This window comes from Ktedonobacter racemifer DSM 44963 (assembly GCF_000178855.1).
GTDB lineage: Bacteria > Chloroflexota > Ktedonobacteria > Ktedonobacterales > Ktedonobacteraceae > Ktedonobacter > Ktedonobacter racemifer.
Genome location: NZ_ADVG01000005.1, coordinates 171,929 through 229,055 on the forward strand (window position 1 = coordinate 171,929; position 57,127 = coordinate 229,055).

Sequence of the window (57,127 nt, forward strand, 5' to 3'; positions counted from 1 at the left end):
TTTTCCAAGTGGTGCTGTACATTTACATGAATATTCCCTCTCTTCTTTTACTGTCTATTTTACCAGTTACGTTACACGAAGAACAAATGGGTTCATCACTCTCTCTTTGATCCTTCAGTAACAGAAGGAACCTACAAACTTTCATTTTTATCGCAAGCATTACTAACGGTATGTGCAAACCATGTCTTGATCAAGTTTCATAGGAACGTTTTTCCTATCTCGTTTTTGGTGTACCCCTTCTTTGGCCTTGCGATAGCGCTCTTCAATCGTGTCTCCGGATACATGTCTTCAATATGCATACGCGTATTTATATAAATATAGCATATTATAAGATTTGGTATCATATACATGGTATAAAGCCATTCACGATTTTTAGGTGCAACGGATTGGTAGATCTGGTGAGGGCTCCTCTGAAAAATCGCCAGCAAAGTACGATACTATGTATATTGCTCGTTTTATATTTTCTCTCTGCCATGTAGTATCATGGCGCTGGAAATAAACACAAACAAGCGTGCGATTTTTGCGAAAATTGGTTCGTTGCACCCAGCAGTTTGGCAGAAGAAGGATTAAAATTGATGGGAAAGAAGCATACAAACGACTCTTTTCAGTCTGGCACCAATGATGGGAGCGACGGGCGCGGGGAGCAGGATCAACATCAGCGCGAGCAGGACACCAGCGCACCGACCCCCTCGGAACGACTGCCGACCCTCGATGAACGCAATATCAGTGTCTTGCGTCGCGTTGGCAATGAGTGGAGACGGTTCAGTGGTAACCCTGAGGTGTGGAGAGACGCGCTGCCTGTAGACCCCAGTCTTGGCACCTATCCCGATCACGCGGAAATCCGGCCAACGCGCTTTGGGCGCTTCGTGCGCGTTTTTCTGCAAAGTGAGCCCCCCACAGTAGAGGCGACGAGCGCAGCCGAGGTACCACCATCGCTGCTCGGTCGCATCGGCTATTATCTAAAGCGTATCGTGCTCGGCGCCCCGCTCAAGAGCAGCGCAATTGTCCACGAGCGCATGCGCAAGCTTGTGGCACTGGCGGTGCTCTCCGCCGACGCGCTCTCATCGGTCGCTTACGGACCAGAGGCCATACTAGCGATCCTCGTTCTCGGCGGCAGCGCCGCCCTCACCTATACGCCGCCGATCGCTGCCGTGATTGCGTTCTTGATGCTCACTGTTGGTCTCTCCTATCGCCAGACGATCCGCGCCTACCCCCACGGCGGTGGGTCGTACATCGTCGCCAGCGACAACCTTGGCCACGTGCCAGGGCTGGTAGCCGCCGCCGGCCTGTTGACCGACTACATCCTGACCGTCGCCGTATCGGTCTCCTCGGGAATCGCGGCAATCACCTCGGCGATCCCATCACTCGCTCAAGCCATCGTCCCGCTCGGAGTTGGTGTGATCGTCGTGTTGCTCGCCGGAAATCTGCGCGGCGTGCGCCAGGCGGGTGTGATATTTGCCGCACCGACCTACGCCTTCATCTTCGCTATCTTCACGCTCGTCATTGTCGGTCTCTCCCAGGCCGCTGGCCGCGGCTTCCACCCGATTCCGCCACCACCACTCCCCGCGATGGAGGCGGTCAGCGTCCTCTTACTCCTGCGCGCCTTTGCCTCGGGATCAACGGCCATGACGGGCATCGAGGCGATCTCCAACGCAGTTCCGGCGTTCCAGCCCGTCGAGTGGCGCAATGCCCGCACGACATTGACGTGGATGGTCGGCTTGTTGATCGCGCTGTTTGTTGGCACGATCACGCTGATTCATCTTTACGGTGTCGTGCCAAACGCGCATGAGACGATCCTCTCGCAACTTGCCCATCGCAGTTTCGACTCGGGATTCATGTACGCCTTCACGCAAGCGGCAACGGCGGCAATCCTGCTAATGGCGGCCAACACCGCCTACAATGACTTCCCGCGCGTGCTGTTCCTGCTGGCACGCGACCGGTACGCGCCACGGACCTTTCTGCGCATGGGCGATCGGCTGGCTTTCAGCAATGGGATTATCCTGCTCTCGGTCATAGCGACAGTCATATACGTCGTTTTCGGCGGCAAGACCGACCTTCTCATCCCGTTGTACGCCGTCGGCGTCTTCCTGGCCTTCACGCTGTCGCAGGCCGGCATGGTGGTCCACTGGTGGCGCCTGCGCGACGCCCACTGGCGCCGGAGCCTGTTCTTCAACGCCATCGGGTGCCTGCTCTCGGCGATTGTTTTCCTCACCGCTGGACTCACGAAGTTCACCGAAGGCGCTTGGGTAGCCCTGCTCACTATCGGGCTGTTCATCCTGGTCGCGATGCGCATTCGACGCCACTACGACCTGGCCGCTCAGGCGCTCGCGCTGCAGGCAGGGGTGATTGAAGTGCCACAGCCACAGCGCCTACCTGCGCTCGTCTCAGGCGTGGAGGCAGGCCTGGCCGAAGCGGAGGAAACGCCCGAGGAGATCCACCACCTGGTGATCGTACTAGTTGCCTCGCTGGACCGCGCCAGTATGCGCGCCCTGGCGTATGCGGCCTCGCTCCAACAGCCCGTGCTCGTACTGCACCTCAGTTCCACGGAGGAGGATGCTAAACGCTTTCGCGATTACTGGCACCTCTGGGGGGACCATCTGCCGCTCGCGGTTATCGTCTCTCCCTACCGCGCGATTGTTGCGCCGATAGTCAAATACATCGAGGTGTTACATTGGCAACGCCCCGACCTCACGGTGACGGTGATCCTTCCGGAGATCGTCGTCCGGCACTGGTGGCACCGCATCCTGCACGGTCAGACTGCGTCACAACTGAGGCATGCACTCCGACCTCTGCCGAAGATTGTCGTCACAACCATCCCGTTCCATCTGCCCGACTAATGTCCATTGTGATATGAAATTGGTGAAATTTGGAGCATGTTCTGTGGATGAGTTGTTTTCTCTCTCTCCATTTGATCAGCCTTCTCACTACTGCAAAAGTAGGTTTATCAACAGAAGAAATGGAAAAATTTTCACTATTTTCGGTCGTATTCTGAGGGAGGCTTTATCCAAATGTTTCAAACACTATGTTTGCACTAAGCAGCAAAAGCGAGTGTATCCACGAGGCGATCAAAGAGCACCCGTGGGATTTGAACGATGGCTCCTTCGAGCGCTTATGTACAACCACCTGCCTTGAGCAGCATATCACCTCTAGACCAACACCAGACAAAAAGCAGATCAGCATCGTATAAAGAACGTACCAAAACCATCTCGAAAAATTGCAGCTATAGCCTTCTCTCACACCCAGCTCAACACTGGGCAGAGGAGGTGCAACGTCTCTTGCCACATGGCCCACATGGCCAACTTGCCCTTATTGAAGGCGTATCTCACGATGTACAAGATAACCATTTGCAGAAATTGGTCAGTGCACGTTGTGCATCTCTGCCTGTGCCGGGGTGAATGTGAGCAGCAATCATTGGGGGTGGTTCTAACTCTCGACGAACACGTCTTTACTTCCTGCAAAAGATGGCTGGCTGATTCTATCAGGTAGTAGAAGAAAAAAGACAAACATCCATGAGCAGTTTCAAGAGAACAACAATGAGCCTGCTCAAAGCTCGTCATTGAGTTTGAACAGGCTCACCAATAAAACTAACCTGGATTCAGGTGCATCACGAGGATGATTGTTGATGTACAATACTCTACAATAGAGTAGAAGAAGACTGGAAGAAAAAGCAAGTCTATCCTTGCTCTGTGGACAAAAATGAGGAGAAAACGCCATGATCAAGAACAAAATACCCATCTACTACTACTGAACGGCGTCTTTTCCCTTGCGGTTGGACATCAATTTTCAGTCGGAATAGGGCAAGATCATCAGGTCTTGAACCATTATAGCCAATGCGGCGCGCGATTCCACACATCTGACCAGGAGTATCAGAACGAGAGCATGGAATGCGAGCCAAAGAATGTTTGACCGTCGCCTAGAGGCACGGCAAAAGAGACAGGTAGGTGAGATGTTGCGTTTTCTCCTGCGCTGTCATTTCCGGCGACCTTTCAAAATACTCCAAGAAAAAGCGCTCTCTGTTTGCGGCAAGCATCAGGGAAATGTCTTTTTCTCAGGGGCGATGTTAAAGTAGCAAAGTAAGCACGATGTGCCCTTCTAGACAGGTGTAGCCCTTTTTTGTTTCACTCCCCAGCTCCACATAAAGTGTAGCATATTTGGGAAACAGGCCAGCCACTGGAATGTTGCCTATGGCGTTATCCCAAGCCAACCCACAACCTCATCGGTGAGCTCATGATTCACAAGAGCCCTGCCAGTTCAGTCGTTTGTCTCCGACTCCTCAAGAAGCTCACCGAGGCTTCTTTCCACCTGGGGAGAAGAAATAGCCTCCCTCTTCCTGAAGTTGAGGCGCGTGGATCGTTTGCAATGTATGCAGTGACATAACATGTGACGCTGCAAGGTAGGTGTGAGTTAATGCTACATTGAACGCCGTTCAATTTCCTAGAATATCCCACTGATGTGGTTCTGCTGGTTGTCCTGTGGGGGCTTCGCTACAAGTTGAGCCTGCGGGATCTCGCTGAAATGTTTCTGGAGCGGGGCATCGTGCTCACCCATGGAACCGTTCGGGACTGGGAAGCACGGTTTGCACCTCTGGTGGCAGACTAACTGCGGAGAAAACGATGGGAACAGGCAGGAAGATCCTGGTATGTGGATGAGACGTCTATCAAAGTTCATGGAAAGTGGTGCTACTTCTATCGCGCCATTGATGCTGAGGGCAACCTGCTTGATTCTCGCTTGAGCGAGAAACGCGATATGGAAGCCGCCCAGCAGTTTTTCAAACAGGCTCTCGCTGTGGTTGGCCACACCCCAGAACAAGTGACAACTGACGGTCATGCTTCTTATCCACGAGCCGTACGTGAGGTACTTGGGAGTGGTGTACAGCATCGAACCAATAAATACCTCAACAATCGTTTGGAGCAAGACCATCGAGGAATAAAACAACGCTACTATCCAATGCGTGGATTTGGGAATTTCGCCTCAGCGGCACGTTTTTGTCATGCTTTTGATGAATTACGCAACTCTTTTCGCCCACGTTCTCTCATGAGAGAAACCCTGTCTCTTCCGGAGCAACGATGGTTGTTTTGCGAAAAACTTGCAGTCCTGCGACTCCTGCTCCTGATGGCTTCCTAGCTCAATGGATGATGAGTTGAAAGACTGCCACCTCTTTCTGTGGACTTTTATGCACTCAGTTCTGACAGAACCTAATGACGGAGTGAAATTTGCGAGTTTGCATCAACAAATTGAAACCATCAAACTAAGTATAGACCTGGCTGCAATACAAACAAGCCCGCAAGATTACCACCTCTTTATGGACATCGTGAAAGCTCATCTGAGAGCCTTACACCGGACGGTTGAGTATTTTGAAGTGTTGGCGGAACAGGACCCCAAAGCACTGACTGCTCAATCTGACTGACGTCGTTCAACCTCGCAAACCCAGGGTTGCAAAATACACCCTCGAGGCTACCCCTCGAACCGTGTGTACCCTCATTTGATGAAGAGCGGTGCTTGGTTCCAGGGGTAGCCAACAGGCATAGATTATGCCGCGGGCTTAAGCACGACTTTGGTCCAACCATTATCGCGCGCATCAAAGTGTTGATACGCGTCGGGGGCTTGCTCTAAGGGCAACCTGTGCGAGACGATAAACGATGGCTTCGCCTTCCCCAGGTGAATGAGGTCGCGCAGGTGACGATTGTAGTCCTTCACATTGCACTGTCCTGTGCCGATACTCTGACCCTTAAACCACAGGAGACCCCAATCGAAGGCAATCTCGCCTTGCTTGTAGAGGGGATCTTGTGGAGCTGGATCGTTAGGAACATAGACGCCAACGACCCCAATCCCTCCGGTGAACTTTACTGAACGCACCAGGTTATTCATGGTCATGTTGGGATGCTCACGACCCTGAGGATCATGTGCCTGATAGCCCACGCACTCACAGCCTCGATCTGCACCCCTCCCATTCGTAAGTTGCAGGACACGCTCGATGGGATCTTCCTTTGAAAAATCAATTGGGATGGCCCCAATGGACTCGGCAAGCTTGAGTCGGTCCGGGTGGAAATCGACAACCATGACCTTGCTCGCCTCCTTGAGCGTCGCAGAGTAGGCTGCCATTAATCCCACCGGGCCTGAGCCATAGATGACGACGGTATCGCCCGGTTGCACACAGGCTAGCTGCGTTGCATGCCAACCAGTCGGAAAGATGTCAGCAACCATGACGTAATCGTCCTGCTTCTCACGAGCGTCCTCTGGCAACCGTAGGCAGTTAAAATCGGCATAAGGGACTCGGAGGTATTGTGCCTGCCCGCCCTGGTATGGTCCCATATCAGCAAAGCCATATGCTGCACCAGCCATCTTTGGATCTGGATTGGTCGTGAGGCAGAAAGCAGTCAAGCCCTTCTCACAATTGCGACAGAAGCCACAACTAACGTTAAAGGGAAGGCAGACCATGTCGCCAACCTTGATCCTGTCAACAGCATTTCCAATCTCAACAACTTCGCCAAGATTCTCATGGCCGAAGACTCGGCCCTTTTCGAAGTCAGTGCGACCTTCGTACATGTGCAAATCGGAACCACAAATGTTGGTAGTGGTAACCTTTACCAACGCATCGGTCGGGCGCTCGATTTTTGGATCTGGCACATCTTGAATACTAACGCTACGCGGTCCGTTGTAGACAACTGCTTTCATCATATTCCCCCAAGCACACGGGTGTGCGTTTGTACATGTCAGTGACTACGATGTAACTCATTTCCTCGATGAGAAGAAGGGCGCTTACACGATAAAGAGACACGAAATCAGGAAATACATACGCGGGCATCAAAAAACCGCCCGTGTATTTTTCAGCGTATTCCACACAGGTCAACAAAATATACGACTGTACAGAATATAACTAATTGTGCAATTAAGCGTATCTTTTATGGATAACACAATGTGGAAAGACCAAAGGTAACATAACAATAGGAAATTTTTATTTTTGGCAGAACCCGATTTAAGCGTTCAATAATCTCGTGATCAGCTTTGTGGTGGCAGAGGGGGACGGGACATTACTACCGGGCACCTCATCGCCTCACAGACCTCTTATGTGTCAACTCCTGGTGCCAGAAACGCCAGCACCCTTCCAGCGGCTGAGAACCTCTTCCCTGCCTATCCACTGATGACCACAGCCTGGTGGGCACTGACCAGCGTAGAGGTCCTGCCAGAGCAGCCAACCAACGTAGTTGTCGCGCTGGGCGATTCGGCGACAGATAGTGCTTTCTCCACCGTTGATACGAACAGGCGGTATCCAGATTACCTGGCTCATCGGCTTGCAGCCCGCGGGAAAGCAGGCTTTCTGTCAGTCCTCAATGCTGGCATCAGTTGGAATGAGTTGCTAGCCACACGGTTTTCCGCCACAGGTAAGGCGACAGTGCAGCGCTTTGCCTGGGATGTGCTGGGTCAGGCAGCCGTAACAGATGTGATTGTCCAGATTGGGATCAACGATCTGCACAATAATGCGCAAGCAAGCACAATTATCGATGGCATACAACAGCTTGCCACACTGGCGCGAACACATCATCTGCGCATCTTTGGTTCAACGATCTTACCCGGTTCGTACACACCTGAGCAGGCGGTACAGTGGCGTAGCGTAAATAGCTGGCTTCGTGAGCAGGGAGATCAGTGGTTTGATGGTGTCTTTGACTTTGCAGCAGCGTTAAGTCATCCAGAGGATGAAACCAGGCTCGATCCTCGCTGGAATTCGGGAGATGACATTCATCCCAATGATGCCGGCTACCAACGGATGGCAGAGGCGGTGGATCTCGCCAAGTTGACGGGCAATCTGGTTCTCTAGTCTGGCTAGCTAGAAGGTTGTGGGTTTAAACTGAGCATATGGCAACGGGCGATGCTCAGTTCACACCGACTTGCCGCATCCCCATAACAACTATGATTGGATATATTCCCGATTATGGCAAATTGCGATAGCGCTCTAGCACAAGATGGACAATCTCCTCCATTTTGGTTGAGGACCAGGCCGCGAAATGGTCCCAGCCGCTTGTCTGCCAATCATCAACCGGATGAGTTTCTGGCAACCAGGGGGAAAGGTCGAAATGCAGATAGTCTGCCAGGTTCCAGATAAAAGGCTCATACAGCTTGCGTATCTCGGCCAGTTGCTGTTCCGCATCCGCCCGGCGAAAATTCAGGCCCAGCTTTTCCAGATCTTCACGTAGGTGTAGAAAATCCTCGGAAGAGAGGCGCTCAGAGGTTAGCTTTCTTGGCGATGTCAGATAGACCTGTGCTAGGTCCACTGCCGTGTGGCGCGCAATGGCGAAAAGGAAGCGGGACGTGGGCAAATCAAGCCCATCGAGACCGATCAGAAGCAGTGAACAGAGATCAAGCATCGTGGTTAATGCCGCTAGCCAGGACTGCCGCTCGTGCTGAGAGCGATAGTGAAGCAGAGCTGGATACGAGAAATGGCTCTCCAGAATATCAGCACACCATAGTTCCCAGTTTCGTAGGATATGCCTCATCTCTTCCTCACTAGCGTGTGTCTCATGCTGACGGCGTAGCCACTCAAGGGCATTACAGCGGTGTCCAGAAGGGTTGATCTATGATACACTGTCTGCGTGAAAGCCTATTCTCAAGACCTACGTCAACGCGTGCTGCGAGCCATCGGCCAAGGAAAAAAGCAGGCCGAAGTTGCAGAGATGTTTGCCATTTCCACCGCCACCATCAAACGCTATCTCAAAGCGCGACGAGAGAGGGGGCATGTCTTGCCCCAACCAATCCCTGGTCGTCCCAGCATCAAAGGAGCGGCCTCGCAGGCTGGCTTGCTCGACCAGTTAGAGGCCAACCCCGATGCGACCCGAGAGCAGCACTGCCAGATGTGGGAAGCCAGGACCGGCACCAAGGTCAGCCCCGCTTCCATCAGCCGTGCCAGAATGGCTTTAGGCTGGACGCGAAAAAAAAAGATTCTGAGAGCCAGCGAACAGGATGAAGCGGAACGCGCCGTCTGGCAGGAGCAAGCCAAGCAGTTGCCCACCCAAGATCTGGTCATCGTGGATGAGACGGGTTCGCGGATCAACATGACGCCGCTGTATGCCTATGCTCCGCAAGGAAAGCGGGCCATCGGTACGGTTCCCCGCAACTACGGGGCGAATTTGACATTAATTGCCTCGTTGTCGGTGCAAGGCATGGGCGAATCGATGCTGCTGGATGGCGCAGCTGATGCCGCCGCCTTTGAGACCTACATCGAGCAAATCCTGGCTCCCAGCTTGCGCGAAGGCCAGATCGTGATCCTGGACAATCTCTCGATACACCTGGGGCCTCGGGTCAAAGAGGCCATCGAAGCCCGAGGATGCCAACTCCTGTTTCTGCCTGCCTACTCGCCTGATTTCTCCCCGATAGAGGGAGCGTTTTCCAAATTGAAAACGATCTTGCGACGGGTCGGCGCTCGTACGCGCGAGGCGCTCCAAGACGCGATCATTGAGGTATTGCCTCGCATTACTCCTGCCGATGCGCTCGGCTGGTTTCTGCATTGTGGCTATCCTACGCCTTCGACGCTCCTGGATGGCGCAACAAGAAGGGAACCAGAAGCCGCGAAGTACGAAAGGCGGAGTGAGTTACCGCAATGAGCACACGGAGAGAGAATAGAGAGCCAAAACGACCAGGAAGGTGAATATCCTTCAAGGAGCAATGCCTATGAACGCACCTTTTCCGATGGAGGAACAGCCCTTTTGGGCAGTGATTGAGCAAACCAGACAAGCTACAACTCAACAGGAGCAAACGCAGCGGCTCGCTTATGGGCTGCATGCCCTTTCGCCTGAGCAGATTCGAGCCTTTGACCAACGCTTCCGTTCCTTATCCAACGATCTGTTCCCATCCCAATCCCTGCGACAACTGCTGCTCAATCGGCATTACACCTGGGGAGACGATAGCTGGCACTACTTTCTGTCCTGGATCATCATGCAGGGAAACGATGCCTACACCCTGGCATCCCACGCTTCAGCAAACCTTCTCCCTTTGATTCACGCGCATTCAAAGCCAGCAAAGGGATTAGCAGATATCCCCACCTGGTTTCGCCCCAGATGGCTTCCAGATTTTGAAGGAAGTGCATATGTTGCCGGGAAAGTCTACCTGAAAAAAACGGGACACGAGATCGAGGAGGACGAGGCCCAAGAAGATGAGCACCAGCAGGAACCAGAACCCAACGAATGGGAGGCCCTCCGGATCGCACGAGCCCGTGGCCATAGTCTCCTTCTTCAAGGGTTACGACGCCTTGCAGCACGGCGCAAGCAAGAAGAGGAAACAGATCTGAACGAGGCCGCCTGGGCGTCCAAGCAGTTTTATGCGCTCAATCGGCATGTTCTCAATCCGTACGGCACCCATCGTCCCTGGAGCTTGGATCGCCATCGGTACGAAGAGGCCCTGGAAGCTTTTAAACAGGTGCTACGCTTGCAACCTGATAATCTCTTTGCTCACCGCAAAAAAGGTCAAGCGTTGCAAGCGTTGGGACGGTATGAAGAAGCTTTGATTATCTTCGGTCAGCTTATCCATCTTACACCCGAAGATCTCTCGCTATTCTATGAGAAAGGGGCTCTCTTCTTCGAAGCCGAGCGCTACTGCGAGGCGCTTGCCGTCTTTGATCAGATCTTCCGTCGCAATCCTGACGATGCCATGCTTCATTACTACCAAGGTCTTGCCCTGCTTCGTCTTGGACGCATCCAGGAAGCACTCGGGGCGTTTGAACAGACGCTCCAGCTCGATCCGGACTACTTGCCTGCATACATCGCTCAAGGCAAGCTACTGGTGCAAAGCGGGCGTTCTCAGGAAGCGCTTCATGCCTGCGAACAGGTATTGCGCCTCAATCCACAAACGGCATGGGCGGTCCAAACGCACCAGGTGCTTCTCAGGCACGTTGAACGCAACGATCAGTGACCGAGATCGTTGCCCTCCCTCGACCAGAACCGCGATCTGTCCATGCTGATGAGGAGACGATGGCGGAACATCATTCAGCAACGCTCACTGGAGCGCAATCCTTCTGGACACCGCTGTAGGAGGTGAGCCAGCATGCACGTCTAGCAGGGCAATCTGGTCTTCGCGCCGCGAAAAGGCCTGGTACACAACGGGCACATACCCGATGATCAGTGCCAGAAAGCCAAACCCTATTCCTGCTTCCGCTACTGTTAAAATACGTGCTAAAGTCCCAAAGGGAGTGACATCACCCAGGCCTAATGTAAAAAAGGTGGTACCACTCAAGTAAATATAAGTGCCAAAAGTGGTAGCCGTCTCTGGCGCCCGAAGCGGATCAGTGAAACCCCATTGAATAAGAGCAAACGCCAGGATCAACCCAATGGCCCAGAGAGCCAATGTCAATAACAGCAACAGCGGTCCAAAATAACTAAGATACACCTCGCGCCAAGCACGTGATCGTACTGCGCGCGCCCCCAGCGACCAGCATTTCCAGAGCACATTATGCCACAAGTGAGACAGCTTGATTCTACGTTTGACTCTACGCGGGAGAACCATCGTTTCAAAGCTGTCGAGCAAGATGATCGACAATAACAATAGCCCTAACACAATAGCGAGAATATGCATAGCCCGGCGCTTTCTTGTTCGCTGTCACTCCCTGCACACCTTTCTGTAACCATTCCTCAGTGCCATTCATTTCTGCACCACCTATAATAGGAAGACCTACCACACTTATGGTACTTCACGACGAAAGATGTTCACCGAAACCGCCGCAGGATGCCCCTGCCCTTTCAGGCATGGGGAGGAATGCGGCGTTCCTTTATAGGTGGCTTGGGTGAGATATACCGTAGACATTCTTTCATCTGCTCCTTCTCTATTGACAAGTAGATGAAAACTATGGTATACTTCAAGGCATGAAAACGGTATTAACAGCGAAGCTCAAATTGAATACAACGCCCGAGCAATTCAAGGCATTACGTGAGACGCAACTGGCATATCGTGATGCTCTCAACTATGTCAGTACATATGCCTTTGAGAACGGCAAGATGAGTAATGCTGTTCGTCTGCAAGATGGCACGTATGATGAGATTCGCCTCCGTTTTCACCTTCCCTCGCAAATGGCCTGTTCTGTTCCTCGCCAGGTTGGAGCCACCTATAAAGCTCTCTGGACAAAGGCGAAGAACAATGCTGCTCATCTTCAGGCAAAAAAGACCAAAAAGCGGTACAAAGGGCTTGATAAAGCCCCTACGTTTCTCTCTCCCACGCTGACCTACCAATATAAGAAGGATTACACGTTCAAGAAAGAGCAGCAGGTGAGTATCCTCACGCTTGAGGGACGTGTCAAGGTTGCCTATACTGGCTATGATAAGCACGTGGCCTTGATCCAGCGTGGAGCGGAGATTGGTGTATCGAAACTTTGGTATGACAAGCCCAAGAAGCAGTTTTACCTCCTCGTCTCCCTCGAAGTGGAGACGGCTGATCCTACCCCAGAAACGCACAAGCAGGTCGTTGGCGTGGATGTAGGGATGCGATACCTTGCTGTCACGGCGACGATGCAAGGCAAGTGCACCTTCCATGCTGATATCTCTCCTCTTGCCAAATCACACCACGACGCACGACTGAGAAAGCGTCTGCAAAAGAAAGGCACTCGTTCTGCGACCAGGAAACTGGTTGCCATGAGTGGACGAGAGAGACGGTTGAAGCAGAATACCAATCATGTCGTGAGTAAGCGGATCGTCCTAGAGCACCCTCGAAGCTTGATTGGACTGGAGAATCTGACAGACATTCGAGAGCGGAACAAACGACGGAAAGGCAAAAAAGCCAGTGCAAAACAACGAAAAGCCAATCGTACCTCCTCCAAATGGGCTTTTTCTGAGTTGCATAGCATGATTGCCTATAAAGCCCTCATGCATCGAAGTATGGCGATCAAGGTGGATGCCAACTCTACCTCGCAGGCCTGCCCCAAATGTGGGCACACCTGCAAAGAGAATCACCCGAACCATGGGTTAATGTTTGTCTGTAAGAATTGTCAGTACATGCTCCATGCCGATCTAGTTGGCGCTAGGAATATTGCAATGAGAACGCTTCTTATCCGGCAAGACTGGATAGGAACGGGGCAATTGTCAGTTGTACCTGATGTGTCGGACGATGAAGCCAAAGCAGCACGCCTGAAAAGGTATGCTGAGTTGCGGTGGAGTTCAGACACAAGCCCTCGGCTTTAGCCGTAGGGTATCTGACTCCTTGATACTTGAAAACGATAACCTGCAAAATATTAGAGTACTACGGCCTATTGCTCTCATCAACGAAAATATACCAAACACCTACCACTGGTTGAGCCGGAGTCCTGAACAGATACTAGCAGAGCCAATAGTAGTTAGAAGGACACACTATTCAGACAGGAGGACATTTCGTGAGCATACACTCCAACCTTTTCACTGTGAGTGACCAGGCATTCCAGAAGTTCATTAGCCAACCCGATCAGCCCGTCATTATCGATTTCTGGGCCCCCTGGTGTGGTCCCTGCCGTGCGATCGCTCCTGTCTTTGAGCGCTTGAGCGATCAGTATCAGGGAAAATTACGCTTTGCCAGAATGAATATTGACGAGCATCCCAACGCAGCCAGGACACTGGGCATTCAAGCCATCCCCACACTGGTCATCTTCCATAAAGGGAACGTCGTCGAGCGCATCGTTGGTCCAAATCCAGCGCAATTGCAGTCCGTGATTGATCGCATTCTAACGAAGATAACAGGCCCAGTTTACTGAAATGCCTTTACATGAGGCTAGCTCGTCTTTAAAGGAGCCAAGAAAGATAGAGAACGTACAAAAGTCCCCAGAAACACACAAAGAAAGATCTTTTCTAAAGAGTACGTTGAAAATGCTGGAATGTGAGGCCTCCAGCGTTTTCAACGGACATACATTTATTTGGATACAGAGTCGTCTCATCTCAAGCACCGGAAACTCAGCAAGAGGTCAGTCAGCCAGCGCGGTAGAATCAGTTGAAGCATCACCTCACACCTTTGGATCTTCAGATGCATTGTAGCCGAACATAGTCCAGGCGTGAAGGTCGCTTGCAGACGCAGCCCTGGCTCGCTGAGGATTCAAGAAAACCAACAGAGCAATAAGTAGCGGCAAAATCACTATCCGCAAGCAGTAGACAGGCTCCATATGCCGTCGCAATGAGGCTTCCATGCGCATAAAGCAGCCTCCCCTTGACAGGTACCTAGCCTGTCAGGTAGCTAAAAGACAATCGCTACTGAGTAAACGTGGTCCTCTCGGCCTTTTTTGTGGACAAAATTATGCAAACACGAGATCCCGGGCAAGAGCCAAGGCAAACTTTCATTTTAGATAGGACACAGCAAAAATCTTTTTATGAAAAGCAAATTATGTCAGGTAATGTGCCGATGCGTACAGAAGATTTTTTGATAGTTAAGCATTGTTGCAATTCCTAGAACCTTCGGCTGTAGGCAAGAGCTTGCTCACTTCTACTAATGCCTCCTCACCCAACTGCTCCAAACGCTCTAGTACTCTGTCAAAGTTGATTGGAAAGGTGGGGAGTGCAGAGGGGAGTCAGCCTCTCTGCATCCAACTTCCCTGCCGCCGCAGGCGGCAGACATCTCTTTCAGATGAAAGGTAACAGAACACTAGCCTTTGCTGGATATACTAAAAAAGGAGGGAAGAACTATGAGTAAATCACTGCAATTTGCCAGAGCATTGTTTGGGGACGATTCCATTGTTGCCTTAGCTGAATGGGCTGGTCCTCACGGCGACATGGGAGTGTATCACTCGAAAGGAACCAGATATATCTACCTCCTGGTATTTATCCAGGCACAAAATCTCCACTATACCCACCAGTATCCAGATGTGGCGATGACATTGGCCCTTCGCGATGCAGAGATCATTGCCGCCTTTGCAGGAGCACAAGAAATTGTCGCATAAGATGTGCCCAACCTCACCAAAATACCTCTGTTTTACAGCATCGTGATACCCACAAAAGGGGACAGCGGCGTGTTCCTTTCCTTGAGCGGCGAGATATGAGACATTCGTTTGCACACTGCACTCTACAGACGGCACCCAGAGGAATAGCCCATAGCGTGCCAAGTACTCTCTTTTGTTTGCGATAAACCCGAGTTTGTTTTTCGGATTCATACCAGCCTTATAGCATTCTTTGCACGCAAAAGTAAACTCATGACCTACAGACAGCCGAACTTACTATATGCAAGAGATGGAGGGTGTCTTCGCGCCGCACGAAAATTGCGGCATCATAAAAACAGTCCCTTGTCGCGACGACCCCCTGTAGCCTCACGGGCATGGAAGAACCTTTCACATCGAGCCTTGACTTGCACACCGACGCCATACGTTTCTGTAGCGAATGAATTTATATAGTTGCTCATTGTATGGACAGGTATTCCCTGCCTACACAACTCGCCTTAACCTACGTCCGTTGACATCTCTGAGCACGCCCAAAGATCCAACTGGACGGGCGGTTCCACTACGAGGAACCGGAATTCTTGCTTCCACTGCTCATGCCGCAAGAGGAGCAGTGCTTTGATTTGGTGCCGGTCCTGGCAGGCACGCAACTCCCGGTCGCCAAGCCGCGACGCAATATTGTGAAGTAGGCGGCTGACGCGTTGCCTTGCGGTACGTTTTCATCCGCCCCTTCCCGAACCAGGACGTGCGCGATTTCCGCGCATCCGGCTCTCCGGTTTCTTGTCGTTTCATGGAGGTAGGCATAACGCATCTCGCGCACCGCTCCATCTGCGACAATACTCCCTGCTTCCCTTCCCCTTGTATCAAGCATTACCTTGATCGTTTGAGTACTATGGAAGCTCCGTCGTCATAGGCTCGCACCCGTAGACGATCCCGCATTTGCGCACATCAAACGTTAAGTACGTTTAGGTGCCTCGTTCGTTTCCTTGAACCAGTTCATTACTGGTCGTTCATTGGAGAGAGTATTCCACGCCCGCGCTAAAAAGGCGTGTATTCCAATGACATCGCCACAGGTATGCTGCGATGAGCCAACGCTTAGACCACTGGAAACTGAGGTTCATCCAGTCTAGGTTTCACCATACGTACAGGACTCGCGGTGCATCACACTACATACCTTCGCGTTTAACCGCTTTTCCGACATGCTATTTTCCTCTTTGAGTTTCCTCGCCAAGTAGGCCGAATGTCCTTGAGGTTATCACTCTCAACCCCATCTTCCTACGGAAGAAATTTAATGTACGCCGAAACGGCGCACCTGCGCGGCGTTGGTGTCTGCGTGGGCCGTGTGACCGCAAACCCGGCAACAGAACGTCTGCTGATTGGGGCGATTTTTGCGGTCTACGTAGTGGCACACGTGGCACTCTTGCGACGAATAGCCGCTCTTAACCTTTGTGGCGGTGACACCGCGTTTGGTGGCATTCCACTCAAGTTGCGCTGGAATATGCGCGAGGTTGGAGGCACGCAGGTACGCGTTCATGGCGCGGGCTTTGAAGCGCATCGAGGGCACTGATAATTGTTCGTAGGCAAACTGACATCCTTCGTGTTCTTCAAAACAGAGGTTGACGGTTCGATTGATCGATTGCTTGATATGCCGGATGAGCCTCTGTCCTGTGCGACTGGTGGTGGAGGGGAGTTTCTCCTTGGGGACGCCATTCTTTTTCAAGCAGGCTCGCAGTTTCGCCTTGCGCCGTCGTTTTTCGCGATCCTGCCGATTCCGTTCTTTCATCCGCCCATTGAACGAGCCGTACTGTTTGCCATCGGAGGTGGTGATGAAATTGGCGATACCGACGTCAATGCCAATGACCGGCGCTTCGTTCGTGGTCTCTGGCAGGATTTCTTCGTCATAGGTCAGGGTCAACCACCACGCCCCCGCTCGTTTATTAAGGGCCACACTACTATTGATCTTCCGACGCTTGCCCGTGTGAGGATCAGTGAGCTGTATGTTGTGGTAGTTAGCAAGCACAACCGGAATGAGGAGCTGCTTTCTGAACGTCAGGGTCGAAACCTTAAGCCAGTAATCCACGGTCGAATCGGTGGCTGCTTCCAATTGGACCACATTGACATTGGCTTGAATGCAGGGTTGGCGCAACGTCGGAATGTTCCACTCCCGCCATTGCGGTTCCTTTGCTTCTGCTTTGAGCATGCCTTCTTCCCGTTGTTTCTGATACTCAGCCAACGCGTCCAGATACGCTTGATAGGCGTTGGCGCGATTGGTCCGCCAGGACTTGGCGATGCCTGCCGCCTGTTGGATCGCGACGCGCTGCCATCGCTCAGAGAGAGTGGTCGGAAAGCAAGGAGCGCGAAAGCCGTTGGGGAGTTCCTCATCGCAAAACAGAGTCACATACTGCTGCATCAACGCAAGATAGACCTCGGCCAGTTCGTCCAGGGCAGCGAGTTTGCCTGGATTCGCCCGTTCTAATCCAATATGGGTGATTGCACGCGTGATGGTACGCGGCTCACCCTTCTTAGGGGGCTTCTTGCGCTTCTTCATCGCTTCCCTGCTCCAATTCTTGCACAATTTTTTCCGTTTTGCGCTTTGCCCGGCGTTGCCCATACAATCGAGCGCAGAACGAATAAATGATGCTGGTGAGGTCAGCCAGCAAATCTTCGGTGCCACTCTCTGCTTGATTGACCACTTCAATCTCGCGCCCAGAGGTTTTGAGCAACGTTTCGATGTAGCGAAAGCCAAAGCGCGTGCCACGATCCTTGTGTTCAATCACGATGCGCCCGATGCTTGGATCAGCCAGCAACGCCAGAAACTTGGGCCGATCGTCATTGACCCCAGAACCGATTTCTTTGACCACCTTGCTCACCTGATAGCCTCGCGCCGTACAGTAGGCTACCAACCGTTCCGCTTGGCTGTCCAGGTTTGACTTGTTTTCGGCTGAGGACACCCGTGTGTACACCGCCACTTTGGGAAGGGCAGGCCGTTCTTTCACGGGCACTGGTTCTGTCACCAGAATAGTGCCCGTATCCATTTGGTGCCCGGCGATCTTGCCTGCCTTGTACCACCTCCAGGCGGTTCGGTAGCTAATGCCTTGTTGTTTCGCATAATCGATCAACTTCATCTCATGATTATAGCATACATGACCACATTTGTCTATAGCTGTCTATTCATCGAGTGAACGTTTCCCAATACATTCTCCAGCCGTACAGACACAACCGAGAAGCGCTACTAATAGTCCGACCAGCCAGAATTGAAAGGAGAGGTGGGGAGTGCAGAGGAGCGTCAGCCCCTCTGCACTCCCTCTCCCCTTCCGCCGCAGGCGGCATAAAACCTTTTCACATGAAGGTGGTCAAAATACTAGAGCGCCTCTCAAGAGTACGGAATTCATAACGGTGGATCAGGCTATGAAATACGACGAGTTCATTGACCAGGTACAAAAACGTGCTCACCTGACCTCAAAAGGTGAAGCTGAGATCGCAACACTGGCTGCACTCAAAACGCTCGCGGAGTGTCTACCCAGGAAGGAACGCAACGATATTGCTTCTCAAATACCCCGAAGCCTCGCGGTCTATTTGAAGCAACCATCTCTTGGCCCCGTAAAGCAGCCACCCCCAAGCACAAAGCCTATCACGACTCTTGAAGAGTTCTTTCAGCGCATGAGTATACGTGAAGAGGTGCCACCAGAAATAGCCCGTGAGCATGCACACGCCGTACTAAGCGTGCTAGCTGACGCCTTGTCAAAGGGAGAACTGGAAGATATTATTACGCAGTTACCGCTCGAATTCTACTACGAGTTCTTTGAAGGAAGGATAAAGATTCTTTGGAAGGAACGCAAAACCTAAAGATTTTGCCCGCAACAGAAAACCGAGCAGTCTCCCGGCTATTGAGCCGGCCCTTACACGAAATGCCAAAGCTTGCATAAGATTCGCATGGACATGTGAGGAAAAGGTGCCAGACAAAACGCACGCTGTTGTGCATCATATCTGGCGGATATCGGTTTGATGACATGGGCCAATCCCAGGAACCAATCAATACTCACAGTGGTTATTTCTCAAACACCTGGCGACTATTGATGCATTCCTCGTGTGTCTCTGCTTCTATGTGGGCAGCGCTGCTCACCTCTGTGGCAGGCTGGCCTGTGCGAACTCCTGAATGATCGCACGGCAAAAAGCTGGCAGATCAGCAGGTTGACGGCTCGTCACGAGTCCTTGTTCCACATGAACCTCTTCATCCACCCTCGTGCCACCAGCATTGCGAATGTCCGTCGCGAGACTTGGCCAGGAGGTGAGTGTACGCCCGGCCACGATGCCCGTTTCCACGAGAGACCACGGCCCATGACAGATTGCCCCCACTGGCTTATTGGCCGCAAAGAAATCGCGCACAAACTGCATGGCCTCCTTGCTGAGGCGTAGTCGGTCAGGGTTGCACGTCCCACCAGGTAGTACCAGCGCGTCGTACTGCGAGGCCTTTGCCTCAGGGACAATCTTATCTACCTGGAAGCTTCCCGCCGGATGAAGATCGTTGTTCATTGCCTGGATCTGCCCAGTTTTGATTGATACTAACTCCGGCTGCCCTCCTGCCTCTTTGATGGCATTCCATGGGGTCACCAGTTCCACTTGCTCGACCCCATCAGTAGCCAGAAACGCAATCTTTTTCCCTTGAAGTTCCTTAGCCATTGTTTCTTCCTTTTTATGTCTCGACAAATGAGTCCACATAGCTCAAAGTTCCTCTCTCCTTTTTTAGTATATCGGGCGAGGAAGAAAATGCCTCCTTGACTGGCCAGGGAGGTCTTCTCAAGGCCCTTGTGTGATCGCGTAATATGCAGACACCACACCTGCGCCAATTCTTCGCATTTCTCCAGCAAGCAGCATCAAGTCCTCTCCAGTTGGAGAAATATGAGGCTGAGGAACTCAGAGGATAGGTATGAGGAGCAAATGCATCATCTTCTGCAGAAGATGATGCATTTGCTCCTTCTCTATGAGAATATTCTCACTGATGCTCAACGGTCAGCACCACCTTGCCCTTCGTTTTGCGCTCGACGAGCACTCGGTGAGCGTTTGCGGCTTCCTCCAATGGGTAGGTAAGACCCACTATGATCTTTATATCCCCGCTTACAAGAAATTGCATAAGTGCCTTAGAGGCAGCGGCAAGACTATCGGGACGACACTTCACCCATTCCATAAGCCAATAGCCCGTCACCGTCTGATTTTTATACATCAATTCCACACCTGTGAATTGCGTCCACTTCCCGCTGGCAGCTCCATATATGGGCATCCGCCCGAAAGGAGTCAGGCATCGCAGATTTTTTTGGCCAATGTCTCCACCGACCATCTCTAAGATGATATCGGCTCCCTTTCCCCCTGTTGCCGCCAGGACCTGGTCAACCCAGGTGTCTTGCGTGTAATTGATGGTGACGTTTGCCCCCAGGCTGCGGACAAACGCAAGTTTATCTTCGCTGCTGGCAGTCCCAATGACGTTTCCTGCTCCCATCAAGTGTGCCAGTTGCACAGCGAGCGTGCCTACGCCACCAGCGGCCGCGTGGACCAGAACGCTCTCACCTGGCTGCAAGTGCGCGCACTCGTGGAGCAGTTGGTAAGCGGTCACGCCCTGTAACGGGAACGCCGCAGCGTGGACGAAATCCAGCGTTTCAGGTATGGGAATAATCAGGTGGGGATCAGCCAGGACATATTCGGCATACCCGCCTTCTACCAGGGCGGCCACGCGCGTTCCCACTGGAGGCCAGGACACCCCCTCTCCAAGTTCTTCTACGGTTCCCGCGACCTCTAATCCCAACGTCGCGGGAGGCTTTGTCGGTTCCAGGTAGGTCCCTTCCCGCTGCATAATATCAGCATAGTTCACGCCTGCTGCCGCTACTTTGATCAATACCTGTCCCGCTGAAGGTCCGGGCTTCTCTACCTCATCTAGCCGCAGGACATCCGGCCCGCCGGTTTCATGAATACGAATTGCCTTCATGTATATCACCTCATTTTGTTGTGGACTCTTCCCTTTGCGCACTAATTTGGGTTCTTGTTTCCAAGTAGTCAGGTATCCAGCTCCAGCGTGAAGAAAGCAACGTATAAAAGGCTAGGTCCGCTCCTTCAGACCTAGCCCGGCGTTGTGCTGTTGGAGAATGCAGCTATGTTATGACCTTCACATGGCCTTTTCTCTCAAGAGATCAGCGAGATTCTCTGCTAATTTCTCCAATAGCTTTGTTGACATCAGTTGGCCTTTGAAAGGTTTCGTCGGGTAACTGCTGGAGGGCGTCCAGCACCTCTTTTGACTCCTGCTTCACATGGTTGATAAGATCCTTCTTGCTTGCAGGATAATCCACTCCTTTGAGTAACCTCTCGACCTCTGCAGGACTTACCTTAGCTATAGTAGTCTTCTACTCCTTCTACCGTTTTACTCAAATGTTCTTCTATACTGTTTATCCATGAATCCTTTCCCTCGACTCTCCCAGGGATACGTTTCCAGTAACTAGAAGGTAACAGATTATGGTAAACATTAGAAATTGTCGCGGTGCGTTCATCTCGATCAATTTTGTCCATGCTGGTATGATGGCGTTGGAACGATAGGTAGCTATAAAGAATAGGCTGACATACAAGACATAAAAACAGGCCTCATCAGTAACTCAGTCTACTTGGTTTTGGGGCGAGGGAATGCCCCTAGCAGTCTAAGAGAGGGTGCTTTTCATGACCGCCAATCCCACTGGTAACGCCGTGGCTCAGCAGAGTTTGAGTACAGGAGCTGCGCGTCAAATTGCTACTACCACGAAAACTATCCCCCAAATGCTTGGTATCACACCCCGCTGGTTTCTCAAGCTCTTGCCCTGGGTCCAGGTAGGAGGGGGAACGTATCGAGTGAATCGATGCAAGGTTGTCCTGCGTAAGGAAGGGCAGATGAGCGTGAGGATGATGGGCAAGCAAGCGCAGATTGAGGCAAAGGACCTGCGGACACTAGCGCTTTTCCACGATTTAGATGACGGGATGCTCAGCGCGCTCAGCAATAAATTCACCAATGAGAAATACGACGCTCATGACATGATTATAAGCGCTGGCCAACCGGCTGATAAGTTCTATATCATCGCTCGCGGCAAAGTGGAGGTATGGGAGACCGGGTGTTACGGTCAAAAGGTTGGGCAGGCTATTTTGGCTGAGGGGGATCATTTTGGAGAGAGGGCTCTGCTGGAAGATCTCCCTCCAACAACCAATGCCCAGGCGCTGACGTCCTGTTCACTTCTGGTGCTTGAACGCGCATCATTTACAGAGGTTATCAAACAAGTCATCGGGCTACGTCCCGACCTGGATCATATTATACAACAGCGACGCGCGAACAACTCCCTGCTCCTGGATGGATATGGCGAAAAGTCAATTGCACTTTCAGCTGGCCATGTTGGGGAAGCTGATCTGCCCGAGACGTTTGTCGACTATGAGGAGGATCCTCGTGAGTATAATCTGAGTGTCGTGCAGACCGTCCTGCGCATGCATACTCGCGTTTCCGATATTTACAATGACCCCTATAACCAGCTCGGCCAGCAGCTCCGCCTGACCATCGAAGCCATCAAAGAGAGGCAAGAATGGGAGATGATCAATAACCCAGATTTTGGTCTACTCAAAAATGTGGATCCATCCTGCTGTGTTCAGACGCGCACCGGTCCACCAACTCCCGATGATATGGATGAGCTGCTTGCCCGTGTCTGGAAACAGCCCGCCTTCTTCCTCGCACATCCGCGTGCCATCGCAGCCTTCGGGCGCGAATGTACTCGTCGCGGCGTCCCCCCTCCCACCGTTGAAATTTTTGGAAATCCTTTTCTTGCCTGGCGCGGCGTCCCCCTGATTCCGACAGACAAACTGATGGTGAATGGAAGCGATACAACAAACATCCTACTCATGCGCGTCGGTGAGAAAGAGCAAGGCGTTGTCGGCCTTCACCAAACAGACATTCCAGATGAGTACAAGCCTAGTTTATCTGTGCGCTTCATGGGCATTGACAACAAGGCAATCGCCTCCTATCTGGTCTCGTCGTACTTCTCGGTGGCTGTTCTGGTAGACGATGCACTGGGTTCACTTGAGAATGTTGAGGTATCAAGCTCCTATGACTACCAGTGATCGGGATCCCTTCCCACAAGGCTTCCAGGCACAACCAGGGATATCTCAATTCCATACTCACAGCGCGAACGATGACTTTGCAAGCGATGAAGATATTGAAAGCATTGAGCGGCTTACTCGCCAGCTATATGCTGAGATACCTCGCGCGATGCGCCATGCGAATCATCAGGAAGCAATGGAAAACATCACAGGCCAACTTCCGATGAATAGCCAAGACCTTCGCCGCTTATTAGATGATCTAGACGTAGCACAAGAGACGGACATGCCAGCGGTACCACATCCTGTCAGTCGGCCCCAGTTTTATTTCTTGCCACAGCCAGAGACGCAACGTCCTTTTCCCAGCGTGCATGGATCGTTTGACGTTCACGCCATTCGGCGAGATTTTCCTGTTTTGCATCAGAAGGTGAATGGCAAACCTCTTATATGGCTGGATAATGCGGCCACCAGTCAAAAGCCGCGCCAGGTCATTGATGCGCTCGCGCAATTTTATACACATAACAATTCAAATATCCATCGCGGAGCACACACTCTGGCTGCTCACGCGACAGATGCCTATGAGGGGGCGCGGGAAAAAGTACAGCAGTTCCTGGGCGCACAATCAGCGAGTGAGATTATCTTTGTGCGTGGTACAACCGAAGGGATCAATCTCATCGCACAAACCTACGGTCGGAAATATATTGGCGCAGGAGATGAGATTGTCCTTACCACGCTGGAGCATCACTCCAATATCGTCCCCTGGCAGTTGTTAGCCCAGGAGAAGAAGGCCATCTTGCGTGTGGCGCCAATTGATGATAGTGGAGAGGTGATCCTTGAAGAATATGAACGATTGCTGGGGCCACGCACCCGGTTGGTGGCAATTAGCCAGGTCTCGAACGCGCTGGGGACAGTCCTACCAATCACGCAAATGGCTGAAATGGCGCACCAACATGGGGCGCTCGTCCTCGTAGATGGTGCGCAGGCTGTTCCTCACTTTCGTGTCAATGTCCAGGCAATGGACGCAGACTTCTATGCCTTCTCAGGTCATAAGTTCTTCGGCCCGACCGGGATTGGCGTGCTTTACGGAAAGTTACACCTGCTCAAGGATATGCCTCCCTGGCAGGGTGGTGGTAGCATGATTGATACCGTCACCTTCGAAAAGACCACATTCAATGAAGTGCCCTATAAGTTTGAGGCTGGTACTGGTCACATCGCTGGCGCTATCGGCCTTGGAGCCGCTATTGACTATGTGAATCACATCGGATTTGAAGCCGCCAACCAGTACGAGGAAGCGTTGCTGGCCTATGCCACCGAGGCGCTGGCTTCGCTCCCGCAACTGCGTCTCATTGGTACCGCTCAACGAAAAGCCGGAGTGCTTTCGTTTGTTCTTGATGGCGCTCGCCCCGAGGACATTGGCGAGTTTCTGGACCAGGAAGGGATCGCCGTGCGGGCTGGTCACCATTGCGCCCAGCCCACGATGAGTCGTTACGGCGTGACTGGCACAGTGCGCCCCTCCCTGGCTTTTTACAACACCTATGAAGAGATCGACGCCTTAATCACAGCAATCCTCAAATATAAAAAGGTGGTAGCCCCTCACTCTGATGCGTGAAGGGAACGAGACCACTGTTATTTCTCCAGGCTTTGCCTGCAAGGTGTCTATCTCTTACCGGTTGCCGCAAAGACCCTAGCTGCCGAGGCCGCTCCTCTGGGCTTTTTCCTCATCTTGAATACAACGCGCCGCCCATGGAATGGCCTCCAGGCGCTTTTCGGGGATAGGCTGCCCACAATCTATGCAGCGGCCATACGTGCCATCCTCTAAACGTTTGAGTGCGTTCCGGACTTCCTGCAGCAGAGCCTGTTGGTGAGCTATAATCGCCTGTACTTGCTCGTCCTGCTGGACATCGACAGCAAGATCCTCAAATTCTTGCGGTCCCTCACTCGCTTGCGCCTGAATAGGATCAACTGGCTCAGGAGGAGGAGGCTCGACCAGGCTCTTGATGCGTTCCAGGATTTCCTTCTCTTTCGCCTGAAGCCGTTCTTTTATCTGTTGTAGATCAAGTGCCATCTCCAATCAACCTTTCAACCATGCTCAGGATATACAAACCTTTACCGGTCCCAACCCAATGAGGGCCATTTCTCCCAAATCATACCCCACATTGCAAGCCAAGGGGGCAAAAGAGAATGCAACTGTTCCCAAAAAAGTGGGAAAAAGGGACCAACCGTGGGCAAGACGCCACACTTTCGAGCTTCTTGACAGATGAGAACGTTTGTCCTATACTGAAGAAAATAAGAGGCAAGAGAAAGAGCAGAACCGCATGATTCGCGCTCATAAGATCAGACTGCATCCCACACCTGAGCAGGTCAACTCCCTTGCTCGTGCCGCAGGCGTTGCTCGCTTTGTGTGGAATTGGGGGCTGGCCGAATGGAACCGCCAATATGAAGCCGGGGAGAAACCCACTGCCTTGAAACTCAAGAAGCAATTCAACGAGATCCGGCGGGTGCAATTCCCCTGGACATGGGAGGTGACGAAGAACGCCTCAGATCAGCCCTTCCTCGATCTAGGAAAAGCCTTCACCGCGTTTTTTGAAGGCAAAGCCAAACGCCCCAAGTTCAAGAGCAAGAAACAAAACAAACCCTCCTTTTACCTTGCCAACGATCAATTCGAGTTGGGGGATCACCGTCTGTGGGTTCCTAAGCTCGGATGGGTCAACATGGCGGAAAATCTGCGCTTCAAAGGTCGCGTGAGAGGAGCACGCATCACGCGCGTCAGCAGACTGGTGGTTTGTGTCTCTCCAGGTCGAACTCCCAGATGTGATCCCGGCAAAGAAACCAGCCGCTGTTGGTATCGATGTCGGACTGAACCGATTGGCCACCTTGAGTACAGGAGAGGGAGTCGAGAACCAAGCCTTCCTCAAAACGGCGCTCAAAAAATTGCGTCAGGCCAATAAGCGACTGCATCGCCGCAAACCGGGATCAAAAAAACCGCGAGAATGCGCGTAGACAGGTGGCACGACTCCATTATCGTATTACCTCTCTGAGAGACGATGTGCTCCACAAGCTCACAACCAGGCTTGCCAATTGCTATGGAAGCATTGGCATCGAAGACCTCAACCTCAAGGGACTGCTCAAGAATCGGCGGCTGTCTCGTTCGTTCTCTGACGCAGCATTGGGCAAGCTGCTCTCCCTGCTCGGGGCGAAGGTAGAGCAGCAGGGTGGACAGGTGATCAAGGTGGGACGCTTCTTTCCTTCGAGTAAGACCTGCCACTGCTGCGGCTGGAAGTGGGAAGCGATGACGCTCAAAGATCGCACCTTCCTCTGCCAGAATCCATCATGCCCCTATTCTCAGTTCCCGCAAGATCGCGATCATAATGCGAGCCAGAATATCCTGCGGGAAGCCCTTCACTTGATCGGGCTCATTGACCAAGTCGTCACCGGTATTGGCTCAGACGAGGACGTAAACTTGCCTGCGGACGCGGGGTAAGACCAAAAAGGCCTCGGCCTTGAGGCTCCTACGGATGAAACAGGAACAACAAAGGTGTAGCAGAGCTATGCTTGCATACGTTTTACTACATTAATTGGAGCAGAGAAACCACAACAGAGCATCCCACCCTGAATGATACATATACTGCTCTGTTTTGCAAGAGAAGAGCGCAGCTTCTTCTTGTATCGGCGTGAGTTGCCGAACCTGGCGCTCTAGCAATATAAACAAAGCCGGGGAAACGTCACACTGGGTCGGGAACGACATCCAGAACCCCCTGACACTTCCCCCGATTATACACAAGTGCACTGTACAGCGATTTGAAATCATCTGTCATGGGGTGAATGGTTTGTAGATCCGCAGGTAAGTTTGCCAGAGCCAGGGGAACATTCTCCTTGTTCAAACTGTTCACAAGGTTTGTAGCTTCAGCAACATTGCCGCTTATCACCAGTCGAGCGTTTTCATCGCCACTTCTAGCTTGCCCTTCCGCGCCTGAAATGTTTACACCTAGCGCGTAAGCATCGTAGAAAACAGGATGGATATTTTTTAACGCTGTACTATAATCGTTATCACGAACATCTTCAATAATGCTCTGGTAAATTTGACCATCCTTCAGCATGTTCTGAATGCGTACCGAGTCAATGGCGATACCCATATTCTTGAGCTCGAACAGCGACTGCAACACGTCCTCAAGTGCATTCGTAGCAAGAGGAATATTATTTACCGAAGCATTACACGCTGCAAACTCCAAACAGGTGCCCAGGTTGAATAAAAGCCCAAGTTTTTTCAAGTTACCCCCCCGATCAACACTAACGGAGCAGTTAGTTCACGTTTGCCATTGGTAGATTCGAACTCCACGCACAACAAGGAACCACCATATGCGCGATTTAGAACCTCTCGAGCGGTTGCGACCCGGTTGGCGGCGGAAAGGCACGATCAAGGGTAGCCAGGTCCTCCTCCGCGAGGTTCAGAGCAAGGGAGGAGCGATTCTCAATGACGTGTGCCCTCTTCCCCGCCCTGGGAATGGCGCTAAGGTCGTCATGTCTGAACATCCACGCGAGAGCCACCTGGACCGGCGCTGCGTCATACTTGTCTGCTATGTGTCTAAGAACGTGATGGCCAAGTAGCCGCCCCTGCTCGAAAGGCGCATAGGCCATGATCGGAATGCGACGTTTGCGGCACCAGGGCAACAGATCGTACTCGATGCCGCGTCGGGTAAGATTGTAGAGCACCTGGTCGGCCGCAACATCCCTTCCCCCTGGGAAGGCCATGAGTTCCTCAAGATCTGAAAAGTTAAAATTGCTGACGCCCCAATAACGAATTTTCCCCGCGCCGACTAACTCTATAAAAGCTGCAAGTGTCTCCTCCAGTGGTACCTGGCCACGCCAGTGCAGGAGATAGAGATCGATTCGGTCTGTCTTCAAGCGCTGCAGACTACGCTCGCAAGCGATGGCCGTGCCATGCCTTGTTGCGTTACTTGGGAGCACATTGCTCACGATAAAGATCTCCTCACGGCGCCCAGCTAGTGCTTCGGCCACCAGTTCTTCAGCAGCACCATCTGCGTACATTTCGGAGGTCTCGATCAGCGTCATACCAAGATCGAGGCCCAGACGTAGCGCCGCAATCTCATCCGCTCGACGCCGCGAGTCTTCGGCCATGCCCCAGGTTCCCTGCCCAAGCACTGGAATCTCTTCACCCGATGGGAGCTTGATAGTGCGAATTGGAATTGCATGCATAACAGATCTCCTCCTACGGCAAGCGCTCTTCTGTAGAAGAAGCTAACCCGCGATGATGTCGATCTTTTCGAAAGTGGACGTGGTGTGGTAGAGGAAAACCCGGGAACATTTTGTTAGCAGCCCTTTTAGTGCCACCGCAACAAGGGTCAGAGATAGGGGCTTCCCAATCTGACTCGCCCTAAAAACCCTCTACAATACCCTGCAAAGCGTATCAATGTCCATGAGAGAATGAGGTACTACTACTACTTGCATGATTTTTGATTGTGGCTGCAACAAAACACGGAGGTTGCACCTTCATTGTAGAACGAGGGTAAAGGTCTACAGAAAATGGAGGAAGTTCATCAAAACAACCAAGATGTAGAGCCTTTTTGACGCGGCGCATTTTTGCATATATAATACATTATTCTGACCAAATATACAAAGATGTGCTTGCAAATATGCTCCTCCTTTTCTCTATAAATGATCACTTTTATGGTGCTTGCACCTACACAGCTGATGTATAATAGCCCTGGAGAAAAAGGTTCTCATCTTGAAGAGAAAGGATAAAACACCATGGCCTTTCGCTTCGAAGCTGCATTTGTCACTATATCGGCGTTCAACCTGGAGGAGATAACACAATTTTACCGTCAGTTCTTCCAACAAGAACCCATAGGGGCCAAACCTCATAGCTATGTTGAGTTCTATGTAGCAAATCTCTGCCTGGGTATCTTTCGCCCTCACGAAAGCAGCAAAGAAGAGTTTGCGAGGGTAGGAAAGAACCCGATGAGCATTTGTTTGGAGGTGAGCGATCTCGATGAGGCAATCGCTCGCATTACAGCACTCGGATATGCGCCACCAGGAGGGGTTATTCATACTCCTCATGGGCGAGAAGTTTACGCCTATGATCCTGAACAGAATCGATTAATTCTCCACCAATCTTGGAGCTAGTCGGGAAATCCAGATTCACTGTCCATGATGAAATATGGCCTGAACGTGGTAATGAGAACATTCACTTCATCACTCCGGTAGTCAGACACCTCTCTAGAGAGAGAAAGGAGAGAAACGATGGCTTCTTTGTATAAGTACGGGCGTCTCGCCATAGCGGCCATCAACTTCAATGAAATGAAGGAGTTTTATAGCAAGATCCTGCAGGAGGAGCCGATAAGGCACATCAAAGATGTGTATGTAGAATTTCAACTGCCGGAATTGCGCATCGGCCTGTTCAAACCCCGCCCGGATAACCGCCCCGAGTTTATGCATGATACCCGTTCGACCGCCAGTATTGTCTTGGAGGTGATCGATATCAACGACGCAGCCAATCACTTTAGATCGGTGGGGTGTTCGCCTGGCAAGATCATCGACACCTTTCACGGCAAAGAGTTCTATGCTTACGACCCCGCACAGAACCGGTTGATTGTGCATCAGGAGAAGTAGCAAGGTCAAAACAAAAGCGGAGGTCTCTGCTTCTTGTATCGCAATGTCTTTTTGCTGCTGCGATGCCCTAAGGAGGAAAACTGCATGTGTGCGCAGAAGAACAGGCTGATCGTTGGAATTTCAGGAGCGAGCGGTGTTATTTACGGCATCCGCCTGCTTGCAATCTTACAGACGGTCCCATCGATTGAGACGCATCTCATCATGAGCGCAGCAGCCAAACGGACAGTGCTACTGGAGACCGGCTATTCCATTGCGCAAGTTGAGGAACTGGCGGATCGGACATATAAGACAAGCGACATTGCGGCCTCTCTCTCCTCTGGTTCCTTCCACACAATTGGCATGGCCGTCCTGCCTTGCTCAATCAAAACACTCTCGGGAATTGTCCATTGTTACTCCGATAACCTCTTGCTGCGGGCTGCAGACGTTGTATTGAAAGACCGGCGGAAACTAGTTCTGGCTGTACGCGAAACACCCCTTCATCTAGGGCATATACGTATGATGGAGCAAGCTACCGAAATGGGAGCCATCATCATGCCACCCCTTCCAGCTTTTTATCACCATCCAGCAACACTCGACGACATTATCAATCAAACGGTGAACCGCGTCCTGGATTTGTTTGATATTCAATTAGCACAAGACCTGTTTCGACGATGGCCTGTAGAGGATGAAGAACAAGGCGTCATGGATTGGTAAGGAGAGGAGAAAGCAGATATGCCAACCTGCCCCCGTTGTGATGACCCCAATGGAGCGATCCTGACTGAATCGCCCGTCAAAGGAAGCTGGATCATGTATAGGTGTCCTCGTTGTCTTTTTACCTGGCGCTCGACCGAACCGGAACACATAACCAACCCGGCTCTGTACAATCGGGATTTTAAATTGACGCCGGAAATGACTGAACACGCGCAGGTAACGCCTCCTATTGGCGTACCACGAAAGAAATCCTAGGGCAGAAAAACTAGAGAAGTTAGGAAAAGGGAATGCAGGAATCTCCCCGCCTTTTCTCAAAAAACTCTCATAGAAAAGCACTAGGATATCGTTAGGATGTATGAAGAGCAATCATAGATTGAGTAAGGGAAGGAGGTAGAATCTTGGCGTACAAAGATTTACGCGCGTTTATGCAGCGCCTGGAGGAAGAGAGACAACTTCTCCATATCGATCAGGAGGTCACCCTGGAGCCCGACCTGGGAGCTGCAGGGCGAGCTGTGTCCTACCTGGGCGATCAGGCACCAGCGATCCACTTTCGCAATATTCACAGCTACAACGGTGCCCAGGTAGTGATGAATGTGCTTGGTTCCTGGGCAAATCATGCTTTAATGCTGAACATACCCAAGACAACAACGGTAAAGGAGCAGTTTTTTGAGTTTGTGCGTCGCTGGAACACGTACCCGATGGAAGTGGAACGCGTTCAGGATGCGCCATTCTATGAAAATGAGATCACCGATAACATCAACCTTTTCGATGTGCTGCCGCTTTTCCGCTTAAATGAGTATGACGCTGGATGCTACATCGACAAGGGATGCGTCGTGACACGAGATCCGAATCACCCTGAGGAGTTTGATTTACAAAACGTTGGCATCTACCGTATCCAGGTGAAAGGAAAGGATCATCTGGGCGTGCAGTTTTTGCCCTTCCACGATGCAGGCGCACAATTATATATGGCGGAAGAGCGCGGAGAGAATTTGCCAGTCGCCATTGCCATAGGTTGCGAACCCGTGATTACGACGATTGCAGGGTCGCCTCTGCTCTACACGCAATCTGAGTATAAGATGGCGGGCGCGATGCAGCAAGAGCCCTACAGGATCGTGAAGGCCAGACGTACAGGCCTTGATGTTCCATGGGGAGCTGAGATTGTTCTGGAAGGCGAAGCCATCGGAGGGCAACGCGAGATTGAAGGGCCCTTTGGTGAGTTCACCGGTAGCTATTCGGGAATCAGGCGTCAACCAGTGATAAAGATTCACGCGATCTATCACCGCACGAAACCGATTTACGAACATGTCTATATAGGCATTCCCTGGACTGAGATCGACTACCTGATCGGCGTCAACACCTGCGTCGCGATCTACACGCAACTCAAAGAGGCCTATCCAGAAATTGTAGCGGTCAACGCGACCTACCTCAATGGACTGGTCGCGATCGTCTCGACGAAAACCGCAGGCCGCGTTGGTGGCTTCGCCAAAGCAGTTGGTGTACGCACCATCACCACAACACATGGCATAGGCTATTGCAAGATCGTCATTGTCGTGGACGAGGATATTGATCCGTTCGATCTCAATCAGGTAATGTGGGCGCTCTCCACACGCTTCTCCCCGAGTAAAGACCTGATTGTCGTGCCGACTGCCTCCGTTATCTCGCTCGATCCGAGTTCTGATCCACCCGGTATCACGCACAAGCTGATCCTCGACGCGACTATCCCACAGCCACCAGATATACGCGGAGAGAAAACGCTCTTAATAGACCCGCCGCCAACTACAGAGCAATGGCATAAGAAGCTCATCGATGATATGCGTAAACAGAGATGAAAATAGTTAGAAAGAGCACCATGCATACAAACCAGTAATACATCCTCCACAACTGCGTCTCGCGCGGTACGTGAACGAGTTGGGCTAGCAATAACTGTGTAATTTGACCCATATCCCCCTGTTTTGTTCTTTAGAGACAAGATTACACGGAAAAAACGAAAGAAACGTGAACATTAAGACGTTAAAAGGTTCGCGCTGTCGAAACAGGCAGGTGATAGACGCGGCTCAGGCGACGCTTGAGCTGATCATTCACCTGGTATTGCTGAAGCCTCAGGCCGATGTAGAGTTCGTTCGCTTGCTGTCTGAGCAGGGCGGCCTGGATCTCCAGATAGCGGCGCAAGAGCGGGTGCTCCGTCTGAATCCACTCGACTTCTTCCACCAGTAAGAGGCCTTTGGGACGCAGTTGTGTCCCCCAGCGCTCAAGCACTGAGATCGGATCTCGCAGGTGGGTCAGGAGCATGCGGCAGAAGATGAGATCACCTAGTCCAGTGGGAAAGGGAGTCTGGGTTACGTCATGATGAGCAAATGAGACATGTGCAGGGCATTGTCAACTTATTTCTAAAAACGAAATATACTGGTGAGCTATAGGAGAAAAGCAATAAAAGGGTAATGAGAAGTGGGGAGGTAGAGGTAGTTATACGACCTGCTTGACTCTAGTTACCTCATGCCATTGCTGGAATCGGCCCTGCAAAAGGGCACGGTACTCCCCGGCAGGGAAACGATGCCTTCGTGGTTGGAAATGTCCAGCGATGGGTCCAAAGGCCGAAAGAAAGCGTTGTGCGTGTTTGGCCGATTTAAACCGCCGCATTTTCTTCTCTCGTAGTCGCGTCGGTTGATGTGAGTTTTCCGCTCGATTGTTCAAGCCTTTGTGTTGCCGATGCTCCACGCCAGGCAGGATCTCGCGTTTCGCTGCTCCATAGCTCTTCAATGTATCGGTAATGATCACGCGCGGGACGTATTGCACCCCTTTGAGGAGCTTGCGAAAGAACTTTTTGGCCGCCTGCTTGTTGCGTCGGCTCTGCACCAGGATGTCCAGCACGTTGCCGTCCTGATCAACAGCTCTCCACAAATAATGGGGTTTGCCATTGATTTTCAGGTACACCTCGTCCATATGCCATGTGCCTCCCGTTTTCGGACGGCGACGGCGCAGTTCGTTCGCGTAGGTCTGCCCAAACTTCAAGCACCACTGCCGCACGGTTTCATAGCTCACGACGATTCCGTGCTGTTCCAGAAGCTCTTCCACATCGCGAAAACTGAGGGAGAAGCGGAAATACAGCCACACTGCGTGACTGATGATTTCAGGTGGGAAGCGAAAGCCTTTGTAGCTTGGAGCAGGGGTGTTTGTTTTCATGCAGCTATTCTCGCACATTGTTCAGCTACTTTCCCAAGTTGACAATACCAGATTGCCCTCTCCGTCCTGGAGCAGCTTGAGGGACAAGCCAGGCAAGTGGACCAGCAGTGGAAGCGGCAAATCGAACGGGCACAATACGAGGCAAATCTGGCCTGTCGGCGCTATGTGGCGGTTGATCCTGACAATCGTCTGGTTGCGCGCAGTCTTGAACGAGACTGGAATGACAAACTGGCCGACGTTCAACGGTTGGAACGGGAACAAGCGCTCTTGCCACGACCAACAGCCCTTCAGTTCTCAGACGCTCAGCGTCAGCAAATCCGCGCCTTAGCCCAGGATCTCCCTGCGATTTGGCATGCAGCAACGACGACGTGGGCTGAACGCAAACAACTCCTGCGCTTTCTCATCAAAGATGTGACACTCTCCAAGCGGGGCAATGTCATCAGGATCGACATTCGCTGGCAAACGGAGGCGGTGACGCATCTGGCCATTCCCCCGTATCAACAATCCTGGGAAATTCGCCAGACCAGCCAGGAGGTTGTGGCCCAGGTCCAAGAACTGGCTCCAACGCATACCGATACGCAGATCGCGGCCATCCTCAATGCCATGGGAGCGCATGCAGGCATGGGAGGAGGATATCAATTCAGAGGAACCACAAATCGGGGCAAGGTCAGGCTGCCTAATGACAGCAGAACTCAATTGATATATACTACTTCTTCTGTATTCTCATAATGAATAAGAACAGCGCAAGCGTTATACTTTGTTTTCTTGTTTCCTTTTTCTCTGCACTCACAAGGAAGCGAGATGTGGCGAGCGATCAGAGCTGACAGTTGAGCCGACTCAACCGTGTCGGCAAAGGCACTAGAGAGATACATGACAGAGAAAATAAGCAGTAACTTTTCAAAAAAGGAAATATAAGCGGTCATTTGAATAAGGAGATACGCAGCATGGCAGTTAGCCCCCGAAGTGATGAAGAAATCCAGGAAGACGTCCTGGCCGAGTTGAAGTGGGATCCTCGTGTCCGAATAAACGAAATTGGTGTCATCGTAACTGACGGGATCGTTACGCTGACTGGTTGGGTCGATTCGCTTCCACAAAAGATAGCTGCCGAAGAGGCCGCCAGCCGCGTTCGCGGCGTCAAGGCGATCGTTAACGACATCGAGGTGCGCTTGCCTGGCTTCGCTGAACGCACCGACATCGACCTTGCCAAGGCCGTACTTGACGCCCTTAAGTGGGAAGCAGATATTCCAACTGGCAAACTGGAGGTAAAGGTCGACCATGGCTGGGTGACGCTCAAGGGTATGGTCGAACACAACTACCAGAGGCAAAGTGCAGAAGATGCTGTCAAGAAAATAGCAGGTGTTAAAGGTGTCACTAATATTATCACTGTTAAGCCTCAGCTGGTACCCACAGATCTGAAGCAGCAGATCGAGAAGGCGCTCGTTCGTAATGCGGAGATAGATGCCCAGCGTATTACCGTCGAAATGCAGGACGGTAAGGTCATTCTCCGTGGGACAGTACGCTCCTATGCTGAGAAACTGGCGGCGGAGGATACAGCTTGGTTAGCGCCGGGTGTTACCGAGGTTGAGAACCACATTGTGGTCTCACCTTTACCGTAACCGCTGTTTTGAGGCCAACGAGCTCATCCTTTGATGGGAATGAGCGCCACATCCCTCCTGCTCTGCCGCTTCGTTCTCGACCATTTTAAGCGTCTGAAGCAGGAGGGTTGCTATACGGTTGAGATGAGTTGTTAAGCATTCCCTATAGACTTGCTCACCTACTTAAAGGCAGGCAAGACATGCCGCGCGATGCGTTCAAGATTTTCCACGACAGCCTGGTGCGGAACGCCTGGCGGATGAGACCAGAAGCATAGTTCGCTGAAGGGAACCTGAGCCTGGAGGTCCTGTAAGCGTTTGACCACGTTGTCTGGCGTATCTACTAGAAAATGCTCGCGCTTAAATGATTTGGGGTCAGGCTCCGCTGGCATAGCCTTTCCCACATCCGTCCCCATCTTAGCATAGACGTATTGCCGATAGGCCATAGAGGGAGCGAGCAGAGTAACCCAATCACGCTCAGGATCATCGCTGACCCACAGATGTGTACTCAAGACAATGGGAAATGACGTAGAATCACGACCATACTTCTTCAAGTGTGACTGCAATATGTGCCACTGATTCACCACCTCTTGTTCAGGAGCATCGGAGAGGAAACCAGATGCCAGGAATCCGTCAGCAAGGCGTGCCACACGATCGAGCGCGACTTCCGTATTGGCACCCATGTAAATTGGCAAACGCGCTCCCTGCGCTGGTTGGGGCGTTACCGGGAGGGGAGCACCATTATACCCATCCGGTACGTGCTCTCCTCGGAAAGCTGCCCGAAGATAGGGAATGGCCTCTTCCATGCGTTTCTTGCGCTGGCTGCGCGGCACACCAAAGGCCGCGAACTCGTGTTGTACATATCCCAGCCCGACTCCCAGAGTGAAGCGTCCCTCGCTAAGTACATCCAGTACAGCCGTCTCCTCAGCTATAAGGCGGACAGGCCAGAGTGGTAGAAGCAGTAAGTTTGTACCGAGGTGGAGGTGTTCGGCGCGAGCGGCTATATGAGCCAGGAATGTAAAGGGAGCAGGAAGATAGCCATCATCAAAGCCATGATGCTCAGAGACCCACACGCCGTAAAAACCAAGCAGGTCGGCGTGGCAAAACTCATCCATAAGTTCTTTATAGGTTGTAGTTGTTACCGGTTGACCCAACGTTGTTCGGCCATCACTCCACAGAGAAAAACGCAGCACCCTATGCGTTTCATTTGCTTTCGTTTCCAATTTTCGCTCCTCTATAGTGATAGGATGTTACTCCTCCCTATCATTGAATTACATAGGTGTTTTTTACCACTCGCTTAAATTGTAAGCCGATGTTACAAATCATCGGCGAGTCGAAGATAGGTAGTGACTCTTGAGAGAAGTGGTAACATAGAGGTCAGGAGGACTGACCATGACACCAACACCATCCCTGCCAGCATGTGTATGATGTTGCGTCATCGTGGCTCTCCCCAACTTTTGATGAACCGAGTATTGTAGCGTTAAGAAGGAACGGTGAAGAAGTGCAAGGAAAGAGCGAAAAAAGGTGAAAGGGCTTCCAACTGTTTCTTGGGGATGTGCGGGGATGTTCTCTTCCTCCTGTCATTGCAGAAGTTGTGCGGGTAGTGGCGGGTAGTGCCCCCCATCACTCTCACAGAAGACCATCAGGTTTCCTGTGAGGCGGAAAGCAACACAAGCCGACCGATGCAGAGCCAAGCCTGATCCCATCGGTTCCATTGAAATTGCGCTCAAGCAACATGCAAGACGCGCAAGCGGAGCAAGTCAATGTTGGCTCGCCCATACATCTGTCGTTTGAGCAGTTTGAGCCGGGTGATGTGTCCTTCCACTGGCCCCGTACTCCATGGCTCCGTCAGGGCGGCGAGAGCCGCATCAGCTTCGTTTTCTAGACCCAGAGCAAAGTGACGTATTTCCTCGCAAGGACTCGCTTTCGCCCTCTTTCCCCAAGGTAGAGAGGTTCTCCAGAGATGGAGCCAAACGAAAGAGAGCTTGTCGGTAGGCAATGTCCGTTTCTCGGAGTTCTTCCGGTTCGCACAAGAGCAACCGCGTTGCTTGCCTGGGAGTGCGGGTTGTCGATGCGCGCTGAGCAATTGGAGCAACGATATGAAGACGCCGAGTTTCCTGCCCACACACAGGACAAGACGCCAGGCTTTGTAACGAGGCCAGCACCAGTGTCAGTTCCTCTGATGTGATCAGCAGTTCATGTATTTCAAGCTTCTCTGGGACAGGTATCAAGAGCTTGATTACCTTCTCAATCTGATCTTTTGCGCTCAATACTGATACTGTTTTCATCCTTCCAGTTTAGCATCTCTGCCTTGCTGAGCTTTTCATCAAAAGCTGGGGAGAGCCACGATGACGCAACATCATACACATGCCGCTTCACCCTTCCATCGCTATCCAAATGGAGTCCTCATGGACAACACTTCCGCTCGTTAGAGGGCGCACGCGAATAAGTTGACAATATCCCTCGGTTTACCCCCTGCACCTGGCCTTTTCTCATCATATTCATTGCCTCATATCCTTGTAATGTCTTCCTGGCTGTTTCAAACGGAATATATGTTTTTCAGAGGAAAGAAGCCCATTCCTGGCTTGACCAGTCGTTTGATGAAACGGTGGTCTTGTTCTATGAGATTCTTCACGTATTTGACTTGTCGCAATTCAACTGATGAGGAAAGGATCCCGCTGGCTTTGAGATGTGCTCTAGCCTTGGGAGAGGCGACATTTTTATCGACATTGATGACTCGAAGATCTCTTCTGCTCGTATGGCCGCCGGAGAGGAGAGGCGTCTGTGCTTGCTTTGCCTCTGTCAGACCAGCATGAGGGGCTGTCCGCGCAGAAGAACCAAGCGCTTTCACAAAAAAACGTTGAGCGGCTTCAGCATCACGTGTTGGACTCAAGAGAAACTCCACCGTGTTCCCTTCAGAATCTACGGCCCGATAGAGGGAGAGCCAGACCTTCTTGATCTTGATGTATGTTTCATCAACTTTCCAGGAATCATTGCAGGCTTTCAGATGAGGGCGACAGCGCCTCTCCAACTCTGGTGCATAAGACTGAACCCAACGGTACATCGTCGTATGATCGACGTGTAGCCCCCTCTCCTGCATGATGTCTTCCAAATCGCGATAGCTGAGTGCATAGCGAAGATACCAACGGACACAGAGCAAAATAATCTCAGCTTCGCGCATGACGCCATTTGAATGGGGCTTGCGTGGTCATCTGGCTTCTCTTCTCATCTTTTGATCTATCATATCTGATGAGTTTTATTCTTGCAACACAGCCCAAGCAGGAACACTCTACTGGTTGTCTGGCTCGTCACCTGCCCACTGCCAATGTGGTACTTCATGCAGCGGATAGAGGTCTTCGTCACGCTCCGCATGCGAGTTCTGCATCGCCACCCGCGAGCCAAACTCGACATGCTGCCGGACCGCCTCCCGGAAAGGCTCGTCATCTGGCAGGCCAGCCGTATCGAGGGCAGCCATGTACAATTCGACGAAGCGTTGCCGCTGGGCTTCGGTAATCTTGAGATGACGGTGGACGGCGATCACATGCTCAAAGCCGAGTTCTCTACTAAAGCGATCAGGGCCGCCGAAGGATTCGGCGGTAAAGGCGGTCAAATGGTCAACATGCTGCGGTTGCTCTCTGCCGAAGAGCGGCTGGAGCAAGGGGTCCTTGAGGACGCTGGCATAGAAGGCTTCCTCCAGTTGGTGCAGCGCACTCAGACCTCCAGCGTGTTCGAAGAGCGTTGGCATAGTTGGTCCTCCTTGTTGTCATGGTCGCCGCCTTGATGGGCGGCACGCGTGAATAGCACAGCCGTACACAAGCAAGAGAGCATTCCTGGGAGGGAACCTGCCCTAGCCGTGAGGGGAACACATATCTACGTGGCTTCCCCTCACGCGTGATCACCAGGTTCTCCAACCAGGCTTGCCAGAAAGGGTCCAGGTGGCCCTTCACCTGCATGACGTATCTCATCATTGGACCAGGTTGAGCGAGGCTCTCCTGATGAGTTGTCTTAAAATCGTTCGTTTGTTGTGACACACGGATGGGTTTCGTGTCGCCTGCCCAGACGAGGCTGTGCATCTCTCTCTGGGCGAGCGACACGATTCTCGCATTATCAGCCGCTCAGGCTGGGGTATGGGGCTGCTCAGGCAACAGCTTCGCCGCCATCACTGAGATCCAAACATAGGCGTTGAGCATCGTGAAGACGAAGGCGCTCGTCATCCAGAGATGCCCTGTCGCAAGCCCGGCAAAAGCGACGAAGCAGAGCACGCCGGAAACGAGAGCGTAGGCCGCCCATCCACGTTGGCGTTGGCCAACCAACCGACGCGCAAAGACGCAACAGGCAGCGATCAATGCCAGGAACGACAGCGAACTCACCATCATATGCACAAGGCCGTGCCAGCTTATGGCGGAGGCGGAAGCTGATGTTCCAGGAGGGAAGCCAAGACCTGGATCAGCCGTGAAGCACCCGGCGCCGATCAGACCCGCTCCGACAGCCCCTATCAAGATAGGTCCCCATGTCCCGCCCCGGCTGCCACGCAGGACCTGCCGCATGCCAATCGCGCCTGCGACGAACAGCAGACCGGAGAGCAGGAAGGTGGCGATCTCCATCCAGCCCAGGTCTCCGTTTTCGAGCAGGCTGAGCGCATGACGGCTGAGATCAAATCCTGGGCGGGTGAATGCCTGGATCAAGCCCACGACGGTGAAGAGGGGACCTGCGACCACCCCGCAGGCAAGGAGCGTTTTTGTCAGTTGCGTGGCCGAATTGGTCAGTGTGGCGTTTTGTGAAATGGCTTTTTGCATAATTTTCTCCTTCGCGCGTTGAGAGTGTAGTCCCGCATGGATAAGAGGGCTGCACGTCGTGCGCGGCTTTATGCGGGCCGGTAACAGAGATGCACGACCCCATTGTCGAAGGTCTTTGATTCGACCAGAGTGAGATTCTTCACCTCGTTGATATCTTTGAACAAGGGCACTCCATCGCCTACGACGATGGGATGCAAGAAGAGCCGGTATTCATCAATCAGGCCAAGATGCATCAACGAATGGGCTAGTCTGGGGCTGCCGAAGACCATCAGATTTTGGCCGGGCTATTGTTTGAGCGCGTTGACCTCCTCGGCAATATGGTCCTTCACGAGCCTGGAATTGTTCCAGTCCACGTGTGAGAGGGTGGTAGAGAACACGACTTTGGAGATCTGCTCGACCCAGTGAGCATGTGCGATTTGATCTGATCTGCTTTCCGGATTAGCAAGCACGCTGGGCCAGTACGCATACATGCCCTGATACGTCTGGCGTCCATAGAGAGCCACATCCACATCGCTCAGGAGTGCGTGGGCACCAGTGGCAACTTCTTCATTCATTCCCCGAAACGTCCATTCCAAACCTCCATCGGCTGTGGTCGTAAAACCATTCAGCGAGACATGCATCAGGACTACCAATTTTCTCATGACTTCTCCTTTTGGTGACCGTATGATGAGTTGTGAACGCAACCTGGCTTGACAGCCTGAACGTTGCCTCAAGCATGAAAGAACTGCACCAGCACGGGAGCAAGAGCTTGCGGGGCCACATCATGCGTCTGACCTTCCAAAGTACAAAGCTTCGCGTTGGGGATGGCGTGTGCCACCGCCTGGGCTGCGTTGTGCATGAAGGAGGGAGAAGCTCCCCCGTCTATGACAAGCGTGGGGACCGTGATGGATGCCAACCGTTCTGCGGGGACAGAACCATCTCCCATGATGGCAGCATCATAGGCCAGCGTGGGTGCCACCGACTCAAAGAGGGACCACACGGGCGTTTGGCGCATCCCGGCAACCGCTTCAGCAGGCGCTCCAAACGTGGTCATGGCGAGCGCGACGGCATCGCCCCGCCGTCCCTCCGAGAGCAAAGCCGTCAGCTCTCTCGTGTAATGCTCCGATGCCTGGCGGGCATGCTCGTCACCGGGGTTGAACGGTGGCTCATACAACGCCAGTTTTTTGATAGCAAGATCTCGCGCGGCAGCGTAAAGAGCCAGGACCCCGCCTGAGGACATGCCAAATACGAAGGCCGCTCCCCCGGCTTCATTGATGAGTGATTCAAGGTCTTCAATCTCACGCTCAACCGCATAGGGCTGCGTATCGCTACTGTCACCACGCCCGCGCCGGTCATAGTGGAACACTGTGAAATGCTGAGCCAGGAGTGCAGCCAGTTGTACTGTCTGGGGATCGATGGCTCGATGTTGAAAGGCTCCCCCCACCAGGATGAGTGCGGGTCCCTGGCCGCTTCGATCATAGGCGATAATAGTCCCATCTTTGGAAATGACTTGAGGCATAGTATACTCCTTCTGTTTCATTTCTGCTGTTTACTTGCAATTTGCAAGTAAATACACTCTTTTACTCTTTTGATAGGCCGCAAAAGCGGAAAGATCAGCTGTCGTCTGGCTTCGCTTCGTGGCGTTCGAGAGAGAGCTGGGTCAGGCCCAGGCACCAGCCGGTTACATGAGCCTGAGAAACCTTCCGTTAGTGCCTGACTGGCTCGTACCTCAGGCGCAGCATGCCAGTCTGGTACGCATGCGAATCACGAAGTTGAAGCTGAATCTGCTCCGCTTCTCGAAAGAGACGCTTGCCTTTGCCCAGGACCAGGGGTGCAACGCTGAAGTAGTACTCATCAATGAGATCATGCTGAGCAAGCAAGCCCACCAGGTCCGCGCTGCCCTGGACCAACAGGAAGCCACCAGGCTGCGTTTTCAGCTTCGCTATCTCTTCGACAATATTCCCCGTGATGAGGTGGGAATTGTTCCAACTTGCCTCTGTCAGGGTGCTGGAAACCACATACTTGGGGACGCGGTTGAAGATGTCAGCCATTTCCCCCTCTCTGTTGGGCCAGGCCGCGGCCATTTCCTCATAGGTTGTGCGACCGAAAAGCATGGCGTCCGTGGCGCTGAGGGCACGCATGACCTCCTGGCCAATCTCTTGATCCATATAGGAGCCTGACCAGTGAAATGGCTCTTCCATCACTCCATCCAGGCTCACAATCTCTGATACACGTAGTTTCATCCTCGGTTCTCCTTTTTCTCTTTCCTCTGTAGTCACTTGCTTCTCCACTTCTCCAGGGAGACAGCACAAGTGGAAATGCGAGAGAGGTCGTTACCTCTCGCCTGGTAGCGTCTCGCGACGCTCAAGCGAGAGCAATGTCAGGTTCAAACGACCAATCGTGGCGAGCACTCCATGAAGGGCTGATTGATCCTGGAGGGGACCAAACAGTCTGGACGTGCCATCCGCCTCATGCACGATCTGCAATCCCTCCAGCCACTCCTGCCAGTTCTGGTCCAGATGCCCGTTGATGCGGATCACAATGTGCATCGGTGTGCCTCCTTTCAGATCCTCCTGTTGTGCTCTGCGGTCTCACAAGAAAGAGTATAGCCTGCAAGCAGGGGAGGGGACATCGCCTGTCTTCCTGATTGAACGGCTGATTGCTGAGGAGTGTTGGGGAATCGTGCGTAGCTCGTTGTATCTCCCCAACATCCGAGGTGCGGGGAGCGCGCAGATCGAGTTAGAGGAGATCTAAATGGTGGGTAGCCGCGATGGCTTCGGCGCGTCGGCTCACGTCCAGCTTGCGATAGATACTGCTGACCTGGGTCTTAATCGTATGGACGGAGACGATCAGCGTCTGAGCCATCTCAGCGTAGGTGTACCCGGCGACCAACAAACGCAGCACCTTCAACTCCTGGGGAGAGAGAGATTCGACCGTTTGTTGCCGCCCTTTGGCAGCTCGGGGTTCAGACTGGAACGTTGGCGTCTTTGCGGAGCGTCTGAGAACATGATGCGCAGCATCAGTTTCCTTCTGCTCAAAAGTTGAAAGCCACTGTGAAAGAGAGGATCGGGAAATAGCACCTGCCGCAGCACTGGAGGCATCATCTTGCCGCGTCTGCAAGAGCACTCTGAGCACCTGTTGCATAAGAGGTTCACCCGTATCCAGGTACACACGGGCATAGCCCTCTGGCTCAGTTAGTGCGAGCAGACGAGCCGCAACATCTGCCGCTTGCTCGGGCTTTCCCGCATGGTGGAGGGCCATGACAAAGAGCGCCATCCACTCGGGAGCTGCATCAAAAGCACCTGGCTGGTCAAAGTACTGGCTGAAGTTTGAGAGCGTCTCGACCGCCTGGGCGTACTGCTGCTGCGCCAGCAAGACGCGCACCAGCATCAGCACCTCCCATCGGCGCAGAGGATTCCAGGTCTCCGGGGAGAGCGTGCTCTGTGCGGCCCACTCCGACGCCTCCGCCAGCTTCCCCTGCGCCAACCAGCATTGCACGCGCAGCGTGTTCACCCAGAGGGCAAAGTGGGCAAACCCCTCTTGCTCAACCAGGGCTTCGAGCCGGTGCAGGGCCTCTTCCGCGCGAGAGGGATCTCCTCTTGCCAGCGCGAGCCGCGCCGCAAAGATCTCCCCCATGGCCAGCAGCTCCACCTGTTGCCAGTCCTGCGCGCTTCGCACCATGCGTTGCAGCCAGTCAGAGGCCTCTTCCAGCCGATTCCAGGCGTAGAAGATGAAGAACAAGGTATAATAGAGATATCCTGCCAGTGCGGTGGGCCGACCGATCCGTTCTACCAGGGCAAGTGCCTCCAGACATTGCTGGTGAGCCAGATGCAACTGTGCGGCCTGGGTATAGGTCAGAGCCAGCCAGGACATCACGCGGATCGTCACCGGGGAATCTCCTGCCTCGATCATCTGCTGCTTCGCGCTCCGCAGCCGAGGGATCAAGGAAGCTCCCTCCCCCTGGTACACAGCGGCCAACCAGAAGGCGATGGAGAGCGGGATGATGTTCCAACTCACTTCTGCGTCTTGGGGGAGCGCCTCTATCTCCTGAGAGAGAAGACGCAGACGTTTTATGTCACCATGCCTGGCGATCGTTCTGAGCTCGATCCAGGCACGCAGTAGACGCAGGCTGCGCTCGATCAACGTCACCTCGGTCTCGGAAAGCGTCCATTGCAGCGATCTGCGTAGGAGCTCTTCCATGTGCGTGAAGGTGTGCTCCACCTGGGCGACCATATTGGCATGCAGTGTTGCGTTGTTCAGATTGACGGCGTCGATGAAGCGCAGTGCGGCACCCAGAGCTAAGCGCAAATGAGCACGCAGGACGGCATCTGGCAGTGCCACTATCCAGGTATGGACGGTGCTGACCTGCCCACGCAACCAGAAGTGAGGAGCTGCCTGCTCCATCAAGGAGGCGGCCAAAGCGTAATCAGGCGCGGAAAGCGCGTGAGCAATGGCCTCCTGCCACTCGCCCGCCGCCTCATAAAAGCTGGCTGCCCGGATGTGCAAAAGCGGAACCAATTGGGGCTGAGCAGAGTGCAAACGAGCGAGCAGTGCCTCGCGAAAGAGATCATGAAAACGGTACCACTGCCGCTGCTCATCCAGCGGCACGAGAAAGAGGTTGGCTCGCTCCACTTCCTCCAGCATCTGCTGGCACACTTCTCGCGTTGGCGCTGCCGTGATAGCCTGGCATAAGGCCGCATTCATCCTCGTCACAATCGACGTCTGGAACAGAAAGTGCTGGAGCGGAACCGGCAACGGCGCGAGAATGTCCTGCTGCACGTAGTCCAGCACAAAGCGGGAGCTGCCAGCAAAGTCCGCAATCCAGCCGGAAAGGTCCTGCTGCTTGCGCAGGGAGAGCACTGCCAGTTGCAAACTCGCAATCCAGCCCTCTGTCCGCTTCGTGAGGATCGCCACATCATCTTCTGTGAGAGGCAGGCCCATACGTTGTAAAAGAAAGCCAGCCGCCTCCGCCTGGGTAAAACGCAAATCCTGGTTGCGAATCTCGATCAACTGACCACGAACACGCCATCGGGAAAGAGGCAGTTCTGGATCAATCCGCGTGGCGAGCACCAGATGCAGGTTGGCAGGGAGATGATCGATCAAGAAGAGCAAGGACTCGTGGATCGCCTGGTCCTTGATCACATGGTAGTCATCCAGGATAAGAATGATCTCTGCGCCCACCTGTGCCAGTTCATTAAGTAGGGTCGTCAGGATGGTTGAAAGCGGGGGGGATGGGGCCAAACGCAGCAGGGCGAGTGCCTCTTCTCCAATCGTGGGCAAACCGGCGCGTAGGGCCGCAATGATCGAGGTCCAGAAGCGGATTGCTTCCGTGTCCAACGCGTCGAGGGAAAGCCAGGTAACTGCCTGTTTGGCTTCCTCACGCTTTGTGCCCTCCACTCTTCCCCTGCCTGCCTGCTGCAAAGAGACTGCCCACGCTGAGAGCAACGTGGTCTTCCCACTTCCTGCAGGGGCGCAGACGAGCGTCACAGGGTGAGAGCGTGCCGCATCCAGTTCTACAAGCAAGCGAGAGCGCTCTACCAGCGAGCTGGGCAGACGAGGAGGAGAAAGCTTGGTGGAGAGCAGCACGCCTCTTTGTTCGGACGACGGCACTGGAGGCAAGGGGACCTGGGCAGGCGAGGGCTTGCTGCCTAGATCCTGTGCCACCTCCTCTAAGCGTGCCAGGGTCACCAGCGCGCTTCGTCCCAGATAGCGCTTGCGGGTTTGGCCCTCTTTGGTGTGATAGGCATACCAGTAGCCCACTCCTCGTGGCCGGGACTCTTTGAGGACACTGAGATGGCCGTATTGCCCCTGGAAGGAGAAGGAGGAATGCATCGTCAACCAGGCCACCCACGGTTCCTCGTTTCCTGGGACTATCTCCTGTGGTGGATGGTTAGGGATCACAAGGACATAGATTTTGCTCTGGGCAGACCAGATGAGTGTATGGGTGGATGGTTTTGGCATGGACTCCTTTCCGACCTCGGGTTTTATCCCCAACTCCCCAACATAGAGTGAGTATAGCATACGCTGGGATGAGCAGGCAAAATAGAGAGAGTAGGTATTGTCAACTTAATGGTAATTTCAGAGTTAATCGTACTGAATTCAGTATGAAAGTGGGGCATCAGCCCAAATTTTGTCCGAAGGAACATGCTCTGACAGACCGAAAATGAGCATCCTGTGGTGAAAGCTCATCAAGAAAAAATTTTAAGTTGACAATACTCCATCGGTTCATCAAACGGCTGACGAAGCCAGGGATGGGATTTTTCTCTTTTGAAACGGCATGGCGAACCTTAGAAGGATACGAGGTGATGAATATGATGAGAAAAGGGCAGTTGCAAGGGGTGGAAAAAGGGGATGTGAGAGGGCAGGTCGCGCTGGTCGCCAAACTGTTTGGAGTGGCAGTCTAAGAACGGTTGAGAGAGTCGCTCATGTTCAAATTCTTTTCCTCGTACTTTTTGCAACACAACCGTTCTTTTCACCTGGTCCCAGATATTTGATGAGATGTAGTAATGCCCCACCTTCTGGTGCAAGACGGACATTGCGGGCATGGTTGGCATAGAACAGCGGGCGTTCGAGATGCAGCACGGTACATCGCTCAGGATTGGGCTCGCGCCGAAGGGCGAGATCCAGGCAAGCGGCGTACAACGGGATGGTCCGCTCGGCATAGGAATGCAAGATCTCTTGTGGCCCATTGATCACCAACTGAGCAGCCAGCGCTGGCGGAAGTGCCATCACAACCGCATTCGCCTGAAATGCGCTTCCATCGGCTAGGCGGATCAGATGATACTCCTGGCCTGTTTCAATGGCGACCACTCTGGCACGAGTCTCAAGCTGTGCGCCAGCCTGGCGAGCCGTGGTTGCCAGCCCATCGGCCAAGGTTTGCCAGCCCCATCGATGCGCAGTGCATCGGGGCGTTTGCCAACAAACTCCAGGGTGACGCCTGCATCAAGCAACTGAGGAGCATGCGTGTAGGTTGCCAGGCGTGCTCCGGCCTCAACAAACTGTCTCACCGCTGGATGGACGACGGACTGATCCAACCAGTCTTGTAGGTTCGTACCCACAAGCGTCTCCGGATTGAGCGTTGCCAGACGCACCAAGAGCTGGCCAAGTTCGGCACGACTCTCATCGTTGAGCAGACTCGTGGTACGCAAGGTGACAGCATCGCTCGGAAGACGGTGAAAGTTTCCCCGAGAGTAGACCTCATAGCGTTCTCGTTCTGATCTCTTCCCCTGGTAGATCACATCGAGGTCGCGCAGGACCGCTTCGCCAGGGCCGGTCAGATAGAGGGCATGAATGCCTCGATTGAAGAGAAAGCCGTGGCGCTCCGTGGTTATGGCTCGCCCCCCCAATTGGCCAGCCTTCTCAAGAAGGAGGACTGAGCGCCCGCCTCGTGCCAGATAGGAAGCCGCTGTCAAGCCTGCCAGGCCCCCTCCGACAATGACGGCATCAAACGGTGTGGGAGATATTTCTTGCATGGATGATTTTTTCCTCTCTCTTTTGTCGAACTTGCATGAAGTTTTCTTCAGTGCATACACAAGACGGGGACGTATCCATTTTTGTCACCCATGCTGAGCAGACGCATCTTTTCATCCTCCTTTCCTAAAAAACCTATACCTGAAAGGGGCGCCGCCCACGTATCACTGTACCAGAAGCGCCAGCCGAGCGGGCGGAACGAGGTGGCGCATGCCCAAGACACCTCGCTGCATGACGCTTGACGTATATGGTCAGTGCAACGTGAGCAAAAACGCCTGTGGGCTTGCAAAAGGGAAAAATCTGAGTGTACCTCAGCTACGGCCATCCGGCATGCGGTGCCGGCTGATAGCGTAGCCGAAGAGGACCGCAAGAAAGTCGATCACCTCGTAGCGCCAGAAACGCCGTCGGGCAAAGCGTACCTCGTCGCTGATTTTCGTCAGGATGCCGTGCTTCCGCAGGTATGAGACGATCACCACTACTTCGCCAAACCATGAGGGCAATGAGGGGCGGGACTCCGAAGTCGTCTGGATATTCACCGAGCCATTGGCGATACTTGTCATGCTTACCTCCTTGTTGAGAACTGTTGTATGTTTTCTCTTCTAAGGAGGCATATTTCTACGCCGGTTTGCCACGGGTTACATCTCGTTGCGCAAGTCGTGGGTTCCTCATCAAGAAGGCATATTTTTAGGTTGGCTTGCTACAGATTACACCTCGTTGCGCAATTCGTGGGCATAGGGATTGTACGTAGTAATAAAATAGGATATGCTTAACGGGGTTAGTTCTTACTCTAACTTTGCACTTTTCCAAAGAGGGATTTGAGGGCAAGCAGGCGCTGTGGTACAAAGGATAGACACAAAACACAACCTTTGTCCAGAGAGGTCTGCCATGCCCCTGCCCATTATATGTACCTATGAACGTTTGCAGCAATACTTAACGAGCTATCGTGACGTGTTCTCCAAGCCGCAGTACAAGTACTTTGTGATCGTCTTGCTCGGCTTCATCCAATGCCAAGGAGCGCGAACGCTTTCTGGTTTGCGGCACGGTGTGGCGGAAGCAGGCAGCCTTTCAGGGCTCAGTCGCTTCTTGGCGCGAGCCCCTTGGGACGCAGAAGCTCTGGCGAAGCTTTGGCAAGAGCGTTTTCGCACCCAGATGATGCCAGCGGTGCGAGCAGAACGGACTCGTCAACAGGAAGGGCAGCCCAAACGTCGTGGGCGTCCCAAGACCCCGTTGTGACAGGGTATCTGATTGGAGACGGCTCAACGATGCTCAAAGAGAAAGGTCGCGAGATGGAGGGCATCGGCCAGCACCACTCAACGACCCATGCACAGCGAGTAAGAGGCCATAGCCTGGTCCAGGGGCTCTATATGCTTCTGGGACAACGATGCCCAACCGCTCCGCGTCTCTATCGGCAACAGGCGGTGTGCACGCGCGAGCAGGTCCCCTTCCAGAGCAAGATCGATCTGATGATCCAAACGATCCAGCACTTTGAACCTACACCAGGGACGCTTACACACGTTTTGCTTGATAGCTGGTAGAGTGCGAAAGCAATCTGGAAAGTCGCACGCGATCGCCATTTCTTGATCACCACTGGGATCAAGAGCAATCGCAGTTTGCGTGTTGCCGATGCAAGCCAGCCCAACGGATGGAGGTGGCAGCAACTCAACGATTATGTTGCTCAGTTGTGCCCCGAGGACTATGTTCAACTTCCCTGGCCACGTGGAGAGGCGTCTGAGAGCGTGTACGTGCATGTCGCCTCCACGCGCGTACGTAAGCTGTACTGCTGTCAGGTGATCATCGTCCGCCGATCGCTTTCCGAACCTCTCAAGCTAGCACGGTATTGGGCTTCTAGCGACTTGGAGGCTTCTGTTGAACGCCTGGTGGAGCATATCAGTACACGCTGGGACATTGAGGTCCTTTTCGCTGATGGGAAGGAGGAGCTGGGCCTGGACCAGTATCAGCTCATGAGTGCCACCGCGCTCGTACGTTTCTGGAGCCTGGCCCTGCTCGCCTATGTGTTTCTCGACGAAGAGCGGACACGGTTGCGAGCCTCACAGCAACGCCCTATTACGATTGGCGAGACACGTCGGGAACTCCAACGTCTGCATCGACGACAGTTCCTGCTTTGGCTCATATAATAGTTTGAGTGTAACCATTCCAAGAGGTGATCCCTCTGGGGGATATACTGGTGCGAGGAGTGGGAGAGCCGACGTTTAGGCTTGTGGCCTGTTCCGAAAAGCTGAACAGTGACCTCCTGGGAGAGACGGCTCCCCGCCTACCAGGGCACCAAGGGTCTATGAGGCTTGTTGCAACCGTCAGCGGTTCCTCGAAAGGGAAGCGCCTGACGAGATTGCCTATCCGGCATGAGCTGACGCTCGTCCTGGCAGGTTGGGTTTCTCACTCGCCGATCGAAGTCGCAAGGGTACATCGGAGAATATAGACAGGGATGGAAAGAGCCAGCGAAAGCAGGTGCGCGATGAGTATGACAGTATCATCCACTTCCTCGGAGGAAGCGACGATCAAGTATGTGTGTGGGGTTGATATCGGGAGTCAATCCTGTACGGGCTGCATTTGTCGGCCTGACAAAAGCATAGTGGTCAAGTCAATGCCCTTTGCCAATGCCAGGGAGGGATGGCAGATCTGGGAAGAGAAACTGAGCCAATTGGATGCTCCTCCTCCCCAAATCCTCATTGGGATGGAGGCGACCTCCTGCTACCATGAGAATCTCTACCACGAACTCGAGCAGCGCGGCTCTATCCTGCGTCTGTTGCATCCTAGGCAAACCCATCAGTTTCACGAGCGGCAGGGCTTGCGTGCGAAGACCGATCGGCTGGACGCGCGAACTATCGCCAGGGTGTTGTTGAGTGGGGAGGCGCGAGCCGGCTATGTGCCAAGCGAGCAGGTCGCCACCTACCGCGAACTGGTCCGCTTGCATACGCACTTGAGCGATGAGGCGGCGGCCTATCAAAACGAGATCCAGGCCCTGGTCGTGGTGCTCTTTCCCGAATTCACTCGGATCTTCGCTGATCCTTGCGGACAAACGGCTCTAGCGGTTCTCAAAGCTTTTCCTAGCGCCCAGGCTATTGTCGCAGCAGATGTTGAACCCCTCTTCCAACTGCTGCGGGCGCAGAAGCCAGCGCATTATGGCCGTCCGACTGCCCAGAAGCTCGTGGCTTTGGCCAAAGAGAGTGCGAGCAGTGGGCGAGCCATCGCCGGACGATCGCTCAGTCTGCGTATTCTTTGCGATCAGCTCGAGCACACCCAGGCCAATCTTGCACGTCTGAACACCGAGATTGAGCAGCTCCTGAACACCGATCCAGGGGTGAAGGGGTTACAACAGGTACCGGAATTTGGCCCGAAAACGCTGGCGGTGCTCCGGGCCGAGTTGGGGGATGTCCAGCGCTTCTCACGGACCGACGAGGTGATTGCCTACGGGGGCATGGATATCGAGATCAAAGAGAGCGGTCTGTGGAAAGGGAAAGCCAAACTTTCCAAACGCGGCAGTGGCTTGTTGCGACGAGTCCTCTACATGACTGCTCTGCGTAGCATTCATCGGGAAGACTCAGCCTTCGGCGTGTACTATCAGCGCCAGGTGGCGCGCGGTCTCAAGACGGGCTCGGCCCTCATGGCCGTCATGCGCAAGATGCTGGCAGTGGCTGCTCACTTACTCATGCATGAGGGGGAGAAGTATGATCCCAACAAGGTCTGTGGGAGTAGTGCAGGCTAGTTGGGCGCCCAACTAGCCTGCACTGCTCCCACGCCAAGGGATTCGCTTGCAGAACGCTTCAGGACGTTGCTCTGAAGCGCAAGGGGGTTATCTTTTTTTCTCGATCCAAAGACTTTTTTTGTCTTCCTTGCACAGAGCTTGACAAATCTTATGGCTTCTTGAGCAGGCTTTTCAAACTGGCTCGACTGCTGAGTCCCTCTTTGAGCTCCTCTCGGCTTGAGCGGAGCTCTTTGGAAAAGTGCAAAGTTAGAGTTCTTATTTTTGTATTTACTTCCGGCGTTTGATTGAGAATTGAGATATGCTATATGGCAGAACAACGTAGCCGTGAAGGACAACGGCTCGGGAATTATCGGCTTGAACGCTTGTTGGGGCGCGGTGGGTTTGCCGAAGTCTATCTGGGGCGGCATATACATCTTCAGCGACCAGCCGCCATCAAAATCCTGCAAGCTCACCTTTCGGAACGTGAGATCGATGGCTTCCGGCAAGAAGCACAGATTATCGCCATGCTTGAGCATCCCCACATTGTGCGCATCCACGACTTTGATGTGCAGGATGGCGTGCCCTTTCTGGTAATGGAATATCTCCCCAATGGCACGATGCGTCAGCGCCATGCCAAAGGTGAACGGGTGCCGTTGCCCTCGGTGGTCTCCTATGTTAGGCAGGTGGCCGATGCCTTGCAATTTGCTCATGATCAGCGACTTATTCATCGCGATGTCAAGCCGGAGAACATGTTGCTTGGCCGACGCGACGAGGTGGTGCTCAGTGACTTCGGCATTGCCTCCATCGCGCACAGCACCTCTTCAATGACAGTTCAGTCTGCGGTTGGTACGATCCCCTACATGGCCCCCGAACAGATCCAGGCGTATTCCCGTGCGGCCAGCGATCAGTATTCTTTGGGCATTGTAACCTATGAGTGGCTTTGTGGTGAGCGTCCCTTCAGTGGTTCCTCGACCGAGATCTTGGCCAAGCACATGATGGCGCCACCCCCGCAGTTACGGCCAAAAGTGCCATCGCTCCCCGTAGATGTCGAGCAAATCATCTTGATCGCCCTGGCCAAAGATCCCGGGCAGCGCTTTAGCAGTATCCAAGCATTTGCGACGGCACTGCAAGTGGCTGCTGATGGAACTGCCCAGACTGTAAAGGCCTATGTCGGCGAAAGAAACCAGCCATCCCTCTCATCAACCATACCTCCAACCTTGCTTGCAGCGCCAGCATCCCAGGCGGCAGTGGAATTCCAGACGCCAGCAGCGTCCCCTTTGCCACCCGTGACGGCCTCTTCACCGGTGCCACCATTGTCGCCCATGACGACCCCTTCATCGGTGCCACCATTGTCGCCCATGACGACCCCTCAATCTATACTGGGAGAGTCTCCAAAGAGTAGAGTACAGTCCAAACCCTCGCGGCGAAGGTTGCTCATTGGCCTCGTCATGGCAGGAGTAATCATAGGTGGAGGAATAGCAATGCTGTTTTTAAGATAGCATAGATTACAGTGGGGACAGGGCGTGGCATATCAGGCCGGCACCTGCCCCATTGTAATCTCCAACCTCTGGTGCTTGCTTGCCGTATGCCAAAGGGTGTAAATCAGCGAAATAAATGAGGGAAGAATTGCGAGGATAAGTGAGGGGAGTGATGGTATTTTAGATTTTAAAAGAGGGGAAAAATGCATAATAGGTGAGTAAAGGAGAATCCTCCCTCACGCAGCCTGCTGAAAAGCGGATCAGGAAGAGTGCAAAATAGGAGCAAACCTGATGATGAGTGCGTGAGGCAGGAGGAGGGGAGTGGGTGAAGAACAGTCCAGGTGATGGTCGGTGGAATGCGTGCCTGGGGTTTGGTGAAGGGACCTCTGGAGTGGGTTGGTATGAGCACCTCAAAAAGTGTGCAAAAAAAGCCCGTAAAGAAAGAGAAGAAGAGGATGGGCCTCTTTTTTTGCAGAGTCGTTGGGGGGAAATCTGAAGAAGACTATGAGGGGGCGAAGGGATGAAGGGAAAGAAGAGAGGAAAGAGGAATGAGGAGCAGCCCTTCTCAGGCGTGAGGAAATCAAGCGCGGGAAAAGCGAGGTTTTGGACTTCTTGAGAGCAAGCCAAAAGCCTCATTTTTTATGAAAAATTGATGGAAAATGGAGTGTGGAAGGGGTATACTCCTGCTGGTGTGGTGAGAAGGTGAGGGAGAAGAAGAAAAGGTGGGAAGAGATGAAGCAGGAGCGACGGGTATTGACCCTTGCGGAGTTGACGGAAGAGCAGCGTGCCGAAGCCTACAGGCGCTATGAAGTGGTGAGAGCGTGTGTGGAAGAAGGCATTGCGCAAACGGTGGTTGCGCGAGAGCGCGGTGTCCCTGTAAAGACGTTACAGCGGTGGGTGCGTCAGTATCGGGAGTATGGGCTCTGTGGATTGGCGAGGCAAGCGCGCGCAGATCGCGGGACGCAGCGAATGTCGGAAGAGTGGTTCTGTCAGAACTCAGAAGACGATTTGGTATGGAGGCCACTCATGGAGTATGCTTGTGAGAAGCAAACATCTGATGAGGAGTGACCCATGAATTGCCCCCATTGTCTTTCCCCTTCCACGAAAGAACAGCGCCAAAAAACCATTCTCGGGTATCGAATATTCCGCTGTTCGGCTTGCAACACCTTTTTAATGAACGCACTGGCACTCCCTTCAATTACCTTGAATATCCGACGGATATCGTCCTCCTCGTGGTCCTTTGGCGGCTCCGTTATAAACTGAGCCTTCGTGATGTGGCCGAAATGTTTTTGGCGCGTGGGTGGACCTTCACCCATGAGGCGGTCAGAGATTGGGAAGCTCGATTTGCCCCGCTGCTTGTAGATCAGTTGAGAAGAAAGCGACGTGGTCAAGCAGGAATCTCTTGGTATGTTGATGAAACCTACATCAAAGTCTGTGGAAAGTGGTGTTATCTCTATCGAGCGATTGATCACGATGGCAATCTGGTTGATTCGCGATTGAGCGAGAAGCGAGATATGGATGCCGCACAGCAGTTCTTCAAGCAAGCTCTTGCTGTGGTTGGCCATGCTCCCGAGCAGGTCACGACGGATGGGCATCGTTCTTATCCACGTGCTATACGCGAGACGATGAGCAATGACGTGCAACATCGGACTAATACGTATCTCAATAATCGGCTGGAGCAAGATCACCGTGGCATCAAGCAGCGGTATTATCCCATGCGCGGCTTTGGCAATTTCCAGGCAGCAGCTCGCTTTTGCAGGGCGTTTGATGAATTACGCCATTACTTCCGCCCTCGGAGTACAAAGGGTGAAACCATCTCGCTTGCGCAACAACGATTGCTCTTTCTCGACCGCTTCTTGGCCTTGCAAGTACTCATGGGAGCAGTTTCCTAGCCTCACAGATCATATTTGAGGGACATTGAAATACCTCTGATCCTGCGGTGGTCTCAGTTCTGACACTTCCCTTTGAGGCCACTTTGCACTTGATGACAGCTTCGCCAGGGTCTCACGCCACAACTTGTTGCTGCGCATCTATAAGTAGACATCTTGCTTGAGCTATCTACTTATAGATGCGCAGGGCGTCTACTGGAGTGAAGCCCTGTTTCGCGCATTTCACCCCTTATATATAGGCCCTACGTTAAGGAAGGTGCCCTCTAGCCGCAAAGTAGATAAGTGCGGCACAGTTTTGCTCCTTTGAGCTTGGAAGACGGCACGGTTATCGATCCAGTTGGATTATCAGGGAGTCTGCCCATGGGAGAACTTGCGCATCTGAAATGAGACTGGGGAGTCAGATTCCTGCTCACCGTTCTCATTCTAGACGCGCAGATGATCGACTGGCGTGAAACCCTGGTATAATATTCCAAAAGATACTAGAAATTTGCCAGTACTATCTTGCCAATCGTTTGGCCACTTTCAATTTTCGCATGGGCTTTGCGCAGATTCGCCGCATTGATCGGCTCCAGCAACTCGGTCAGCGTCGTCTTCACCTTGCCAGCGTCAACGAGCTGCGTCAGATCTTCCAGCAGGTTGTGCTGCTCGATCATGTCGGGGGTCTGGAACATGGGTCGGGTATACATCAGTTCCCAGGAGAGAGTTGCGCTTTTATAGAAGAGCGTGTCGAGCTTCGCGGAGGGATTGAGTGGGAGAATGGAACAGATTTTGCCCTGCGGCACGATGGCCTCGACGATACTGTCCCAATGCCGCTCAGGGTCGCTCAGGCAGAAGATGTAATCGACTGTGGGAAAGCCGAGCACCTTTAATTGAGGGACGAATGCCTGTGTATGGCTAATTGTATGGGTGGCACCGTGCTCTCTGGCCCACTGGATCGTTTCTGGTCGCGATGCCGTTCCGATGACTGTCAGGCCAACAAGGTCGGCGAGCTGGGTTGCGATGGAGCCGACCCCTCCCGCAGCGCCAATGATCAGGATGGTCTTGCCCTGGTTCACGGCAGGATTGCGCGAGATGCCCAGACGCTCGAAAAGTCCTTCCATGGAGGTCAATGAGGTCAGAGGGAGCGCGGCAGCCCGCGCGAAATCGAGGCTCTCTGGTTTGTGCCCAACAATGCGCTCGTCCACCAGATGAAACTCACTATTGCCGCCGGGACGAACATTGCTGCCAGCGTAATATACCTCATCTCCTGGCCGGAAGAGCGAGCATTCCGATCCAACTTCAGCCACAATCCCGGCTACATCCCGTCCAAGGATTTGTGGCGTCTCCTCTGCCTGCTTGCGCGCAACACGGGCTTTGACATCGGTAGGATTGACGGAGACCGCTTTGACCTGCACCAGCAGATCGCGCCCGGTCGGCGTGGGTTTCTCTATCTCAAGATCGATCAGGCTCTCTTCGTGTTCGATAGGAAGGGAACGATAAAAACCAACAGCTTTCATGGCTTGCCTTTCTTTCAAGATGTTATTTGCCAATGAGGATTCTTCCTCGCATATCGCTCCATTCTTTTTACCACAGTGCTTCGACTTTTGTGAAGTACGCACAGTTTTGTTATATCGTATCAAAAAAGATACTGATGGAATCTTTCGTGCAACATCTTGAGGTAGGCCCAGGTGTAAATTTACACGCCTGGCGAGCGAGATGAGAAAGATCAGCCATAATATGCTCCGATCTGGTGGATTGAAAAAACGCCCCTATACTGTATCCCCGCGAAAGAGGCAAAGTTCGAGGGAAAATGCTATCAATTTCCCTTTGAACTCAGAACTGGCTTTTAAACCATATATTGGCAGAGATCTGCACACAACAGAGACATCCAAACTCTGTTAGAGGTGCAATTACTTGTCCCAACGGTGTTTTATTCTAACAGGTCTTCGAGTCAGGCTACTACTAGTTTGGGCTATTCTCACGACTCACAGCGGCCTGTGAAGCATATTACGGCCTATTAGGCCCGTCGGAGAAATTTACAACGCTAAGCTCTCAAAGTAACCCGAAGTGGTTGAAGCTCCAAGCGCTTTGGCCTCTTATCAGCCTCTTCAGAAAAGCGGGGACGTCGTCCGTAAGGGGGTCCTAACATTTTTTTGGTGTTTTTCCCGCTAAGCAAGTGAGAAAAAAGAGAATAGAAGAGGTATTTACGGATTATACCCATCATACCCTGTTAGGCAACACTCCACTGAGCGGGTGCTCAAAATGAGTCCGGGACGCGCATAGTACATAGCACATAGCAGATCGCTGTGTTTATCCTGTTTACGATCAGCATAGCAGAAGCATAACCTCTTTGCCAGGATGATGTGTGAATTTTGATAGAACTTCTGAAATGACAAAATAACACACATTCGTGACACTTTTGACATACTTTAGGAACAGTCGGGAGAGATACTTCTCATGGAAACAAAAACAAAGGAGATTTATATGAATAACACACAAACAGGATTAGAAGATCAAAATATGAATAATATGCAAAAGAAATCCGAAGCTCAACACATAAATGAAGGGAATAAGCGGTTTCAGGTATGGAAATCCCATCCACTCGTCGCTTACTTTGTCCTGGCCTATGCTATTACGTGGCTATTCCTGGGTCTGGTAGCCCTTCATTCGCATGGGCTCCTCGCTCTCCCATCCGGCCTCATTTTTCCCCTTACGCTTGTGGGGAGCATTGGTCTGTTACTTGCCGCCTTGCTCCTCACCGTCACCACCACTGGCAAGAGAGGCATGCGCGCCTTT

General features: G+C 52.8%; 51 protein-coding genes and 7 pseudogenes (1 of these 58 only partly in view). 29 read left to right on the top strand and 29 right to left on the bottom strand.

The genetic code is table 11. The annotated features are described in order from the left end of the window. Positions 1-575 precede the first annotated feature (575 nt). From KRAC_RS54850 to KRAC_RS54865, 3 genes and pseudogenes are all read left to right on the top strand, one after another. Complete coding sequence (locus KRAC_RS54850) at positions 576-2,837, top strand: APC family permease (protein WP_007921947.1); 2,262 nt, start codon at positions 576-578, stop codon at positions 2,835-2,837. Between the two features lie 1,582 nt (positions 2,838-4,419). After that, positions 4,420-5,124: pseudogene (locus tag KRAC_RS54860) on the top strand (IS6 family transposase); the annotation flags it as partial. 4 nt (positions 5,125-5,128) lie between these two features. Continuing rightward, positions 5,129-5,407, top strand: a complete 279-nt coding sequence (locus KRAC_RS54865; RefSeq protein WP_007921950.1) for a hypothetical protein — start codon at positions 5,129-5,131, stop codon at positions 5,405-5,407. Positions 5,408-5,529: 122 nt separating this feature from the next. On the opposite strand, the gene KRAC_RS54870 is transcribed toward KRAC_RS54865, so the two are convergent. Continuing rightward, positions 5,530-6,675: a glutathione-independent formaldehyde dehydrogenase gene (locus KRAC_RS54870; protein ID WP_007921952.1), complete on the bottom strand. Its 1,146-nt coding sequence runs from the start codon at positions 6,673-6,675 to the stop codon at positions 5,530-5,532. Positions 6,676-7,069: 394 nt separating this feature from the next. Between KRAC_RS54870 and KRAC_RS54875 the strand changes: the two genes are divergently transcribed. Beyond that, complete coding sequence (locus KRAC_RS54875; RefSeq protein WP_007921954.1) at positions 7,070-7,816, top strand: GDSL-type esterase/lipase family protein; 747 nt, start codon at positions 7,070-7,072, stop codon at positions 7,814-7,816. A 112-nt stretch (positions 7,817-7,928) separates the two neighbouring features. On the opposite strand, the gene KRAC_RS54880 is transcribed toward KRAC_RS54875, so the two are convergent. After that, entirely contained in the window at positions 7,929-8,492 is a 564-nt protein-coding gene (locus KRAC_RS54880; protein WP_007921956.1) for a hypothetical protein, read from the bottom strand. Positions 8,493-8,588: 96 nt separating this feature from the next. On the opposite strand from KRAC_RS54880, the gene KRAC_RS54885 reads away from it, so the two are divergent. After that, positions 8,589-9,596, top strand: a complete 1,008-nt coding sequence (locus KRAC_RS54885) for an IS630 family transposase (protein ID WP_052569382.1) — start codon at positions 8,589-8,591, stop codon at positions 9,594-9,596. A gap of 67 nt (positions 9,597-9,663) precedes the next feature. Continuing rightward, positions 9,664-10,899: a tetratricopeptide repeat protein gene (locus tag KRAC_RS54890; RefSeq protein WP_007906650.1), complete on the top strand. Its 1,236-nt coding sequence runs from the start codon at positions 9,664-9,666 to the stop codon at positions 10,897-10,899. A gap of 84 nt (positions 10,900-10,983) precedes the next feature. On the opposite strand, the gene KRAC_RS54895 is transcribed toward KRAC_RS54890, so the two are convergent. Then, positions 10,984-11,559, bottom strand: coding sequence for a potassium channel family protein (locus KRAC_RS54895; protein ID WP_007921960.1), 576 nt, complete (start codon positions 11,557-11,559; stop codon positions 10,984-10,986). 105 nt (positions 11,560-11,664) lie between these two features. Next, positions 11,665-11,787 carry a hypothetical protein gene (locus KRAC_RS78900; RefSeq protein ID WP_007921961.1) on the bottom strand — a complete coding sequence of 41 codons (123 nt, stop codon included), beginning with the start codon at positions 11,785-11,787 and terminating at the stop codon, positions 11,665-11,667. Positions 11,788-11,846: 59 nt separating this feature from the next. Here KRAC_RS78900 and KRAC_RS54900 point away from each other — a divergent pair, with 59 nt between their 5' ends. From KRAC_RS54900 to KRAC_RS54910, 3 genes are all read left to right on the top strand, one after another. Beyond that, positions 11,847-13,154 (top strand): RNA-guided endonuclease InsQ/TnpB family protein, encoded by a 1,308-nt coding sequence (locus KRAC_RS54900; RefSeq protein WP_007921962.1) that lies wholly within the window; start codon positions 11,847-11,849, stop codon positions 13,152-13,154. A gap of 188 nt (positions 13,155-13,342) precedes the next feature. Then, positions 13,343-13,696 carry a thioredoxin gene (gene trxA, locus KRAC_RS54905; protein WP_007921963.1) on the top strand — a complete coding sequence of 118 codons (354 nt, stop codon included), beginning with the start codon at positions 13,343-13,345 and terminating at the stop codon, positions 13,694-13,696. A 918-nt stretch (positions 13,697-14,614) separates the two neighbouring features. Continuing rightward, positions 14,615-14,869, top strand: a complete 255-nt coding sequence (locus KRAC_RS54910; RefSeq protein WP_007921965.1) for a hypothetical protein — start codon at positions 14,615-14,617, stop codon at positions 14,867-14,869. Positions 14,870-16,148: 1,279 nt separating this feature from the next. On the opposite strand, the gene KRAC_RS54915 is transcribed toward KRAC_RS54910, so the two are convergent. Further along, entirely contained in the window at positions 16,149-17,408 is a 1,260-nt protein-coding gene (locus tag KRAC_RS54915) for a zinc ribbon domain-containing protein (RefSeq protein WP_007921967.1), read from the bottom strand. Beyond that, positions 17,383-17,985: an IS607 family transposase gene (locus KRAC_RS54920; protein ID WP_007921968.1), complete on the bottom strand. Its 603-nt coding sequence runs from the start codon at positions 17,983-17,985 to the stop codon at positions 17,383-17,385. The genes KRAC_RS54915 and KRAC_RS54920 overlap by 26 nt, the downstream gene beginning before the upstream one ends. A 283-nt stretch (positions 17,986-18,268) precedes the next feature. Between KRAC_RS54920 and KRAC_RS54925 the strand changes: the two genes are divergently transcribed. Next, positions 18,269-18,706, top strand: coding sequence for a DUF2267 domain-containing protein (locus KRAC_RS54925; protein WP_040448673.1), 438 nt, complete (start codon positions 18,269-18,271; stop codon positions 18,704-18,706). Positions 18,707-18,979: 273 nt separating this feature from the next. On the opposite strand, the gene KRAC_RS54930 is transcribed toward KRAC_RS54925, so the two are convergent. The 3 genes from KRAC_RS54930 to KRAC_RS77745 all read right to left on the bottom strand — a co-directional run bounded on the left by KRAC_RS54930 (position 18,980) and on the right by KRAC_RS77745 (position 21,240). Next, complete coding sequence (locus tag KRAC_RS54930; protein WP_007921972.1) at positions 18,980-19,540, bottom strand: type 1 glutamine amidotransferase domain-containing protein; 561 nt, start codon at positions 19,538-19,540, stop codon at positions 18,980-18,982. Positions 19,541-19,853: 313 nt separating this feature from the next. Then, positions 19,854-20,837, bottom strand: a complete 984-nt coding sequence (locus KRAC_RS54935) for a quinone oxidoreductase family protein (protein WP_007921974.1) — start codon at positions 20,835-20,837, stop codon at positions 19,854-19,856. 202 nt (positions 20,838-21,039) lie between these two features. Next, entirely contained in the window at positions 21,040-21,240 is a 201-nt protein-coding gene (locus tag KRAC_RS77745; protein ID WP_007921976.1) for a DUF2795 domain-containing protein, read from the bottom strand. 316 nt (positions 21,241-21,556) lie between these two features. On the opposite strand from KRAC_RS77745, the gene KRAC_RS54945 reads away from it, so the two are divergent. Together KRAC_RS54945 and KRAC_RS54950 are read left to right on the top strand one after the other, a co-directional pair. Next, positions 21,557-22,972 (top strand): family 2B encapsulin nanocompartment shell protein, encoded by a 1,416-nt coding sequence (locus KRAC_RS54945; RefSeq protein ID WP_007921978.1) that lies wholly within the window; start codon positions 21,557-21,559, stop codon positions 22,970-22,972. Beyond that, the gene (locus KRAC_RS54950; protein ID WP_007921981.1) at positions 22,959-24,557 is read left to right on the top strand and encodes a cysteine desulfurase; all 1,599 of its coding nucleotides are present in this window, start codon (positions 22,959-22,961) and stop codon (positions 24,555-24,557) included. Before KRAC_RS54945 ends, KRAC_RS54950 begins: the two co-directional genes overlap by 14 nt. Before the next feature lie 75 nt (positions 24,558-24,632). On the opposite strand, the gene KRAC_RS64485 is transcribed toward KRAC_RS54950, so the two are convergent. Then, positions 24,633-25,013 carry a TraR/DksA family transcriptional regulator gene (locus KRAC_RS64485; RefSeq protein ID WP_007921987.1) on the bottom strand — a complete coding sequence of 127 codons (381 nt, stop codon included), beginning with the start codon at positions 25,011-25,013 and terminating at the stop codon, positions 24,633-24,635. A gap of 250 nt (positions 25,014-25,263) precedes the next feature. Here KRAC_RS64485 and KRAC_RS78905 point away from each other — a divergent pair. Next, a pseudogene (locus KRAC_RS78905) lies at positions 25,264-26,429 on the top strand (RNA-guided endonuclease InsQ/TnpB family protein). 241 nt (positions 26,430-26,670) lie between these two features. Here KRAC_RS78905 and KRAC_RS54965 read toward each other — a convergent pair. Both KRAC_RS54965 and KRAC_RS54970 read right to left on the bottom strand, forming a co-directional pair. Then, positions 26,671-27,216 (bottom strand): hypothetical protein, encoded by a 546-nt coding sequence (locus tag KRAC_RS54965; protein WP_007921990.1) that lies wholly within the window; start codon positions 27,214-27,216, stop codon positions 26,671-26,673. A 97-nt stretch (positions 27,217-27,313) separates the two neighbouring features. After that, positions 27,314-28,162: an aldo/keto reductase gene (locus KRAC_RS54970; protein ID WP_007921992.1), complete on the bottom strand. Its 849-nt coding sequence runs from the start codon at positions 28,160-28,162 to the stop codon at positions 27,314-27,316. A gap of 552 nt (positions 28,163-28,714) precedes the next feature. On the opposite strand from KRAC_RS54970, the gene KRAC_RS54975 reads away from it, so the two are divergent. From KRAC_RS54975 to KRAC_RS54990, 5 genes are all read left to right on the top strand, one after another. Continuing rightward, positions 28,715-29,089, top strand: coding sequence for a VOC family protein (locus KRAC_RS54975; protein WP_007921994.1), 375 nt, complete (start codon positions 28,715-28,717; stop codon positions 29,087-29,089). Positions 29,090-29,206: 117 nt separating this feature from the next. Then, the gene (locus KRAC_RS54980) at positions 29,207-29,575 is read left to right on the top strand and encodes a VOC family protein (protein WP_007921996.1); all 369 of its coding nucleotides are present in this window, start codon (positions 29,207-29,209) and stop codon (positions 29,573-29,575) included. A gap of 84 nt (positions 29,576-29,659) precedes the next feature. After that, positions 29,660-30,268 carry a UbiX family flavin prenyltransferase gene (locus KRAC_RS54985; RefSeq protein WP_007921998.1) on the top strand — a complete coding sequence of 203 codons (609 nt, stop codon included), beginning with the start codon at positions 29,660-29,662 and terminating at the stop codon, positions 30,266-30,268. A gap of 18 nt (positions 30,269-30,286) precedes the next feature. Next, a complete protein-coding gene (locus KRAC_RS68435) occupies positions 30,287-30,520 on the top strand; it encodes a non-oxidative hydroxyarylic acid decarboxylases subunit D (RefSeq protein WP_007922000.1) in 234 nt (77 codons plus the stop codon). A gap of 143 nt (positions 30,521-30,663) precedes the next feature. Beyond that, positions 30,664-32,094 carry a non-oxidative hydroxyarylic acid decarboxylases subunit C gene (locus KRAC_RS54990; protein WP_007922005.1) on the top strand — a complete coding sequence of 477 codons (1,431 nt, stop codon included), beginning with the start codon at positions 30,664-30,666 and terminating at the stop codon, positions 32,092-32,094. 181 nt (positions 32,095-32,275) lie between these two features. On the opposite strand, the pseudogene KRAC_RS54995 reads toward KRAC_RS54990, so the two are convergent. Both KRAC_RS54995 and KRAC_RS55000 read right to left on the bottom strand, forming a co-directional pair. Continuing rightward, a pseudogene (locus tag KRAC_RS54995) lies at positions 32,276-32,614 on the bottom strand (methyltransferase domain-containing protein); the annotation flags it as partial. Between the two features lie 114 nt (positions 32,615-32,728). Beyond that, entirely contained in the window at positions 32,729-33,445 is a 717-nt protein-coding gene (locus tag KRAC_RS55000) for an IS6 family transposase (protein ID WP_007922009.1), read from the bottom strand. Positions 33,446-33,541: 96 nt separating this feature from the next. Between KRAC_RS55000 and KRAC_RS55005 the strand changes: the two genes are divergently transcribed. Then, positions 33,542-34,174, top strand: coding sequence for a hypothetical protein (locus KRAC_RS55005; protein WP_040448491.1), 633 nt, complete (start codon positions 33,542-33,544; stop codon positions 34,172-34,174). Between the two features lie 215 nt (positions 34,175-34,389). Continuing rightward, entirely contained in the window at positions 34,390-35,061 is a 672-nt protein-coding gene (locus KRAC_RS55010; RefSeq protein ID WP_007922010.1) for a BON domain-containing protein, read from the top strand. A 158-nt stretch (positions 35,062-35,219) separates the two neighbouring features. Here the strand turns inward: KRAC_RS55010 and KRAC_RS64500 are convergent, their stop codons facing one another. The 11 genes and pseudogenes from KRAC_RS64500 to KRAC_RS55060 all read right to left on the bottom strand — a co-directional run bounded on the left by KRAC_RS64500 (position 35,220) and on the right by KRAC_RS55060 (position 45,773). Beyond that, on the bottom strand, positions 35,220-36,260 hold the full coding sequence (locus KRAC_RS64500; RefSeq protein ID WP_007922015.1) for an LLM class flavin-dependent oxidoreductase: 1,041 nt from the start codon (positions 36,258-36,260) through the stop codon (positions 35,220-35,222). A gap of 503 nt (positions 36,261-36,763) precedes the next feature. Next, positions 36,764-36,943 (bottom strand): annotated as a pseudogene (locus KRAC_RS80575) (transposase); the annotation flags it as partial. Positions 36,944-37,443: 500 nt separating this feature from the next. Further along, positions 37,444-38,249, bottom strand: a pseudogene (locus KRAC_RS55025) (IS6 family transposase). A 77-nt stretch (positions 38,250-38,326) separates the two neighbouring features. Next, the gene (locus KRAC_RS55030) at positions 38,327-38,782 is read right to left on the bottom strand and encodes a group II truncated hemoglobin (protein WP_007922019.1); all 456 of its coding nucleotides are present in this window, start codon (positions 38,780-38,782) and stop codon (positions 38,327-38,329) included. 370 nt (positions 38,783-39,152) lie between these two features. Then, positions 39,153-39,833: a DUF998 domain-containing protein gene (locus tag KRAC_RS55035; RefSeq protein WP_007922020.1), complete on the bottom strand. Its 681-nt coding sequence runs from the start codon at positions 39,831-39,833 to the stop codon at positions 39,153-39,155. Positions 39,834-39,901: 68 nt separating this feature from the next. After that, the gene (locus KRAC_RS79105; RefSeq protein WP_211221533.1) at positions 39,902-40,102 is read right to left on the bottom strand and encodes a dihydrofolate reductase family protein; all 201 of its coding nucleotides are present in this window, start codon (positions 40,100-40,102) and stop codon (positions 39,902-39,904) included. 15 nt (positions 40,103-40,117) lie between these two features. Further along, on the bottom strand, positions 40,118-40,474 hold the full coding sequence (locus KRAC_RS79110) for a dihydrofolate reductase family protein (RefSeq protein ID WP_211221535.1): 357 nt from the start codon (positions 40,472-40,474) through the stop codon (positions 40,118-40,120). Between the two features lie 68 nt (positions 40,475-40,542). Next, a complete protein-coding gene (locus KRAC_RS55045) occupies positions 40,543-41,331 on the bottom strand; it encodes an alpha/beta fold hydrolase (RefSeq protein WP_007922021.1) in 789 nt (262 codons plus the stop codon). A gap of 187 nt (positions 41,332-41,518) precedes the next feature. After that, the gene (locus KRAC_RS55050; protein ID WP_007922022.1) at positions 41,519-42,055 is read right to left on the bottom strand and encodes a dihydrofolate reductase family protein; all 537 of its coding nucleotides are present in this window, start codon (positions 42,053-42,055) and stop codon (positions 41,519-41,521) included. Positions 42,056-42,145: 90 nt separating this feature from the next. After that, on the bottom strand, positions 42,146-42,361 hold the full coding sequence (locus KRAC_RS55055) for a hypothetical protein (RefSeq protein WP_007922023.1): 216 nt from the start codon (positions 42,359-42,361) through the stop codon (positions 42,146-42,148). A gap of 190 nt (positions 42,362-42,551) precedes the next feature. Next, positions 42,552-45,773 carry a winged helix-turn-helix domain-containing protein gene (locus tag KRAC_RS55060; RefSeq protein WP_040448492.1) on the bottom strand — a complete coding sequence of 1,074 codons (3,222 nt, stop codon included), beginning with the start codon at positions 45,771-45,773 and terminating at the stop codon, positions 42,552-42,554. A gap of 257 nt (positions 45,774-46,030) precedes the next feature. On the opposite strand from KRAC_RS55060, the pseudogene KRAC_RS55065 reads away from it, so the two are divergent. Then, positions 46,031-46,216, top strand: a pseudogene (locus tag KRAC_RS55065) (IS6 family transposase); the annotation flags it as partial. Between the two features lie 25 nt (positions 46,217-46,241). On the opposite strand, the gene KRAC_RS55070 reads toward KRAC_RS55065, so the two are convergent. The 3 genes from KRAC_RS55070 to KRAC_RS55080 all read right to left on the bottom strand — a co-directional run bounded on the left by KRAC_RS55070 (position 46,242) and on the right by KRAC_RS55080 (position 47,842). Beyond that, positions 46,242-46,685: an FAD-dependent oxidoreductase gene (locus KRAC_RS55070; protein ID WP_157508265.1), complete on the bottom strand. Its 444-nt coding sequence runs from the start codon at positions 46,683-46,685 to the stop codon at positions 46,242-46,244. Then, on the bottom strand, positions 46,586-47,284 hold the full coding sequence (locus KRAC_RS55075; protein ID WP_040448495.1) for an FAD-dependent oxidoreductase: 699 nt from the start codon (positions 47,282-47,284) through the stop codon (positions 46,586-46,588). Before KRAC_RS55075 ends, KRAC_RS55070 begins: the two co-directional genes overlap by 100 nt. Before the next feature lie 309 nt (positions 47,285-47,593). Then, a complete protein-coding gene (locus KRAC_RS55080) occupies positions 47,594-47,842 on the bottom strand; it encodes a hypothetical protein (protein ID WP_007922025.1) in 249 nt (82 codons plus the stop codon). A gap of 325 nt (positions 47,843-48,167) precedes the next feature. On the opposite strand from KRAC_RS55080, the gene KRAC_RS55085 reads away from it, so the two are divergent. The 7 genes and pseudogenes from KRAC_RS55085 (at position 48,168) to KRAC_RS55120 (ending at position 54,355) form a co-directional block, all read left to right on the top strand. Continuing rightward, complete coding sequence (locus KRAC_RS55085; RefSeq protein WP_007922026.1) at positions 48,168-48,515, top strand: hypothetical protein; 348 nt, start codon at positions 48,168-48,170, stop codon at positions 48,513-48,515. Between the two features lie 29 nt (positions 48,516-48,544). Beyond that, positions 48,545-48,817: a hypothetical protein gene (locus tag KRAC_RS55090; protein WP_007922028.1), complete on the top strand. Its 273-nt coding sequence runs from the start codon at positions 48,545-48,547 to the stop codon at positions 48,815-48,817. Positions 48,818-48,892: 75 nt separating this feature from the next. Further along, positions 48,893-49,417, top strand: a complete 525-nt coding sequence (locus tag KRAC_RS64505; protein ID WP_007922030.1) for a hypothetical protein — start codon at positions 48,893-48,895, stop codon at positions 49,415-49,417. A gap of 338 nt (positions 49,418-49,755) precedes the next feature. Continuing rightward, complete coding sequence (locus tag KRAC_RS55100; RefSeq protein WP_007922032.1) at positions 49,756-51,006, top strand: IS110 family RNA-guided transposase; 1,251 nt, start codon at positions 49,756-49,758, stop codon at positions 51,004-51,006. A 305-nt stretch (positions 51,007-51,311) separates the two neighbouring features. Then, positions 51,312-52,484, top strand: coding sequence for a serine/threonine-protein kinase (locus tag KRAC_RS55105; RefSeq protein WP_007922034.1), 1,173 nt, complete (start codon positions 51,312-51,314; stop codon positions 52,482-52,484). A 711-nt stretch (positions 52,485-53,195) separates the two neighbouring features. After that, the gene (locus KRAC_RS55115; protein WP_007922037.1) at positions 53,196-53,531 is read left to right on the top strand and encodes a helix-turn-helix domain-containing protein; all 336 of its coding nucleotides are present in this window, start codon (positions 53,196-53,198) and stop codon (positions 53,529-53,531) included. Positions 53,532-53,534: 3 nt separating this feature from the next. Next, positions 53,535-54,355, top strand: a pseudogene (locus KRAC_RS55120) (IS6 family transposase). A gap of 476 nt (positions 54,356-54,831) precedes the next feature. On the opposite strand, the gene KRAC_RS55125 reads toward KRAC_RS55120, so the two are convergent. Then, a complete protein-coding gene (locus tag KRAC_RS55125; protein WP_007922039.1) occupies positions 54,832-55,848 on the bottom strand; it encodes a zinc-binding alcohol dehydrogenase family protein in 1,017 nt (338 codons plus the stop codon). A gap of 967 nt (positions 55,849-56,815) precedes the next feature. Here KRAC_RS55125 and KRAC_RS55130 point away from each other — a divergent pair. After that, a protein-coding gene (locus KRAC_RS55130; protein ID WP_007922040.1) for a CPBP family intramembrane glutamic endopeptidase crosses the window boundary here: on the top strand, positions 56,816-57,127 show its 5' portion. Its footprint extends 645 nt past the window's final position; the window shows 312 of its 957 coding nt (coding positions 1-312); the start codon lies at positions 56,816-56,818; its stop codon lies beyond the right edge, outside the window.

What these genes read in the sequence shown, in the direction of transcription:
- KRAC_RS54850 (WP_007921947.1), top strand. Translation starts at nt 576, where the DNA reads ATGGGAAAGAAGCATACAAACGACTCTTTTCAGTCTGGCACCAATGAT.
- KRAC_RS55075 (WP_040448495.1), bottom strand. Translation starts at nt 47,284, where the DNA reads ATGCAAGAAATATCTCCCACACCGTTTGATGCCGTCATTGTCGGAGGG.
- KRAC_RS55035 (WP_007922020.1), bottom strand. Translation starts at nt 39,833, where the DNA reads ATGCAAAAAGCCATTTCACAAAACGCCACACTGACCAATTCGGCCACG.
- KRAC_RS55100 (WP_007922032.1), top strand. Translation starts at nt 49,756, where the DNA reads ATGAGTATGACAGTATCATCCACTTCCTCGGAGGAAGCGACGATCAAG.
- KRAC_RS68435 (WP_007922000.1), top strand. Translation starts at nt 30,287, where the DNA reads ATGCCAACCTGCCCCCGTTGTGATGACCCCAATGGAGCGATCCTGACT.
- KRAC_RS55055 (WP_007922023.1), bottom strand. Translation starts at nt 42,361, where the DNA reads ATGCACATTGTGATCCGCATCAACGGGCATCTGGACCAGAACTGGCAG.
- KRAC_RS54925 (WP_040448673.1), top strand. Translation starts at nt 18,269, where the DNA reads ATGAAATACGACGAGTTCATTGACCAGGTACAAAAACGTGCTCACCTG.
- KRAC_RS54950 (WP_007921981.1), top strand. Translation starts at nt 22,959, where the DNA reads ATGACTACCAGTGATCGGGATCCCTTCCCACAAGGCTTCCAGGCACAA.
- KRAC_RS54880 (WP_007921956.1), bottom strand. Translation starts at nt 8,492, where the DNA reads ATGAGGCATATCCTACGAAACTGGGAACTATGGTGTGCTGATATTCTG.
- KRAC_RS78900 (WP_007921961.1), bottom strand. Translation starts at nt 11,787, where the DNA reads ATGTCTACGGTATATCTCACCCAAGCCACCTATAAAGGAACGCCGCAT.
- KRAC_RS79110 (WP_211221535.1), bottom strand. Translation starts at nt 40,474, where the DNA reads ATGAGAAAATTGGTAGTCCTGATGCATGTCTCGCTGAATGGTTTTACG.
- KRAC_RS54980 (WP_007921996.1), top strand. Translation starts at nt 29,207, where the DNA reads ATGGCTTCTTTGTATAAGTACGGGCGTCTCGCCATAGCGGCCATCAAC.
- KRAC_RS54970 (WP_007921992.1), bottom strand. Translation starts at nt 28,162, where the DNA reads ATGCATGCAATTCCAATTCGCACTATCAAGCTCCCATCGGGTGAAGAG.
- KRAC_RS54890 (WP_007906650.1), top strand. Translation starts at nt 9,664, where the DNA reads ATGAACGCACCTTTTCCGATGGAGGAACAGCCCTTTTGGGCAGTGATT.
- KRAC_RS54920 (WP_007921968.1), bottom strand. Translation starts at nt 17,985, where the DNA reads ATGAAGTTGATCGATTATGCGAAACAACAAGGCATTAGCTACCGAACC.
- KRAC_RS54910 (WP_007921965.1), top strand. Translation starts at nt 14,615, where the DNA reads ATGAGTAAATCACTGCAATTTGCCAGAGCATTGTTTGGGGACGATTCC.
- KRAC_RS55125 (WP_007922039.1), bottom strand. Translation starts at nt 55,848, where the DNA reads ATGAAAGCTGTTGGTTTTTATCGTTCCCTTCCTATCGAACACGAAGAG.
- KRAC_RS54865 (WP_007921950.1), top strand. Translation starts at nt 5,129, where the DNA reads ATGGATGATGAGTTGAAAGACTGCCACCTCTTTCTGTGGACTTTTATG.
- KRAC_RS54895 (WP_007921960.1), bottom strand. Translation starts at nt 11,559, where the DNA reads ATGCATATTCTCGCTATTGTGTTAGGGCTATTGTTATTGTCGATCATC.
- KRAC_RS55010 (WP_007922010.1), top strand. Translation starts at nt 34,390, where the DNA reads ATGGCAGTTAGCCCCCGAAGTGATGAAGAAATCCAGGAAGACGTCCTG.
- KRAC_RS55030 (WP_007922019.1), bottom strand. Translation starts at nt 38,782, where the DNA reads ATGCCAACGCTCTTCGAACACGCTGGAGGTCTGAGTGCGCTGCACCAA.
- KRAC_RS54900 (WP_007921962.1), top strand. Translation starts at nt 11,847, where the DNA reads ATGAAAACGGTATTAACAGCGAAGCTCAAATTGAATACAACGCCCGAG.
- KRAC_RS64485 (WP_007921987.1), bottom strand. Translation starts at nt 25,013, where the DNA reads ATGGCACTTGATCTACAACAGATAAAAGAACGGCTTCAGGCGAAAGAG.
- KRAC_RS55115 (WP_007922037.1), top strand. Translation starts at nt 53,196, where the DNA reads ATGAAGCAGGAGCGACGGGTATTGACCCTTGCGGAGTTGACGGAAGAG.
- KRAC_RS55045 (WP_007922021.1), bottom strand. Translation starts at nt 41,331, where the DNA reads ATGCCTCAAGTCATTTCCAAAGATGGGACTATTATCGCCTATGATCGA.
- KRAC_RS55000 (WP_007922009.1), bottom strand. Translation starts at nt 33,445, where the DNA reads ATGAAAACAAACACCCCTGCTCCAAGCTACAAAGGCTTTCGCTTCCCA.
- KRAC_RS79105 (WP_211221533.1), bottom strand. Translation starts at nt 40,102, where the DNA reads ATGGTCTTCGGCAGCCCCAGACTAGCCCATTCGTTGATGCATCTTGGC.
- KRAC_RS54930 (WP_007921972.1), bottom strand. Translation starts at nt 19,540, where the DNA reads ATGGCTAAGGAACTTCAAGGGAAAAAGATTGCGTTTCTGGCTACTGAT.
- KRAC_RS55105 (WP_007922034.1), top strand. Translation starts at nt 51,312, where the DNA reads ATGGCAGAACAACGTAGCCGTGAAGGACAACGGCTCGGGAATTATCGG.
- KRAC_RS55050 (WP_007922022.1), bottom strand. Translation starts at nt 42,055, where the DNA reads ATGAAACTACGTGTATCAGAGATTGTGAGCCTGGATGGAGTGATGGAA.
- KRAC_RS55060 (WP_040448492.1), bottom strand. Translation starts at nt 45,773, where the DNA reads ATGCCAAAACCATCCACCCATACACTCATCTGGTCTGCCCAGAGCAAA.
- KRAC_RS55080 (WP_007922025.1), bottom strand. Translation starts at nt 47,842, where the DNA reads ATGACAAGTATCGCCAATGGCTCGGTGAATATCCAGACGACTTCGGAG.
- KRAC_RS54935 (WP_007921974.1), bottom strand. Translation starts at nt 20,837, where the DNA reads ATGAAGGCAATTCGTATTCATGAAACCGGCGGGCCGGATGTCCTGCGG.
- KRAC_RS54945 (WP_007921978.1), top strand. Translation starts at nt 21,557, where the DNA reads ATGACCGCCAATCCCACTGGTAACGCCGTGGCTCAGCAGAGTTTGAGT.
- KRAC_RS55085 (WP_007922026.1), top strand. Translation starts at nt 48,168, where the DNA reads ATGCCCCTGCCCATTATATGTACCTATGAACGTTTGCAGCAATACTTA.
- KRAC_RS54915 (WP_007921967.1), bottom strand. Translation starts at nt 17,408, where the DNA reads ATGAAGAAGCGCAAGAAGCCCCCTAAGAAGGGTGAGCCGCGTACCATC.
- KRAC_RS54870 (WP_007921952.1), bottom strand. Translation starts at nt 6,675, where the DNA reads ATGAAAGCAGTTGTCTACAACGGACCGCGTAGCGTTAGTATTCAAGAT.
- KRAC_RS54975 (WP_007921994.1), top strand. Translation starts at nt 28,715, where the DNA reads ATGGCCTTTCGCTTCGAAGCTGCATTTGTCACTATATCGGCGTTCAAC.
- KRAC_RS54985 (WP_007921998.1), top strand. Translation starts at nt 29,660, where the DNA reads ATGTGTGCGCAGAAGAACAGGCTGATCGTTGGAATTTCAGGAGCGAGC.
- KRAC_RS55090 (WP_007922028.1), top strand. Translation starts at nt 48,545, where the DNA reads ATGCTCAAAGAGAAAGGTCGCGAGATGGAGGGCATCGGCCAGCACCAC.